Below are 56,409 nucleotides of genomic sequence, written 5' to 3' on the forward strand. Positions count from 1 at the left end.
TCACTAAAACCAGCAATGAGCATTTCCGCTGCGCACGGATTCAGCTAATCTGAAATGAACAACAACGAAAGGATTGTTCATATGAAAGCTACTGTCGTTCATCACGAACACCGCATTGGGTTTATTGTTATCCGCGACGAGAACGGAGAGTTTGCTGTCGCGGAGCTACTGGGGCGCTACGATGTCGAAAGGGGCGATGTCGTGTCTGGCGAGCTGCAGACCAGCGGCGGCGGAACGCTATTCAATGAGACGCAAGATGAGTCGATGGATGTTTTTATGAAGGGTTACGGGCTATCGGAGCAGGATGCGATAAGCTATATCCTGCGTACTCATTAAACAGCGCCAGCATGCGTGACTCGCTCCTTGCGGGCGAGTTGACGCTAACTTCTACTTTCTTATGATGGCCGGGCATTTTCCCACCGGGAAAGACGTTTTTCTGTTGCGATGCAGAACCTTAAGCTAAATTTTCTGTCCATTGACTGAGGAATACGCAAGGGCAGTTGCAGACGATTCTGCAAGACAATTATCCGACTCTGCGTAATGCTAATGTCAGATTAACGCATTATCTTTTTTCTCATACTTTAGAAGTTTTTATGTTTTTACCTTTCAGGTTTTTAAAGTTAATGAGCTTAGGATAGATGATGAATACGATCCCGCATAAGATCCATCAGGTCTACACCAGGGGGCTGGCAGCGCTACCAACCGAAGTGCATGCCTCCATCGAAAGACTCAGGCAATTAAATCCCGGCTGGGAATATTATTTCTATGACGAGAAAAAAATGCTGGCCTATATGCATGAGCACTATGGTCAGGAGATGCTGGCGTTATATGAAAAAATAAACCCGCAATATGGCGCTGCGCGCGCGGATTTTTTTCGCTATTTATTAATGTATCGCGAAGGTGGTGTTTATTTAGATATCAAAAGTTCTTGTACTGTGCCGTTTAGCGAAGTGATTCCGCCAGATTGCGAAATATTATTATGTAACTGGGATAATAAACCGCAGGGTTGCGATAATAATATGGGCAAGCATGAAGAGCTCGCTTTTCTCAAAAACGGAGAGTACCAACAATGGAATATTATTGTCGCACCGGCTTCACCCTATATTAAAGCCGTTATTGATGAGGTCGTTGATCGACTTAAACGCTATAAACCGTGGCGCTATGGTGTCGGAATGCGAGGGGTGTTAAATACCACCGGGCCGATCCCGTTTACGTTGGGTATTGAAAAGGTGCGTAAGTGCGAGCGTTTTCGCCAGCAGGAAAACCACCGTGACGTGGGGCTGGTCTATCGCAACGTCAGTAAAAAAGTCATTAAGCAATTCAATGCCAGCCACTATAGCAAGTTACGATCGCCTGTTGTGACGTTGACCGGGGCCGATCATTTCTATTATTTGCTCTGGCGCGCTTTCGTTTTTCCGTTCTGGCGTTTGAAGAAAAATACGATTAATGAGAGCAAAAAGGTGCTGAGCAAGCTGAAGTCGAGATGTACCTGAAGGGAAGAGAGAAAGCCAAAAGAAAGATGGCAGTTTCGACATCAAAACTGCCAGCGAAGATTTTTTGAGATTGTTAAAGCGTATATCCATCACTTGCACACTTTATAACCTGTTTGCATAAAGTGCACAAACGCAAATTTTTCTGCGGTTGGATTGATAAAATTTATGATCCGAGTATTAATTCATCACTATTGCTGATTGACCAGCCCCTGCAACATGTCAGGAACTGGTCATAAGACGCTATGCCGGGTTGCGCTGCTCATGCAGTTTGAAAATTTGCACCATCTCTAACAGATTCTCTGCCTGCTGCTGCATCGCGTGCGCGGCAGCTGAAGATTCCTGCGACAGCGTAGCGTTCTGCTGTGTGGCGGCATCCATCTGGGTAATGGCAATGTGCACCTGATCGATGCCCGTACTTTGCTCATTACTGGCCAACGAAATCGTCTCCACCAACTGGCTGACGCGTCCCACGCTTTGCATGATCTCTTCCATGGCGTTACCGGCGTTTTTCACCAGTTTATTACCTTCATCAATACGGCTGACTGAGCGCTGGATCAAATCACTGATCTCTTTCGCCGCTGTCGCGGAGCGTTGCGCCAGCGCCCGGACTTCTGCGGCGACAACCGCAAAGCCGCGGCCTTCGGTTCCTGCGCGTGCGGCTTCAACGGCGGCGTTCAGCGCCAGAATATTGGTCTGGAAGGCGATACTGTCGATAACGCCAATAATGTTGCTGATTTCGCCAGAGAGCAGATTAATTTCACTCATCGTGGTGACTACTTGTTCCACCACTTCGCCGCCCTGGTTTGCCACACGGGTCGCTTCTCGGGTGATATCGCTGGCAACACGCGAATTCTCGGCGTTGTTTTTTACTACCGACGTGAGTTCTTCCATCGACGCCGCCGTTTGTTCCAGCGCACTGGCTTGCGCTTCGTTACGCGATGAAAGCTCACGGCTGCCGCTGGCGATTTGCTGTGACGCACCGGCGATCGTTTCGGTGCCGGAACGCACGCCGGTCACGATGCGCGTCAGGTTGCCGTTCATCTCCTGCAGGGCGTGCATCAGTTCGGCGGTTTCATCGCGCCCGGACACCACGATAGCAGACTGTAAATCACCGGCTGCGACATTGCGGGCAACCGAAACTGCCTGCGCCAGCGGGTGAGTGATACTGCGGATCAGCCACCAGGTGATCAGCATGCCAACCATCAACGTGAATGCCATCACCAGCATGAGCATCAGGCGTGTCTGCTGGTAATGCTCATGATTACTCGCGTCGGTCTGCGCACGGATAAGCTCCGCTTGTTTCAGCGTGCTGGCGACCATCTCATCAATCATCCGTGTCGGCTCGCGATCGATTCCTGTTACCAGGTGATCGACACGCTGGGCACTGGTGGCGTCCTGAACATTGTATTGCTGCAGCGCAACCAGATAATGGCTTTCCAGTTCAGCGTGTAAATTGATGGTGTTGATGGCCTCGGTATTGGCGAGGCCAATTTGTGGCAGCAGTTCGCTGAGCGTTTTCAATAGAGCCTGGGTTTTCTGGCTCTGTTCGACAAAGGCGTTTTTATACTTGTCGAACGCTTGTTCTCCTTGTGTACCGCGCAGCAGGGTGTTTTTCCACTCCTGCACCTGAATCTTAAACTGCACCTGCGCGTTGCGGGCCGTATCAATACTCTCCGCAACCACCTTCTCCGTGGCCATAATCTGTTGGTTTTGTACTAATCCGCTGGCGTTAATCGACAACCCGCGAATACCCATAAACAGCGTTGCCAGTAAAAGAATGGCCGCCAGGAAACCGAGCCGTTGCCCGATAGTGAGATGGTTGAGCTTCATTAATCGATACTTCCCATAGTCAGTGAGGCGCAAAAAAGAGCGCACATCAGCAATATCGACGGGTTTAAGCGCAGCTTTAATGGGGGAAAGGGCAGTAAACAAGCAGAATTTGGCTTAACTATTTGAAGCGGAATGTAATCGATGTTTTATGACATTTTCGTGACATGGCCTGACTGTTGCGAAATACAACAGTCAGGCTAATTTGTCGGCATTACGAACCGTACAAATGTTGCTGCTGCGGCTCTGTCGCGATCTTCGACAACAAACGAAACGGTTTGTTATCTGCGAGCCAGGCTGGGATCTCCTCGGGCGACAACGGGCGTGAGAAAAGATAGCCCTGGGCTTCATCGCAGCCGTACTCGGCAAGCATTCGCGCGGTTTCCAGATCCTCAATCCCTTCCGCCAGCACCACATAATGCAACTCTTTGAGCATCATAATGACGTTACGGGCAATAATCCGGCTGCCAGTGTCGGTGGTGACCTGGCTAACCAGCGAACGATCGAGCTTAATCACATCAATGGGGATGCGACGTAAGTAACTGATATTGCTGTATCCTGCACCAAAATCATCCAGCAAAATGGTAAAGCCGAGCAATTTTAAACGGTCAAGTTCTTCCAGTGCCGGATCACTTTCCAGCACTTTCTCCGTCTCCAGGCATTCGATGCGAACATCCGAGGTGAACAGCCCGGCGGCCAGCACGTTCTGTTCCAGCTCATCGGCAAATCCCGGACGCGAAAAATCACTGACCGTAACGTTAATTGACACCGGTAGCATAATGCCTTGCTGTTTCCAGCGTTGAAGCTGAGAGATCACGGACTTAATCACCCACTGCGTCAAATCAGACATCAACGTGGTTTTTTCAGCCAGCGCCACAATCACTGCCGGTGAGATCTGTCCCAGTTCCGGGTGCTTCCAGCGTAACAGCGCTTCCACGCCTTCGGTTTTGCCGGAACGCAGCGAAATTTTGGGTTGAAAAACGAGGTAGAGCTGATCGGTGGCCTTAATTGCCTCGCTGAGATCGTAGAGCAGTTTAAAATCTTTATTCCGCTTGTGGTCGAGAATCGGGTTGAACTGCAACACCCGAATCTTTTCGCGAATCGATTCATGCAGCGCGCTGATGCCCTGACGCACAATCTCCTGCACGTTATCGTCCTGCGGTGAAAATTTCACATAGCCTGCGTGAATCGTCAGATTGATATCGATGTCACCGGTGATTTTCGCCTTTATTCCCGGCAATTTTTCCGCCCGTTTCGCCAGCGTCAGCGCATAGTCCATATCCACCAGCACCGCGTAGCGCCCGGTGGTGAAAGCATACAACGTGGTCTCTTCTTTCAGCCGCAAGCGCAAACGAAGCAGTGGCCCGAAACTGCGCAGCATCTTCTCCAGCGCTTCCACACCCAGGTAGCGGGATAATTCATACGCGCGCGGCATATCAATACAGTCAAAAATCATCAGGGCGTAGCTGCCGCTCGCTTTTTCCAGCGTCAGTCGCTCCATCTCTTTCACCAGAAACTGACGATTCGGTAAACCGGTGAGGGCATCGATTAAGCCAATGGTATAGCAGGATTCAAGATAAACAGTGGCGAGCGCGGCGACGCGATGGAAATTGGTTATCTGGCGGGATGTCGGCGTATAGATTTCAGGATGACTGACACATAACGTGCCCAGCACCGTGCCTTCTTTATTTATCATTGGTGCTGAAGCGTAAAAAAGAATATTCCCGCTTTTTACCAAAGGTTGATAATTAAATCGTTCATCGAGACGGGTATCAGAACTAATAACGGTCTGGCAACCGTGCAGCGAATATTGGCACATGGTCTGTTCGATACGGATTTTGACGTGCTCAATGGGGATATTCTTAACATATTTGATATATTGATATTCGTCGTCGAATGTTGTGATAAAACATCCTTCAACGCCCATCACTTCACATGCCAGACGCGCAAATTCGGCTAGCGCTGCATCGCGGGATTTGTCTTCCTTACTCAGCAGCTCCAGCGCGGCAAGCCGTTTGCTTTCGCTTTTTTTGAGACCAGTGAACATAGCGAGCTCCTGCCCAAATCAATGAGTTGGTGGTGTTCTGTTCAGATGACTCCATCATGCGCTTAGGCTTACGGCTTAATAAAAATCCTGACGCGCAATTACCACCAACCGAATTGGGTTCCGGCCACAGCAATAACCGCCACGATGAGCATAATGATGGTTGTCTTTCTCACGAAAACTCCTTGGCTGGCGATAATCGCCAGAAATCAATTGTATAAGAAATAGAAGAAAATGAGATTTTTCTCAAGCCTTCGCGTCACAGAGATTCACTTAATTGAGACGAATAAAGGGTTTTTTTTCTTTATTCTTCTTCACGTGATACATCGCTTCATCTGCCGCTTGTAACGCACCGTCAGCATCGGTCAGTTGCGGGTTGATTTCGATGACGCCCACGCTGGCGCCTGGGTAGAAAATCCGTTTTTCCCCGAGCTGATATTCGCCGGTAATGCGTTTATCGAGGTTTTTTTTCAGCGACATCAAATGCATGCTTTCCTCCTGCTTCAGCGGTCCGCCAAGGCAGGCGAGTAAAAACTCATCCCCGCCAAGACGCCCGACAATATCGTCTTTACCGCGATCCGTCGCCAGTCGCTTGCCCACGTCAATCAGAAACTGATCGCCAGCCTCATGTCCCAACTGGTCATTAATGCCTTTGAAATTATCAAGATCGATAAACGCAATAATCACGTGCATTTCCAGATGGCGGGCGAGGGAAAACAGCGTGGCGAGGTTCTCGAAGATAGCGCGCCGGTTGGGTAAACCCGTCAGCGCATCGGTGTAGGAGTAGGCGATCAGCGCCGCGTTCGCTTCGCGTAACTGATCAACGAGACTCTCTTTTTCAATGAATTGCGCGATCAGCCCGGCAAACAGTCGCAGTACCTGTTTGCCACGCACGCTCAGCGATTTTTTGGCATGACTGGCGGCGCACAGCGTGCCATAAAGCGAACCATCGGTCAGATGAACCGGGGTGCTTAAATAGGTGGTGATGCCCAGCGCCTGCGCTGCTTCGCAATCTTTCCAGCGGTTGGCAACGTCATTGCTGAACGGACAGTCGTCATCCAGCGCGCGCTTGCACAGACTATCCCCCCACGGCAGGGAGAAACCTTCCGGGATATCAAGCTGCTTGCTGTTGCGCGAATAGACAATATGTTGCAGGCGGGGATTGTCAGTAATGGTTGTTAAGTACGTCGATTCCATATCCGTCACCATTTCCAGCATTTCCAGAAACTGGCGAACTAAACCTTCAAGCGACTGCTCTTTTGTAAGCGCTTCAGAGACACGGGCGAGAATGAAATCGGACATGACTTTTTACTCCTGTGTCCTGGTGATATGGACATTAAAGCTGAAGAATTTATGGCGCGTCATTAAATCATGAAAGAAGAGTGATTTACATATCGTAGCGAGATGGCAGTAAAAAGTAGCAGGCGGGAACGAAAAAAAAGCCCCGTTGATGAAGCGGGGCAAAAACTCATTGATTACGGAATGATGTTCTCTGGTCATGGGTGAGAACGAGGCTAACTATACCCGCTCAAAGTGCAGTAAGAATGGAGAAATCATGGAGATATCTCTGCTACGTGGCTATGCTGGAAAGCGGTTTACAGGCGATTTAAGGAAAAAAAAGATGCGTTATTGGTTACTGGCGTTACCTGTTGTTCTCGCGGCGTGTTCTTCCACACAACCTGAATCTCCCCGCCACCCACAAATTGGTATGGCTAACCCGGCGGCGGTTTATTGTCAGCAGCGGGGCGGAGAGCGCGTACCGGTGCAAAGCCCGCAGGGTGTTCGCACGGAGTGCAAATTGCCGGGCGGTGAAGTGATCGATGAATGGGCACTGTGGCGGCGCGACCACCCGTAATTGCACCACGTGACAATCGCCGGGTCGCCAGGGTACACTTCTTACTCAGAATTATCCTATTTTTAGCTGGCGCGGGAGCGCATGAGAGAAGCATGTTCCAGTTACGTCCGGGCAGCCCGGCTTTAATTATCGGCGCCCAAACCGCCAATGGTCGCAGCAATATTGGCAAATCCGTTGAGCTTTTTGGGCTGTGTCAGCCCGGCGAGCGTTTTCTTAACCCGGTTAATGGCGTGGTAACAGAAATGCCGCATAATGCCGTGCGTGCACTGTGGCTGGTGACCGGCGATGTGACCGCCTTTGATGGTCAGCACGGGTTCGCGTTTGTGCGCGCTGAACATTTGATGCCGCTGCAACCGGACAGCGAACCGCAGGATGTGCGCGAGCGCGTGATCGGCTAAACCAGCGAGCGAAGCCATTGCGCCAGCACCAGCGCGTGGTTTTGCTCCGTATTTTTTGCCGCGTATAACAGCGTGACGGTGCCTTTTATCCCGCGTGCCGCCAGCTTTTTCCCTTCCGCTTCCTGCGCGGCAAGTTCCTGACGATAGCTTTCACTGAACGCGGCGAAATCAATGGCACCGCCGTGAAACGCTTTGCGCAGCTCCGTTGACGGTGCCAGCGTTTTATTCCACTCATCACAGGGTAAATCGCTTTTCTTAATACCGCGCGGCCAGAGCCTGTCGACTAACACACGATAGCCGTCGTCATCGGCGGCGGGATCATATACCCGTTTGCACTGGATCATGGTTATCTCTCCCTCTCTTCAATCCACGCCACCAGCGCCGGTAATTGCTGGTCGGAAAAGACGCGAATGCCGTGTTCTTCCAGCAACGCAGTCGCTACGCCCATACCTTGCCGCCGCGTGCCGCTGAAAGTTCCATTATAGATAAACTGGCTGCCGCAGGTGGGGCTGCCATCGGTGAGCAGCGCTGCGCGGCAACCTACGTTTTGTGCAGCCTGCAGCGCCAGCCAGGCGGCTAACTGATAGTGTGCGGTAACATCCCGCCCATCGTTTTCGACAATCCGCGCCTGTTCGCGCATCACGTCTGCGCCATGACCTGCGACAATCTCTGCCGGTCTTCGCGGCACGGGTAAACCAGCGGCCAGCTCCGGGCAGTGGATCACCAGACGATCTTCCTGCTGCCAGCGTCGCAGTGTCTCCTGCATAAGCGCTTTAGCACTGCCGTTATAACGCACGTTGAAACCCATCAGACATGCACTGACGAGAATTTTGGTTTGGTGCATAGCGTTCGCCTTAATGCCTTGCCGGAAATGTATTTTTCATAATTTTACATGATATATGCCTGCTGATTTTAAGGTGTTGTGATTACATTAAAAGACAGCTAATGTGATATTCCTTATGTTATTCGTTATCCGCTCCGGCATAAGGACACTTTCATGCATCACATTCCTCCGAAAAAAACATTACGCATCGCGTTGGTCGGCGATTACAGCCACGACGTTGTCGCGCATCAGGCTATCCCGCTGGCGATTGACGATGCCGCCGCCGTGCTGGAAATTACTGCGGATTACGACTGGTTACCCACCAGCGAAATCAACAGCGATGAAGATCTGGTTGGCTATGACGCCATCTGGGTTGTGCCGGGAAGCCCCTATAAAAACGCCAATGGCGCGTTTATTGCCATCAAATACGCACGTGAAAACGCGGTGCCGTTCCTCGGGACGTGCGGCGGCTTCCAGCATGCGGTCATTGAATATGCCCGCAATGTGCTGGGCTGGGCAGATGCGGCGCACGCCGAAACGGAAAACATTGGCCGGATGGTGATCACGCCGCTGACCTGTGCGCTGGTGGATCAAAACGGTGCTATCGAGCTGCGTCCTAATACGTTAATTGCCCGCGCTTATGGGCGCGAGCTGATTGAGGAAACCTACCGGTGCAGCTTTGGCGTAGCAGAAGAGTTTGCCCGCGAGCTGGAAAGCGGCGATCTGCGGGTTACCGGTTGGGATGAAGACGGAGAAATCCGTGCCGTTGAGCTGGTGACGCACCCGTTTTTTGTCGCCACCTTGTTCCAGCATGAACGCGCGGCGCTCGCCGGGCGTCCGGTGCCGCTGGTTCAGGCGATGCTGCGTGAGGCATGTGAATAAAAAAACAGGCCTGCGGGCCTGTTTTTGTTAGCTACTCCGAAACATCTCTCTCCTGGAGAGGGGGAGTGATTTGCACGTATTACACCACTTCGCGATCGCGCCCGGCGAATGCTCCGCACACCGCCATCACGACCGATAACACAGCACACGCCAGCAGCGGAAGATGCCAGTCGCCGCTGGCATCATGAATTTTCCCCATTAGCGGCGGCCCGCAAGCCGCCAGCAGATAGCCGACCGATTGCGCCATACCGGAAAGTGCGGCAGCCTGATGAGCGGTGCTGGCACGCAGCCCGATAAACGTTAACCCGAGGATCATGGTCGCACCGGAGCCAAAGCCAAAAACAAGGGTCCAGAGCGTGGCATGGTCCGGCACCAGCCACAATCCCAGCGAACCGACGGCACACAGCAGCGCGACCACGACGGCGATACCGCGCTGATCTTTCAACCGGTGTAAAACCAGCGGCACCAGCAGACCCGGCATTGCCGTCGCCAGTTGCAAAATGCCGTGTACAGAACCCGCCTGCGCGTCACTGAAACCTTGCGCTATCAGAATCGACGGCAGCCAGCCAATCACGATGTAATAGATTAATGAGTTGATCCCTAAAAACAGCGTGACCTGCCAGGCAAGCCAGGAGCGCCAGATCCCGCGGTTTTGCAGCGCGCCTGCGCTACTGAGTGCCGCGGGTGCGCCGTGGCGCAATCTTGGTAGCCACAGCAATAGTGCCAGTAGCGGAAAGATCATCAGCATCAATAGTGCGCCATGCCAGCCCGCACCGTATTGCGCCAGCGGCACCACGACCGACGAGCCGAGCGCCGCCGCTGCTCCCATGGTGAGTGAGTAAGCGCCCGTCAGTTTCGCCACATGTTGGGCGAAGTCGCGTTTTATTATCCCCGGTAATAGCACGTTGCCGAGCGCGATCCCGCAGCCAATGATCGCTGTACCCGTAAACAGCAGCAGTGCTGAGGGCAGGGAACGCAGGGCGATGCCAAGGCAAATCAGCACCATCGCCGCGAACAGGCTGCGTTCCATGCCGAAACGGCGCGCTACCCCGGCCGCCAGCGGCGATATCAACGCAAAAGCCAGCAGTGGCAGAGTGGTGAGCATGCCGGTTTGCGCCGTGGTTAACCCATATTCCGCGCGAATCGCATCCAGCAACGGCGCTGCGCCAGTAAAGGTGACACGTAGCGTGGTGGCAATCATCAGGATCCCGGCAATCAGCAGCACGGTTTGCTTACCACGGGAAGGAAGGCTGTTAGTCATGGTGTTCTCGGAAAAAATAACAGGCCGCTACGATAACGGTTTTTGCCGCTGTTTGAATCAAGCTAGAATGACACTTTATCGCTAAATTCGGACAATTTAATGCACGGACTTGGGCTCGGTGGTTACGATCCTGACAGCCAGCAGGAAATGGCGGTGGCGTTTAGCATCACCGTTGAAGAGAGTGAACAATTGATCCCGGCGCATCACCATCGCAAAGGGCAACTCATTCTGGCATTGAAAGGCGCGATCACCTGCGAGGTCGAACATGCCCGCTGGATGGTGCCGCCGCACCATGCGATGTGGCTTCCGGGGCAGGTTCCGCACAGCAACCGCGCCACGGCGAATGCGCAGCTCTGTTTCCTGTTTGTTGAACCCTGGTCGGTGGTGATGCCGGAGCACTGTTGTACGCTCAAAGTTTCGGCACTGGTACGCGAGTTGATCCTCACATTAGCCGCGCGCACGCCTGCCCAGCGGCGGCAACCCGCCACCCGGCGGTTGGTGCAGGTGCTGTTTGATGAACTGCCGGCACAGCCGCAAATGCACTTGCAATTACCGGTTTCCGCACACCCGAAGATCCGCCAGATGGTCGACAGCATGGAAAGCAATCCGGCAGACAGGCAAACACTGGCGCAGTGGGCGCAGGTGTTTGCCATGAGCGAGCGCAATCTGGCGCGGCTGGTGGTTAAAGAAACCGGGCTAAGCTTTCGTCGCTGGCGGCATCAGATGCAGCTGATCCTCGCGCTACGGTTATTAATTGACGGCCACCCGGTGCAGCACATTGCGCAGGCGCTAGGGTATGACTCGACGACCGCCTTTATCACCATGTTTAAAAAGGGGCTTGGGCAGACGCCGGGGCGTTATCTGGCGGCGCTCGGCGAAGCGTGACATTTTCTGCTCTCTATTCCGTTGTTTTTATGTGGGTTTGGTGCGTTTGTTCTGGCAGAGCTGGAAAGATAAGTAGTAAGTATGGGAGGTTTGTTTTTAATAACTTTTTCAGATAATCAATGCACTTTTTGATATTTGTCTGATGAATAAGGTTGTGTGACTTTAGCGCTCAATTAACACAATAACAGGGCATAAGGATTAGCATGGCAACCTCATCACACACGAAAAAAACAGGCGTAATCAGCGCACTGGCGCTGCTTTCAGCGCTCTCTTTTTCCGCTCACGCGGACAAACTGGCGGATATCAAAGCCGCTGGCGTCGTCAAGGTGGCGACGTTTGACGCCAACCCGCCGTTCGGCGCTATCGATCCTAAATCGCATGATATCGTGGGTTATGACGTCGATTTTGCCAAAGCGCTGGCAAAAAGCCTCGGCGTAAAACTGCAGCTGGTGGCGACGAACCCGGCAAACCGCATTCCGCTGTTGCAATCCGGCAAAGTGGATTTGATCGTTGCGGATATCACCATCACCCCGGAACGCGCGCAGGTGATCGACTTCTCCACGCCGTATTTTGTCACCGGTCAGCAATTCCTCGTACCGGCTTCTGCGGTCGACAAGCTGGATGCCTACAGCAAAGCGCGCATCGGCGCGGTTAAAGGCACCACCGGCGAGCAGACGCTGCACCAGCGTTTCCCGCAATCTCGCGTGCTGGCTTATGACGATATCCCGCTGGCGCTGACCGCGTTGCGTAACGGCAACGTGCAGGCAATCACTCAGGACAGCACCATTCTGGCCGGGCTGCTGGCGGAAGCGCCGGATAAAGCGAAATTCAAAATCCTGCCGGAGCTGTTGTCAAAAGAGGAAATTGGCGTCGGCGTCAGCAAAGGCGAAACCGCATTGCTTAACGCAGTCAATGCTGAGCTGGTCAACCTTGAGAAAAACGGCGACGCGGCAAAAATTTACGACACCTGGTTTGGCCCGCAAACCAAAACGCCCGCTCCACGCAGCTTTACCATAGAAGCGAAGTAACTATGCTGGCAGGTCTTTTTTCTACCTCTGTGGCGGATGCCACAGAGGCTTTGCCCGTGGCGAAAGGCACGGTGGAGTTTCGCCAGGCGAGCAAACGCTATGGCGACAACGTGGTATTAAAGTCGATTGATTTACGGGTTACCGCCGGGGAGGTGCTGGCAGTGTGCGGGCCGTCGGGTTCCGGTAAATCAACGCTTATCCGTTTGATTAACCAGCTCGAAACCCTGAGCGGCGGGGAGATCTATGTTGACGGTCAGCCGACCAGCCAGTTGAAAGGGCGCCAGCTTCGTGAGTTGCGCCGTCATGTCGGTTTCGTCTTTCAGCAATTTAATCTTTATGCCCACCTCAACGCGCTGGATAACATTACGCTGGCGTTACGCCGTATTCACGGCAAAACCGCCGCCGAGGCGCAGGCCATCGCGCTGGCGCTGCTGGCGCGCGTGGGTTTGCAGGATAAAGCGCATCACTACCCGGCGCAGCTTTCCGGCGGGCAACAGCAACGCGTGGCAATCGCCCGCACCCTGGCTGCCGACCCGCATATCATTCTGTTTGATGAGCCAACTTCGGCGCTTGATCCAGAGATGATCGGCGAAGTGTTGCAGGTGATGAAATCGCTGGCGCACAGCGGCATTACGCTGATTGTGGTGACCCATGAAATGCAGTTTGCCCGCGAAATTGCCGACCGCGTGATCTTCATTGACGGTGGCGAAATCCTGGAGCAGGCTGCACCGGCGCAATTCTTCTCTGCTCCGCAGCACCCGCGCGCGCAGCGCTTTTTACAGAAAGTGCTCAACCCGCTGCACGCAGATAACAAGGAGTTGTGATGGCGCTGCATCTCGACTGGGCGGGCGTGCTTACCGGGCAACCCGCCCAATGGATCACTTCCGGTTTTCTTACCACCATCTGGGTAACCGTGGCGGGAACCGTACTGGCGACGGTATTGACGGTGCTGCTGCTGGCGCTGCGCCTGGCCGGTGGCAAAATCGGGCGAGGCGTGGTGGTGATGTGGGTGTCGCTGTTTCGCAATACACCGCTTTTGGTGCAACTGTTGTTCTGGTATTTCGCCGCCTGGAATGTGTTGCCGCAGAGTTTCCGCCAGTACGTTAACGACGATCACGCGTTCAGCATTTTGCCGGGCGATGTCTGGTGGTTTACGCCAGAGTTTCTCTCATCGGCCTGGGCGCTGGGGCTGTTTACCGCAGCCTTTCTGGTTGAAGAGATCCAGTCGGGTCTGCACGCGGTGCCGCGTGGACAGGTTGAAGCCGCGCAATCGCAGGGCTTTAGCCCACTGGCGTTGTTCCGCTGGGTGTTGCTGCCGCAGGGGTTACAGAATGCCTGGCAGCCGGTGGTGGGGCAGTACCTGAATCTGATGAAGCTCTCTTCGCTGGCGACCGGGATCGGGCTGGGGGAGTTAACCTACCAGACCCGGCAGATCGAGAGTTTTAACGCCCACGCGCTGGAAGCGTTTGCCATCGGCAGCGCGCTCTATTTACTGCTGGGGCTGGTGATGAGCGTGTTGTTCAACCTGCCGCGTAACTGGCGGGCGCTGCGCCGTGCAGCGGAGGTGCAACATGATCGCTAATATCACCGTGATCACCGATAACCTCGATTATTTACTGTGGGGGCGAGCGGTGCAGGGCGAGCCTGGCGGGGTACTGTTATCGCTGCTGATGACCGTCGGTGCGGCGATTCTGGCGTTTCCCGGCGGCGTACTACTGGCGTGCTGCGCATGGCGCTTTCGCGGCTGGCCACGCAAAGTGCTCTTTCTCTGGGCGGAGTTGATTCGTGGTATTCCGCTGATCTTCGTTATCTTCTGGCTGTGGTTTTTACTGCCCTGGTTAACCGGCGCTGATCTTCCCGGTGCGGTGACCGTGACGCTGGCGCTGGCGTGGTTTACCTCGGCGTCGGTGATGTATTCGACCCTTGCCGCGCTCGGGGCGCTGCCGAAAGGGCAGTACGAAGCCGCGCTCAGTAGCGGGTTTGGCAGTGCGCAAATCCTGCGGCTGGTGCTGTTGCCGCAGGCGTTACGCAACGCGCTGCCGTCGTATATCGGTTTGCTTATCGCGCTGCTGAAAGACACGTCGCTGGCGTTTATTGTCAACGTACCGGAACTGACGACTGTCGCAGGCCAGGTGAATAACCGGGTGCAGGTGTATCCCGCCGCGCTGTTTGTCTTTACCGGCCTGGTCTATTATCTGCTGTGCAGCATGCTGGAATTCACGGTCAAACTGTGGCAGCGGCGCCATTCACTGCCGGCCAATTAGCAGCGAAACTAACCCTGCCGCAATCAGTGGCCCGACCGGAACACCCCGGAACAGGGCCACACCCAACACGGTACCGACCAGTAATCCCGCCACCAGCGAGGGTTGCGAACTCATCAACGTTACGCCGCGTCCACCCAGCCACGAAACAAAAACGCCAACCGCAATCGCCACCAGCGATTTCCAGTTCACAAACGAATGCAGCAGCGTCGAGGGCGGTAATGAGCCGCTGGCAATCGGCGCCATCACGCCAATGGTGAGGATAATAATGCCAACGGTGAGCCCCTGTTTTTCAATCCACGGGAAGAAGGTATTGAGCGGGGTGATGCGTACAATGATCAGCACCAGAATGGAGACTGCAACGGTGGTGTTATGGCTGACAAAACCCAGCGCTGCGAGCGCCAGCAGAATAAACAGCGTGGTATCAAACATCAGAAATTCCTTGCCAACAAAGAAACCTGTTTACTCTACGCATAACGCAGTGATGAAACAGGCTTTTTTCATGCAGCCAGACAATTTCAGGCAGTTGCCAGAAGCGAAGGGCGGTTTTTAATCAAAAGTCAGCTGAATTGTCATCAACGATTCATAATTCGGAGATATGAATTAATCACTGCCTGGCCTTTGCGAGTTACCATCATGCCTTCAGATGTGTTGATTATCACCGCGCTGTTCTTCACGCTGGCCGCCGGGCTGGTGATTTCCGTGTTGATTCTCGAAAGAAGCGGCTGGTAAGCCGGACAAGCGCGTTATTCGCGGCGAAAAACCACCAGTTCCGGCCTGGCGATGCGCAGGTAGTCGCCGGTATTCATGATCACCGATTTCTCCAGTAACCCGGCGTTAAACGCGATGTCATCAAAGCGCTGAAACAGTACCGGGTCGGCAACCAGGTGCAGATCCGGGTGAAAGCTGAACGGGGGGATCGCGCCAAATACGCACGCCGTCAATTCATCCACTTCCGCCGGGCTTGCCAGCGAGGCTTTACTGCCGCCAAAGTGCTGCGCTAAGCGTGAAAGGTCGGCCTGTAAGTCGGCGGCCAGGATCGCCAGCACATGCTTTTTCACTCCGTTACCTTTGATCTTACACAGCAGCGCTTTCGCGCCCTGACCCAGCGCGGTACCGCGAATTTCACTGACGGCCTCGCATTTGCCGACGGCCTCGTGTTCAACAACGCGAAAGCGCGCGTCGTGCTGTTCAAGCAGGTTTATCAAATGTTGGTGGACGTTACGGCTGGCAATTTCAGACATGTTCACTCCCGATGAAGACGTTGAAGATTAAGAATAATTCACGCACCGGGAGATGAAAATAAAAAAGCCGCCTTAAAGAGGCGGCGAAAAAATACAAGCACTACAAACAACGCTTTTTGTGTGTACTGTTAGTTTCTTTTCAAAAGGTAGCCATACGCTACCAGGCTCAATAAGTTCACAGAATGAACTGAGCGCAACAGCACCGACGCAAACGTTATCCACGCCCGCCGTGCCACAAATGTTTCGATGGGATTAATGTGCCACATTTACGCGCGGGCAAGAGGGTAAATAGCCGCTATTTTGTACGGCAATTCATCCATTAGCCCGGCAAAATGCTTTTTTTAACGCAGGTGCGCAATGAAGAGACGCAGCCGGAAAGGATTCCCGGCTGCGGAAGGTTAGCTGGTAGATGTCGTCTGTTTATGAAACAGTTCGCGGAATACCGGGTAGATATCCTCCTGATCGCGAATATGTTGAATGGCGAAATTATCGAACATCGTTTGCAGGTGTTCGTACTCGCGCCATAACGTCTGGTGCGCCCGACGGGTGATTTCTATATAGCTGTAGTAACGCACCACCGGCAAGATTTTCTTCGCCAGGATTTCGTGACACAGCGGTGAATCGTCCGCCCAGTTGTCGCCGTCCGACGCCTGTGCGGCGTAGATATTCCACTGCGCCGGGTCGTAACGATCTTTAACCACTTCATCCATCAGTTTCAGCGCGCTGGAAACGATGGTGCCGCCGGTTTCCTGCGAGTAGAAGAACTCATGTTCATCCACCTCTTTCGCCTGCGTATGATGGCGGATATAGACCACTTCGACGTTTTTATAGGTTCGGCTCAGGAACAGATAGAGCAGAATATAAAAACGCTTGGCCATATCTTTGGTCGCTTGATCCATGGAACCCGAAACGTCCATCAGGCAGAACATCACCGCCTGGCTGGAGGGTTCCGGCCGTTTTTCGTAGTTTTTGTAGCGTAAGTCAAAGGTGTCGATAAACGGCACGCGCTCAATTTTTGCCCGCAGTTCGGCAATCTCTTTACGCAGACGCTCCTCTTCAAGTAATTGTGCAGGTTCGCTTTTTGCCACTGTTTCGAGGCTGCTTTCCAGTTCGCGCAGCTCACGACGTTTTCCTGCCGTCATGGCTGTGCGGCGCGCCAGCGAGTTTTGCAACGAACGTACGACGCTGATATTCGCCGGTACGCCGTTGGCGGTGTAGCCCGCGCGGTGCGTTTTGAACTCATTAAGCTGCCGTTGCTGGTTCTTTTTCAGGTTCGGCAGTGCCAGATCCTCAAACAGCAAATCGAGGTACTCATCTTTGGAGATCTGGAAAACAAACTCATCCTGACCTTCGCCGTCAGGGCTGGCTTCGCCCTGACCACCGCCGCCACCGCCACCGCCGCCTTGCGGGCGCTCGATGCGGTCATTTTGTACAAAATGGTCGTTTCCAGGATGAACGCGGTGGCGTAAGCCGCCACGCCCCTGATGGAACATCGGTTCGCTGATATCCTCCGTCGGGATGGAGACGGATTCGCCATTCTCTACGTCGGTTACCGAACGCTTGTTGATCGCTTCGGAGATCGACTGCTTTATTTGCGCTTTATAACGGCGTAAAAATCGCTGGCGGTTAACCGTGCTTTTATTTTTACCGTTCAAACGCCGGTCAATGAACCAGGTCATAGTTCCCTCCCGCTGCGTATGCCAACGTTGCAACAGGCCGCGCGCAGGGCGCGGCCTGCGCGTTGTTATGATGATTTACGTACACGCAGATACCATTCGCACAACAGGCGAACCTGTTTGCGGGTGTAGCCTTTCTCCATCATACGGTCGACAAAATCGTCGTGCTTTTTCTGCTCGTCGGTAGAGGTTTTGGCGTTGAACGAAATCACCGGCAACAGCTCTTCGGTGTTCGAGAACATTTTTTTCTCGATTACCGTGCGCAGTTTTTCGTAGCTGGTCCAGTTCGGGTTGCGTCCGTTGTTATTAGCGCGGGCGCGCAGCACGAAATTAACGATCTCATTACGGAAATCTTTCGGGTTGCTGATCCCGGCCGGTTTTTCAATTTTTTCCAGTTCCGCGTTCAGGGATTCACGGTCAAACAATTGGCCGGTATCCGGGTCGCGGTACTCCTGATCCTGAATCCAGAAATCCGCATAGGTGACATAACGATCGAAGATGTTCTGCCCATATTCGGAATAGGATTCGAGGTAGGCCGTCTGGATCTCTTTGCCGATAAACTCGGCGTATTTCGGGATCAGATAGCCTTTCAGGAATTCCAGGTAACGTTCAGCCAGCTCTTGCGGGAACTGCTCACGCTCAATTTGTTGTTCCAGAACGTAGAACAGGTGTACCGGGTTGGCTGCCACTTCGACGTGATCGAAGTTGAATACGCGTGAGAGGATCTTAAAGGCAAAACGTGTCGACAGACCGTTCATCCCTTCATCGACACCGGCGTAGTCGCGGTATTCCTGATAGGACTTCGCTTTCGGATCGGTATCTTTCAGGCTTTCACCGTCGTAGACGCGCATTTTCGAGTAGACGCTGGAGTTTTCCGGCTCTTTCAAACGCGACAGAATCGAGAAACGGGCCAGCGTTTCAAGCGTTCCCGGTGCGCATGGCGCATGGGAAAGCTCACTGTGGTTGAGCAGTTTTTCGTAAATTTTCATCTCTTCTGAGATGCGCAAGCAATAAGGCACTTTGACGATGTAAACACGGTCAAGGAACGCCTCGTTGTTTTTGTTGTTACGGAACTGCACCCATTCGGATTCGTTCGAGTGGGCGAGGATGATGCCATTAAACGGCAGAGCGGAGATGCCTTCAGTACCGTTGTAGTTGCCCTCCTGCGTGGCGGTCAGCAGGGGGTGCAGCACCTTGATCGGCGCTTTAAACATTTCGACGAATTCCATGATGCCCTGGTTCGCCCGGCACAGCGCACCGGAGTAACCATAGGCGTCCGGATCGTTTTGCGCATGGTTTTCCAGTTTGCGGATATCCACTTTGCCGACCAGCGCTGAAATGTCCTGGTTGTTCTCATCGCCCGGTTCCGTTTTGGCAATCGCAATCTGTTCCAGAATCGACGGCCAGACTTTTACCACGCGGAATTTGCTGATATCACCACCGAAGTCGTGCAGGCGTTTGGCGGCCCACGGCGACATGATCGTGCCGAGATAACGGCGCGGGACGCTGTACTCTTTTTCGAGGATCTGGGCATCTTCCTGCGGATTAAACAGGCACAACGGGTGGTCGTTAACCGGGCTGCGCTCGCCGTTAGCGCTCAGCACGTAAATTGGCACCCGCTGCATTAAGGATTTCAGGCGTTCGGCCAGCGACGATTTACCACCGCCCACCGGGCCGAGCAGATAGAGGATCTGTTTCTTCTCTTCCAGACCCTGAGCCGCGTGTTTGAGGTATGAGACGATTTGCTCAATCGCCTCTTCCATTCCATAAAATTCTTCGAACGCGGGGTAGCGTCCGATAACCCGGTTCGAAAAGAGACGGGAAAGCCGTGGCTCCTGGGCAGTGTCTACCATCACAGGTTCCCCTATGGCCATCAGCAGCCTTTCAGCAGCATTCGCATAGGCGCTGCGATCTTGCTTACAGATGGCAAGAAACTCCTGCAGAGTGAACTCTTCGTCCTTGGCAGCTTCATAACGCTGGCGATAGTGATCGAATATATTCATGGCATGCCGTCCTTTCGTAATCTGTGGGAACAGTACAGCTATCAGTTTTTCCACTTTTAGCGTCGCAAACCAACGGGATAAAAATTATGCTCCGTCCTATTTGTTATGAGCGTGTATCCAGCTTTGATCAAGTTATCACTGAAGAAGATTCTGATGGCAGAGGGGCTTTTTTCAGCCTGTATTTGGATTAAATATCTATTGAATGGAATTTATACAGATTTTTTATATTTGATATGGGGTTTCTGTGCTGGAAAATGCCAACATTTTACATCGGGCGAATGTTGGTAAATTTTTACAGGATGTGCGGGATCGCAAGTCTGGAAAAAGTGACGCCGTCATGGTCACTTCATCGGAGCAGAACGATAATCGACAACAGAAGTACGCGAGCTGTGTTAAAGGATGATGACAGGCAGGATTAACAGGGCGGTTGTCGCCAGCAAAACGAAAGAAGCGGTGCCTGGCGATAACGCCCGGCACCATTAAACGATATGTTAGCCGCGGTGCTCTTCAATGTATTGCGCGAGGTCCGCGGGGGTTTTCAGCACGCTGGCGACTTCCGTTGGCGGGATCATGCAGCCGTAAACGTCCTGCACTTCCAGCACCATATCGACGGCGAGGATGGAGTCGAGAATATCGGACTCAATCAGCTCATCGTGAAAGCCCACTTTGCGGGATAAAATCTTTTCAAACAGCGCGAGAATTTCTTGTTCCATGATTTTTCCTGTGTATTCAGTTGCTGCGGGCATGGGTGTCCAGCAGTTTACGGTCGATTTTGCCGTTAGGGTTCAGCGGCAAAGCCTCCTGGATAATGATTTGCGACGGCACCATGTACGGCGGCACCACCTGTGAAAGCGAGTGTTTAATCGCGTCCGGCGCCAGATTGGTGACGCAGAACGCCGCGATACGCAGCACGCCGCCGCCCGCTTTCATTAGCGGTAATACCACCGCTTCACGAATGCCGGACATCGCCAGCAGGCGGTTTTCAATCTCGTTAATTTCGATGCGGTAACCGTTGAGCTTAATCTGGCTGTCGTTGCGCCCCTGGCAGTAAATAAGCCCATCTTCGTAGCCCAGATCACCGGTTTTGTAGCCGCGCCAGGCTTCGCCCTCGCGGTGCAACAGTTTTGCCGCGTTCTCTTGCTGCAGGCCAAGATAACCGCGCATCACGTTTTTGCCCCAAATAATCAGCTCACCGTCGGCAGTAATCTCCATTCTGCTCTCAGGCATCATGGTGCCAACCGGCAGCAGATCGTTTTCGCTGGCGAGGATGTCGTCGGTGATTTCGACAACGGTGGTGGCGATGGTCGCTTCGGTCGGGCCATAGGAGTTGAGGATTTTGGCCTGCGGGAAGCGGCGGCGAAGCTGTTTGACCAGCGCTTTGTTGAGCACTTCGCCGATAAACACAAACACGCTGAGTGCGGGTAAATAATCACTGTTGAATTGCGGTGAGAGCAACTTCTGGTAAGCGAAAGAGGGGGTGGAAACCCACACCGAGACCGCGTTGCTTTTCAGGCGCTCAAGCCAGTTTTCCGCGGCGATATCCTCTTTGGCATTCAGCACGATATGGCCGCCGGTCGCCAGGTTTGCCAGCAAGGGAATCAGGGAAAGGTCAAAGCTGAACACCGCGTGGTTCATCAGCACAGGCACTTCCGGCAAGGCGAAGTCCTGACGCACCCACTGCATAAAATGCCATACGCTTTCACGGCCGATCTGTACACCTTTCGGTTTGCCCGTGCTGCCAGAGGTGAACATGATATAGGCGAGATCCGGCTCCGCCAGTGGCTGGCCGGTTTCTCCGGTCGGCACAAACTGACGTGTCGCGACGTCGTAGTAATATGGCGCGCTGGCGAGATGGCAAATCTCTTTCAGCCGTTCCTGCGGGTAGATGCAATCTACCGGAATGTACGGAATGTTATGCAGCAGGCAGCTATAGATAGCGACGGCGAATTCCGCCTGCTGGTGGCCATATAACACCACTGGCGTCGCCAGCGAAGGCTGACAGCGCTGATAGCGTTTGGCCCAGTCTGTCACCGCGACAGAGAGCTGTTGCCAGTTGAGTGCTTCGTCGCTGCCGCTTATCGCTAACTGATGCGGGCGTGCGGGATCGAGTAATGCCGCACGCAGGAAATCCTGCAGCGCCTGGAGGTCAGAGTGTAGGTTCATAGGGGTGACATTCCGCTAAAAATGTAAAGAGAAGCCGCAGCGCTTGCCAGCGTTAACAGGCGTCCCAAAAAGAGGATCGTGGGATATTGCAGCCAGCCGTTCAGCGCCGGGCTACGTTTGGCTGACCACAGCAGCATGTTGTGCGCCACAGAAATAGCGCCAAACAGCGCGCCGCTAATCACATAGTGCCGTTCGAGCCCGTTCCATGCCCCCATACAAAACAGCGTGCAGAAAATACCGATATTCTGCGCCAGCGTTTTGTTCTGACGGAAAAAGTCGAGCTTCATTAAATTCATATAAATCGGCATGAACACCACATCGCGCAGCCACTCTGAAAGGCTGATGTGGAAACGACGCCAGAAATCCTGCGGGTTTTTCGCCAGAATCGGCATATTAAAGTTTGCCGGAACATTAAGGCCAAACAGGCGAGCGGCACCGATAGCCATATTGCTGTAACCGGCGAAATCAAAATAGAGATAGGCGCTGTAGGCCAGCGACATCACGACGCCAACACTGAATGTAAACGGGCGATGGCTCCAGTCCTGGATCACCAGGTTATCGATCAGCATGGCGAATAAAAACTTCTGCACGATACCGGTGAAGATTTGCTCTGCGGCGATGAGAAATTGCTCACGCGTAAGCGTGAATACCGGTTTATTAATATCCATTATCCATGTCCGCCAGCGGTACATCGGGCCGGCCAGAATAATAAACGGCATAAACAGGTAACAGAAATAGTGCAAAACATTGTTGCCATCTTTTTTATTGCGATAGAGCAAAACATCAAGGGCGCGGAAGGTCATAAAAGATAAGCCGATCATGCCCCAGTGGTTATTCAGATGTAATTTCACTGCAAACAGAGGCACTAACGTTAAACTTACCGCCTGCCAGGTTTTTAACCAGCCTTTCTCTTTTAAGGTGACGAGAAGATAAAAGCTGATAAAAACCGCAACGGGAACAATATAGTCGCCCTGAAATATATATCCCCAGCCAAATGCAGCCAGCACGGAAAAAGCGGATAAGTAAGTTAACCGATAGCGCAGCACGCGGTTAACCAGCGCAAACAATAACGCCGAAGAAAAGAGAAAAAAGAAAAAGGTTCCGGAGCTGTACATCATTCATTCCTCAGAACTTTTGATATTCAAAGTGCACTTTTAAATTCATGCTTTCATCAACAGAGGACCACGCGATAACGGTGACCGCCAGTAAGAGATAAAGTAAAAACAGGCGAATAGCGTATTTCATCGTTTAAAACTCTCAAGAATAAAGCGGTCCATCGGTACCCATGCCAGATCGGTGGGATGCAGACGGTCCCAGTTCCAGCCGTCCTGATAGGGCATAGAGTACATATCAAAATAGGGGATCTGGTTTTCTTTCAGGATGGCGGTGGTTTGCGTTACCGCAGGTTGCACCAGTTCAGGGTTTTGCACCGCACGGCGGTTTATCGCATCGATAATCACCACCACCTGAACGTGGCGCTCTTTGAGCAACGTGATCATGGCGCGAAACGCTTTCAACTGTTCCGGCTCAACGGGCGAATCGTCCCATACTTCTGGTTTTTCGCCGGGTTGATAAACCGTTTTGTCCATCCACAAGGTGTCTGCGCTTTCCTGGCGCGCCTCGTTCAGCTCGCGGGCGTGGGCCAGTTCGTGTTCCCAGTTCGGTGTGATGTCGACGGCGGGTTGCACAGGCCAGGGGCGCGCAGGCGACGCTTCAACATCCAGCATCGCCAGCCAGTCGTTTTTAATCAGTGTGCAGAAATTAGCAAATTCGTAACTGACTTCTTGCCAGATATTGTCCAGGTCCCAGCCAGAAATTTTCATTTGTTCAAAGGTTAAATGGCTGGTCTCTTTTTTATTGATATGGCGTAAGTAGTTGACGAGGAATGGGCGTGTTTGTTCATCCTGCATTAACGGATTAAAAACTGGTGCCGGGAAATTATTCGCAAAAATAGCAGGAGGCACGCCGGTTGAATAAAAACTATCGGGCGCCAGTAGCAAAACGACTTTACTGTTTGCGTTAAGGTCATTCTTAAAGCGAGACAGCAGAAGAAAATGGGTGACGCTGTCATCAAAACTGTCGCCAAATGCGACTACATTACGATGTAAATCATTATTAAGGTAATTATATACAGCGTAAGGCTCATCTTCTGAGGTGGCGACTTCCGATGCGCCAATGAAAAAAATCGCATTACCCTGCAGGGCATGAGAAATAGTGGCTATTTTTTCCGCCTGCTCTTTTGCCGTGCCGTCCATTGCTTTAATCAGCGGCTGGAATTTAAGCGGCGGATCAAAGCGGGTCACCAGCGGATGAACGCAAAGGAACAGGACGGCGAGAAGCGCCATCAAAAAATGTAGGCAGAAAGTATTTTTGATTTTCATTATAAAATTAAAATTACTTGATATTCATTTGTTTAAAATATGTTGTTTTTTAACGTAACAGACAAATTTGATCTCTGTCTCCGCGACACTATATACCAGCCTTATGACGGATGATGAGCACTGCCGTGTAACGGTATGTACAGCGTGTCATTTATTACCGGAAAGGGTCGAAGAGGCTTGATGAACGGGGCGCGAAAGCATTTTTCCGCACTCGTTGCGGCAGGGTAATCGACATACATAATTTGCGATTTTTTGTAATGTTTAGGTAAAAAAATTTGGGTAGGCTGGCGCGGGCGGTTAAACTTCTTGCGCCAATTATTTGACTACAGGAAAGAAAGGACTGTGACCAAAATCAAACTCGTGGCACTGGGCGTGCTGACCGCGTCCTGCGCTTTTGCAGCAAATGCAGAAAATACCTTTTCACTGGGCGCTGGCGTGGGCGTCGTTGAATCCCCGTATAAACAGTATGATAAACGTGTCCTGCCGGTTCCTGTTATCACCTATGAGAGTGATAATTTCTGGTTTCGCGGTTTAGGCGGCGGTTATTACCTGTGGAATGACCAGGCGGATAAACTCTCCATCACCGCGTTTTACTTCCCATGGGAGTTCAAACCAAAAGACAGTGATAATAACCAGTTGCGTCAGTTGGATCGCCGTAAAGCGACGATGATGGCGGGGCTTTCCTACATCCACAATACCGATTACGGTTTCCTGCGCACCACGCTGGCGGGCGATGTGCTGGATAACAGCAACGGCGTTCTGTGGGACATCGGCTGGTTGTACAACTACAACAACGGTGCGCTGAGCGTCACGCCAGGCATTGGTGTTGAGTGGGCCAGCGATAACCTGAACCAATACTACTACGGTGTGTCGCGTTCCGAAGCGCGTCGCAGCGGGCTGAAAAGCTACGATCCGGATAATGGCTGGAGCCCGTACCTTGAGCTTACGGTCAGCTACCGTCTGACGGATAGCTGGACCGTGTACGGCTCGGGCCGTTACACCCATCTGTCGGATGAGATCAAAGACAGCCCGATGGTGGACAAATCCTGGGGCGGGCTGTTGTCCACCGGGGTGACGTACCGCTTCTGATTGTGCAGTTGAATAGCGCGATCTGTGCAATAAAACAGGGCCATTGGCCCTGTTTTGCTTTACGGTGAAACGTTTAGCAGGAGGAGAAGATGGCAGACAAAAAAGTGGTTTTTGCAGGCCAGGTTTCGCAGCCCGCCATTGGCCAGGGCACCTGGTACATGGGGGAAAACGCGCGGCTGCGCCAGAAAGAAGTGGATGCGCTGCGCGCGGGTATCGATCTGGGATTAACGTTGATTGATACGGCGGAAATGTATGCCGACGGCGGAGCGGAAGAGGTGGTCGGCGAAGCCTTACAGGGCGGTTTACGTGACAAGCTGTTCCTGGTTTCCAAAGTTTATCCGTGGAATGCCGGCGGCAAGAAGGCAATCGCTGCTTGCGAAGCCAGCCTGCGTCGCCTGAAAACAGAGGTTCTCGATCTCTACCTGCTGCACTGGCGCGGGAACTATTCCCTTGCTGAAACCGTCGAGGTGATGGAAACGCTGATCGCGCAGGGCAAAATACGCCGCTGGGGCGTTTCAAACCTGGATTACAGCGATATGCAGGAGCTGATGCGCGTGCGTGGTGGTGACGCCTGTGCGACAAATCAGGTGCTGTATCATCTTGGTTCGCGCGGCATTGAATATGATCTGCTGCCATGGTGCCAGCAACAGGCAATGCCGGTGATGGCCTATTGTCCGCTGGCTCAGGCAGGCCGCCTGCGCGATGGTTTGCTGGAAAACAGTACGGTGCGCGAGATTGCCGCAGCACATGGTGTCAGCGCTGCGCAAATTTTACTGGCTTGGGTGATTAGCCATCAGGGCGTGATTGCCATTCCCAAAGCATCCAGCGTGGAACATGTGCAGGAAAATGCGGCGGCATTAAATATCACGTTAAGCAGCGACGAATTAGCGCGGCTGGATAATGCTTTCCCGGCACCGGGTCGTAAAACGCCACTCGACGTGGTGTAACAGAAATAATAACCCTCTCCTGTCAGGAGAGGGTTGGCAGGATCAGCGTTTAACGACGCGGATGGTCTGCGCCAGGCGGGACGGTTTTTCTTCAGTGGTTTTCTGCGGCACGGTTGCGTTAACCGATTCCACGCAGACAAATGTTTTGTAGCCGTCATCCGGCATGTCAGCCATGCTGACGGAGAGCGCCGGGCCGGGGTTCCACGCCACGACATTTGCGTTATGGCTGTGGATGACTTCAATAGTGCGGTTAAGCGCGCTGTCGTGGATCAGGCTGCAGGCTTCTGCATTCAGATAGACGCGGTCGGTGCGATCCGGGAACGTCTGCACACCATCAGCCAGCACATCTTCTTTCGCATCGTTCACTTTGTCGATAAAGCGATCGCCAAGGCCACTCACTTTTACGGCTGCGATATCACCGACGTTGAAATAGGTGTGCAGTGCCGAGGTGGTTTCAAACTCACCGTGGGCTTCGAGCTCCATTTCGCACGTCGCGCCCAGTTTGTAGCGGGCATATACCGTAAAGTCGTGCGGCCAGAATTTGCGCGATGCATCGCTGCTCTGCAGTTCAAAGGTCAGCACTACGCCGCTGGCGTCTTCGTTATGCGCTTTCAGCGCCCACGGCAGATTGCGCGCAAAACCATGCGCTGGCAGGCCTTGTTGTTTTGCCGGGCCGAACCACGGCCAGCAAACCGGCACGCCGCCACGCAGCGCGACGCCATCTTTAAACGGTGTGTTGCCGCTCAGCCACAGAACGTCTTCTTCACCCTGCGGTTTCCAGGAAAGCAGATGAGCGCCCTGTAAGGCGAATGAACCTTTAACCTGCGGATGGTCGACGACGATAACGTCCAGCTCGTCCATTTTGCGCAGGGAGAGAGTAGGGGTAATTTGTTCGACTACCGGAAGTGCAAAAATTTTATTAATCATTAACGCAATCCTCTGTCTTCAAAACAAAAAAAGAGCGACCGAAGTCGCTCTTTCAGATCATGTTCTCATCTCAACTTATTTGGAGATGTGAGCGATCAGGTCCAGAACTTTGTTGGAGTAACCAGTTTCGTTGTCGTACCAGGAAACCAGTTTCACGAAGTTGTCGTTCAGTGCGATACCGGCTTTAGCATCGAACACTGAAGTGCAAACTTCACCGTTGAAATCGGTAGAAACCACGTCGTCTTCGGTGTAACCCAGAACGCCTTTCATCGGGCCTTCAGAAGCGGCTTTGATGGCTTTCTTGATTTCTTCGTAGGACGCTGCTTTTTCCAGACGAACGGTCAGGTCAACAACGGATACGTTCGGAGTCGGAACGCGGAACGCCATACCAGTCAGTTTGCCGTTCAGTTCCGGCAGTACTTTACCTACAGCTTTAGCAGCACCGGTAGAGGACGGGATGATGTTCTGGGATGCGCCGCGGCCGCCGCGCCAGTCTTTGTGAGACGGGCCATCAACGGTTTTCTGCGTTGCGGTGGTCGCGTGAACAGTGGTCATCAGACCTTCGATGATGCCGAAGTTGTCGTTGATAACTTTTGCCAGCGGAGCCAGGCAGTTAGTGGTGCAGGAAGCGTTGGAAACGATGTCCTGGCCAGCATATTTGTCGAAGTTAGCGCCACGTACGAACATCGGGGTGTTGTCTTTGGACGGGCCAGTCAGAACAACTTTTTTCGCGCCAGCGGTGATGTGTTTACGAGCGGTTTCGTCGGTCAGGAAGATACCGGTAGCTTCAGCAACTACGTCAACGCCGATTTCGTTCCATTTCAGATTAGCCGGGTCTTTCTCAGCAGTAACACGGATGGTTTTGCCGTTAACAACCAGGTGGCCGTCTTTCACTTCTACGGTACCGTTGAAACGACCGTGAGTGGAGTCATACTTCAGCATGTACGCCATGTATTCAGCGTCCAACAGATCGTTGATACCAACGATTTCGATGTCAGAACGTTCCTGAGCAGCACGGAAAACAATGCGACCGATACGGCCAAAACCGTTGATACCTACTTTGATAGTCATATATTCCACCAGCTATTTGTTAGTGAATAAAAGGTTGGCTGTAAAATTACAAAAACCTTACGCAGCGTCAAGCGGAATCGTGTCAATCATTGCGACAAATCAATCCTCCGCATAACCTTTGTTCGACTGACTCGCCTCACTCTTCCTTTGAGCATGCTCCCCATATAGGGGCGCCGCCTGGGATTTTAAAGGTCAGACAGGATAAAAATGTGAGATTAATCACAATTCACCGGCTGCTTTACCGCAACAAATAAGTTTAGAACAAAAGTTAACGCCGCAGTGTTAATGTTTTGTTAGAATCATGCTGAAAAGTTGTCGAGTTTTTACCGTGAGGCGTGAGCAAATGGCGCATAATTCTTCTGAAGACGACCTGAAAAAAACACTGACTGAAATGCAGTTTTACGTGACGCAGAACCACGGCACTGAGCCGCCGTTCACCGGGCGTTTTCTGCATAACAAACGCGACGGGATTTATCACTGTCTGGTGTGTGACGCCGCGCTATTCAATTCGCAAACCAAGTATGATTCAGGCTGTGGCTGGCCAAGTTTCTTTGAGCCGGTGAGCGAAGATGCTATCCGCTATATTAACGATTATTCGCATGGCATGCAGCGTGTGGAAATCCGCTGTGGAAAATGTGATGCGCACCTGGGTCACGTCTTCCCCGATGGCCCACAACCGACCGGCGAACGGTATTGCGTCAACTCGGCTTCCCTGAGCTTTACCGATGACGAAAATGGCGATCGTTCTCAGGGTTGAAAAAACGATTCAGCAATTATTCCACGGAGTTTTCTAGATGAATCTTGATCAAATCGTTAACAGCATGACGCCGGAGATCTACCAGCGCCTGGTAACGGCCGTTGAGTTAGGGAAATGGCCGGATGGCGTTGCGCTTACGCAAGAGCAAAAAGAGAACAGTCTGCAACTGGTGATGCTGTGGCAGGCGCGTAATAACACGCAGGCGCAGCATATGACCATTGATACCAACGGCCAGATGGTGATGAAAAGTAAGCAGCAATTAAAAGAGGATTTTGGCATTTCGCCAAAGCCGATCGCGACGTTTAAATCGTAAATCGCCATGCCGGAGGCGCAATGCCAGCCGGCATGGGCATTATCAGGCGTGCGTTTCCTGCCAGTCCGCGAGCGTATAGAGCGTCGCGCCAGCCGCTGACATCTCCATAAACGCCTGCGTACTGTCCTGCGGATTCAGGTTCACGCCACGGCAACCATCGGTAATGACATTCACCTGATATCCCAGTTGTAGCGCATCCAGCACGGTAAATTTCACGCAGTAATCGGTGGCTAAACCGAGTATTACCAGCTCGCGAATGCCGTGCTGCTGCAACCAGGTGTGCAGGGCGGTTTCCTGACGATGGCCGTTATCGAAAAACGCGCTGTAACTATCAATCAGCGGGTTTTCGCCTTTGTAAAACACCGCGTCGATAGCGTTCTGGTTTAGCAATGGATGCAGCGCCGCGCCCTCGCTGTTTTGTACACAGTGATCGGGCCAAAACGTTTGGGCTAACCCAGCCAGTTTACCGGCTGTGAACGGCGCGACGTGGTGCTGACTGGCGAAACTGCCATGTCCCGCCGGATGCCAGTCCTGGCTTGCCACGATGGCATCACCGCGTGTTTTACACCACGTCATCATGGCATTAGCAATATCGACCGTGCTGTCACCTTCCGCCACTGCCAGCGCGCCGCCAGCGCAAAAATCATTCTGAATATCGACCAGCAGCAATGCGCGTTGCGTCATACAAGCCTCCTCATTCATCCGGTGTCAGTTCACCGCGCAGGTTTTGTGTCATGGCGGTGCGAATGGCATCAGCGTCCAGATCCTGGCTTAACAGGTAGTGAAGCTTTGTCAACGTCGCTTCCACTGTCATGTCTGCGCCGCCAATCACGCCTGCGTGGGCGAGGGCGTTGCCGGTGGCGTAGCCGCCCATGTTGACCTTGCCGGACATACATTGTGTCAGGTTGACCACGACAATGCCGCGGGCGCTGGCTTCCTGGAGTTCTTTCAGAAACTCACCGTTTTGTGGCGCATTACCCACACCGTAAGAACGAAGAATCAGCGCTTTTACCGGCTGACGCAGGAAGTTACGCACCACATCGGCGGATATACCTGGATAAATCGTTACCACGCCAATCGGCTGCGGGGTGATCGGGTGGACAACCAGTTCGCCAGTGGTGTGCGGCGCGGGCGGCGTGCCCAGGCGGCGAATATGGATACCCGCTTCCAGTAGCGGCGCAAGGTTAGGCGAAGCGAACGCGTCGAAACCATCAGCATGCGCTTTGGTGGTGCGGTTGCCGCGATACAGACGGTTATTGAAGAACAGCGTGACTTCGTTAATCGGGAAATTAGCCGCCACATATAACGCATTCAGCAGGTTGATCTGTCCATCGGAACGCAGTTCGGCGAGCGGGATTTGTGACCCTGTCACAATGACCGGTTTGCCTAAATTTTCCAGCATAAACGACAGTGCCGACGCGGTGTAGGCCATCGTGTCCGTACCGTGCAAAATCACAAAACCATCGTAATCGTCATAGTGCGCTTTCACATCGTCTGCGATATGTTGCCAGTCTTCCGGCGTCATATCGGACGAATCCATCAGCGGCTCATATTCATGGATGGTGAAATCAGGCATTTCGGGGCGATGGAACTCAGGCATCAGCGCCAGTTGACGTTGCAGGTGACCGGAAACCGGCACATAGCCGTGTTCTGAGCGTTGCATACCGATAGTCCCGCCCGTGTAGGCAACGTAAATGGATTTTTTTTGCATAGTTATATTCTGGCTTCATCAAAAAAATCCCCTCCGGTGGAGGGGACGTGGTCAGGTGATTTTAGCGGATATTGGCGCAGTTCAGACAGAGCGCATAACGGTTTTGTGGATCGTTAAACACCGCCAGTTTGTCGGTTTCAGCTTTCATCTCCAGCGCAGCGCTCGCCAGCGGGGCAGGCAGGTATGCCTGCAATGCTTTTGGCAGCATGGCGCTTACCGAACCGGACATGCTATCCATTAGCCGATCAAAGAATGTCGGCTCTTCCTCGTAGTAATCGATATGCCACTGTTTCAGTTTCGCAAGTTCAGCCGCTTTCGCCAGCGCGTCGTCGAAATCGCCCAACGCATCGACCAGCCCGTTATTTTTCGCATCCTGGCCGGTCCAGACGTGGCCCTGAGCAATTTTATCAATCTGCTCAGGCGTGCTGTTGCGCGACTGCGCCACCAGCGTGATAAAGCGTTTGTAGCCATTCTCGATGCTCAACTGCATCATTTGCGAAACTTCGTCCGGCAGCGCTTTGGTCATGCTGACATCTGCCAGCGGCGAGGTTGCTACGCCATCAGTATGTACGCCGATACTGTCGAGGCTTTTTTCCAGCGTGTTGATAACACCGAAGATACCAATCGAGCCGGTCAGCGTGCTGGCACTGGCGACAATGTAATTCGCCGGTGTTGAGATCCAGTAACCGCCAGAGGCCGCCATGCCGCCCATCGAAACCACGACCGGTTTACCTGCCGCGCGGGCTGCCGCCAGCTCGGAGCGGATAACTTCCGATGCGCTGACGCTGCCGCCAGGGCTGTTAACACGCAAGACAATGGCTTTTACTTTTGGATCGAGACGTGCATCGCGGATCTGCGCGGCGGTGGTATCGCCGCCTACGTTCCCTGGGGTTTCCTCGCCATCCATAATCGCGCCGTTAGCGAAAATTACCGCCACGGTATCGCCAACATCGCTCGGTTTTTTCGCCTGGTAATCATACATGCTGACCGCGCGGAAGTTCTTATCCTCCGTGCTCCAGCCAAACTGTTTAACCATCGCTTTTTCCGCATCGGTGGCGGAACCCAGTTCATCCACCAGTTTGTTGTCCAGCGCATACTTCGCCGTGTCGCCATCTACTTTACGCAGGCCATCCAGCATCGCTTGTGCGCCAGGGAAGACTTGCTGCGCGGTGATTTGGCGGTTAGCGGCAACGGTGTTGAGGTAGTTCTGCCACAACTCATTAATCCAGCGGCTATCTGCATCGCGGGCTGCCGGGGACATATCATCGCGAATAAATGGCTCAACGGCGGATTTATAGGTTCCGACACGGAATACGTGGGTGGTGACTTTCAGCTTATCAAGCAGCGATTTGTAGTAGAGGCCATTGGTGGCAAAACCATGCAGATCAACCACACCCTGCGGCGACAGCCAGATCTTGTTGGCGAAGCTGGCAAGGTAATACTGGCCCTGACTGTAGTTATCGCCCACGGCATAAACCGGCTTACCGCTGTCGCGGAATTCGCGCAGCGCTTTGCCGATATACTGCATCGACGGTTGATCGGCACCGGCAAAATTTTTCAGATCCATCACAATCCCGGTGATATTCCGGTCATGCTGCGCCTGGCGAATGGTGTCGACGATGTCAAACAGTGAGTTTTCCTGCAGGCGATCGGAGCTGGCACCAAACAACTGGCGACCCAGTGCGCCAAGCCGGCTGCTGGCGGAGGTTTTGTCCACCACCACGCCGGAAATATCCAGCAGCAATGCGCCCCGACTGTTGCTGCTGGTTTTACTGTCGCTCATTTGCATCCACACGCCCGCGACAACCAACACCAACAAAATAAAGAAAAGATTCAGCACCAGCTTGCGGATAAAGTTCAGCAATCGCCAGCTCCACTTGAAAAAACCGGCAATAATACGCCAAAGGGTTCGCATGTATTCTCCCTGGTAGTTAACGACCACCGCTGCCCGAGCGGCAAAGTGTGGTTATCCTAATTACCCCGCCGCCACTTGTCAGCAGGAATCGCCTTCGGCGCTGTAACAATTTCTACGCCCGTGTTAATTTTGTGAACAAATTTCAATACAGGAGTTTAACTAATGGACGCACTTGAGCTGCTCGTCAATCGTCGTAGCGCATCCCGGCTGGCAGAACCGGCCCCGGCAGGTGAACAACTGGATAACATTTTGCGTGCGGGCATGCGCGCGCCGGATCACGGTACGCTGCAGCCGTGGCATTTTTTTGTCATCGAAGGGGAAGGGCGCGAACGGTTCAGTCAGACGCTGGAGCAGGCCGCGGTTGCCGCAGACCAGGATGAAAAAGGTATCGAAAAAGCGCGTACATCGCCTTTTCGCGCGCCGTTGATCATTGCGGTGGTGGCGAAATGCGACGTTCACCATAAAGTCCCGCAGTGGGAACAGTTGCTTTCTGCTGGCTGCGCGGTAATGGCAATGCAGATGGCGGCGCTGGCGCAGGGGTTTAACGGTATCTGGCGCACAGGCCCGCTGACCGACAGTCCGGTGGTTCGCCAGGCGTTTGACTGCCGCGAACAGGACAAAATTGTTGGTTTTCTGTATCTCGGTACACCGCAGTTGAAAGCCTCGACCACTGTCACCGTACCGGATACCACGCCGTTTGTGACACGTTTCTAAGCTCTGCCTGATATCGGACGGCTGCGACAACTCTGCCGCAGCCGTTTTCTTTTAACGTCCAGTTTGATTTCGCTGATAACAACGCGAAAGGATCACAGCGAAGCACGCCCGTTCGGGCGCACTGTTTATTTACGCTGTGCGGCAAACTCGTCTTTGGCTTTCTGCAATTGTTGCTGGAACGCCGGGTTGGTATGCAAAGTGGCAACGACAGCAGAACCGACAATGCGCGCCGCGTCCACGTCACTTTGCCAGTGGTAGCCACAGATCACCCGGCTTTGACCCAGGTCGTAGCCGCGTTTGAGGATCTGATCCTGACGCTGTGGATTAATCTCTGCCAGTACCAGTGCGGTCGCCCAACCGATCGAGGTATGGCCGGACGGATAAGAGCCGTTTTTCGCCAGTGAATCCTGCTCTTTGGTGTTGCAGGTTGGTACGCCGTAGAAGGCAAACGGGCGGATACGCATATATTTTTGCTTCGCGCCGCGCGTTGCCAGATCGCCCGCATCTTCGATCATATTGGTCAACAGTTTATGCAACTGCGGGGAGTCTTTCTCGGTGATGGGTGAGCCAAATGCGCCAGAGAAGGCGTTTGCCACGCCGCCGCTGCTCAGGTTGGCGTCTTCCGCTGCCTGTTTGCCGCGCTCGGTGCTACGCAGCAAGCGGCCCTGTTCGTACATTGCCTGATCGTTTAAAAACGCGATGCTACCGACTTCCGGCGGCGGTGGTAACAGCGCCAGGCTATCAATCGCCTGCGCATTTTTCAGGTAGTAAAGATCAGGTTTGGTGGTGGCGTCATTCCCGGATGGAACCAGAGCAAAAGCGCTGGTAGAGAGCAAACTAGCAAGACAAAACGCGATGATATTTTTTTTCATGAGCGGTTCCTTTGTGTAAAAAGCGTCCGTAGCCCTCAGTGGCTGCTGTCATATTTCTGTCATAAAATGCCAAAAAGAACATTGCGGTGACTCGCAAAATGGCCGATGTAGTTATTGGGATGATGTTTACGAGCAAAAAATCATCGCACGTGATGTCTGTTTCGTTTGCTTAATGAGCAATAACGCGCGAAATCAGATTGCCAGACTTACCAGCTCAGCATTTGGGCGCTACCATAGCGCGATTGCAATGACAGGAGATGTCCATGAGCGAGCAAGCCATTCGTTTAACGCAATACAGCCACGGAGCCGGTTGCGGTTGTAAAATTTCCCCCAAAGTGCTGGATACCATTCTGCATAGCGAGCAGGCGAAGTTTCTCGACCCGAACCTGCTTGTCGGCAACGAAACGCGTGATGACGCCGCCGTTTACGATTTGGGTAACGGTACCTGCATTATCAGCACCACCGACTTCTTTATGCCGATTGTCGATAACCCCTTCGACTTTGGCCGCATTGCTGCGACCAACGCCATTAGCGATGTTTTCGCGATGGGCGGCAAACCGATTATGGCGATTGCCATTCTGGGCTGGCCACTCGACAAACTGGCACCGGAAATCGCGCGTGAGGTGATCGACGGTGGGCGTTTTGCCTGCCAGCAGGCCGGGATTGCGCTGGCGGGCGGTCACTCAATCGACGCGCCGGAGCCGATTTTTGGCCTTGCCGTAACCGGCGTGGTGCCAACCGAACGTGTGAAGAAAAACAGTACCGCCCAGGCGGGTTGCAAACTGTTCCTCACCAAGCCGCTGGGCATTGGCGTATTAACCACGGCGGAGAAAAAATCGCTGCTTAAACCGGAACACGTTGGTCTGGCAACGGAAGTGATGTGCCGCATGAACCTTGCCGGTGCCGCCTTTGCCGGGATCGACGGCGTAAAAGCGATGACCGATGTCACCGGCTTTGGCCTGCTCGGTCACCTGAGCGAAATGTGTCAGGGCGCTGGCGTACAGGCGCAGGTCTGGTATCAGGATGTGCCGAAATTGCCAGGTGTTGAAGAGTATATTGCCCAGGGCGCCGTGCCGGGCGGTACCCAGCGTAACTTCGCCAGCTATGGTCATCTGATGGGTGAGATGCCAACGGCGGTGCGCGATTTGCTGTGCGATCCGCAAACGTCCGGCGGCTTGCTGCTGGCGGTGGCACCGGGTTCGGAAGAGGAAGTCAAAGCCACGGCGGCGGAATACGGAATTCAACTGAGCGCGATTGGTGAGCTGGTTAGCGCGCGCGGCGGTCGCCCGATGATTGAGATCCGTTAATCCTATGCGGTTATTTATTGCCGAAAAGCCCAGTCTGGCGCGTGCCATTGCCGATGTGCTGCCGAAGCCGCATCGCAAAGGTGACGGCTATATTGAGTGCGGTAATGGTCAGGTGGTGACCTGGTGCATTGGTCACCTGCTTGAGCAGGCGCAGCCGGATGCCTATGACAGCCGCTATGCGCGCTGGAATCTGGCCGATCTTCCGATCGTGCCGGAAAAGTGGCAGCTGCAGCCGCGTCCGTCGGTGCTGAAGCAAATCAATGTTATCAAACGCCTGCTCGCCGATGCCGAACAGGTGGTGCACGCCGGTGACCCGGATCGTGAAGGGCAGTTACTGGTTGATGAAGTGATTGATTACCTGCAACTGCCAGCCGAAAAACGCCAGCAGGTGCAACGCTGCCTGATTAACGATCTCAATCCGCAGGCGGTGGAGCGGGCGATTGAGCGCCTGCGGGCAAATAGCGAATTTATTCCGTTGTGCGTGTCGGCGCTGGCGCGCGCCCGTGCCGACTGGCTCTACGGCATCAATATGACCCGCGCGTATACGCTGCTGGGGCGCAACGCCGGTTATCAGGGCGTGCTCTCCGTGGGGCGCGTGCAGACGCCGGTGCTGGGGCTGGTGGTGCGCCGCGACGAAGAAATTGAGAACTTCGTGGCGAAAGATTTCTTTGAGGTGAAAGCGCATATCGTCACGCCTGCCGGGGAGCGCTTTACTGCCCTGTGGCAGCCGAGCGAAGCGTGTGAGCCTTATCAGGACGATGAAGGGCGCCTGTTGCATCGCCCGCTGGCGGAGCATGTGGTGAACCGCATTAGCGGCCAACCGGCGCTGGTAACGGCCTATAACGATAAACGGGAATCAGAACTCGCGCCGCTGCCGTTTTCGCTTTCCGCACTGCAAATTGAAGCGGCAAAACGTTATGGGCTCAGTGCGCAGAACGTGCTCGATATTTGCCAGAAACTCTACGAAACCCACAAGCTGATCACCTATCCGCGTTCTGATTGCCGCTATTTACCGGAAGAGCACTTCGCCGGGCGACATGCGGTGATGAATGCGATTGGCGCGCATGCCCCGGATCTGTTGCCGCAGCCGGTGGTGAATCCGGACACGCGCAACCGCTGCTGGGACGATAAGAAAGTCGATGCGCACCATGCGATTATCCCGACTGCCCGCGCTTCGAAGGTCAATCTCAGCGATAACGAAGCCAACGTTTATAACCTGATTGCTCGCCAGTATTTGATGCAGTTTTGTCCGGATGCGGTGTTCCGCAAATGCCAGATCGATCTTGATATCGCCAACGGCAAGTTTATCGCCAAAGCGCGTTTTCTGGCGGAGGCCGGATGGCGCACGCTGCTTGGTTCGAAAGAGCGAGATGAAGAAAACGACGGCACACCGTTGCCGGTTGTGGCAAAAGGTGACGAATTGCTGTGCGAAAAAGGCGAAGTGGTCGCGCGTCAGACCCAGCCGCCGCGCCACTTTACCGATGCAACATTGCTGTCGGCAATGACCGGGATTGCGCGGTTCGTGCAGGATAAAGATCTAAAGAAAATTCTGCGTGCTACCGATGGTCTGGGCACCGAGGCGACGCGCGCCGGTATTATCGAACTGTTGTTCAAGCGCAGTTTTCTGGTGAAGAAAGGGCGCTACATCCACTCGACCGAACCGGGCCGGGCATTGATCCACTCGCTGCCGGAGATGGCGGCGCGCCCCGATATGACCGCGCACTGGGAGTCGGTGCTGACGCAAATCAGTGAGAAAGAGTGCCGTTATCAGGACTTTATGCAGCCGCTGGTCAGTACGCTGCACGAACTGATTCACCAGGCGCGTAACACGCCGGTGCGTCAGTTCCGTGGGCTGGTGGCACCGGGCGGCGAGAAGAAAAAACCGTTTGCCAAAGGCCGGGGGAAAAAACGCCCGCCATCAGCAGAGGCGAGCGGTGACGCGGCGTCTCCGGCCGGATAACGCGTTTTCGCTGTTACCCGGCCTGCACATCAAATTACGCCTTGCGACAGCATCGCGTCGGCGACTTTCACGAAGCCCGCGATGTTGGCACCGCGCACATAGTGCGTTTGTTTGCCTTCGCCGCCGTACTCAACGCAAGCCTGATGAATATCCAGCATGATGTGGTGCAGGCGCGCATCCACTTTTTCCGCTTTCCAGCCCATACGCGCGGCATTCTGCGCCATCTCCAGACCGGAGGTGGCAACCCCGCCTGCATTCGCCGCTTTCCCCGGTGCGAACAGCACGCCCGCTTCGAGGAACAATTCTGTGGCATCAATGGTGGTGGGCATATTTGCACCTTCCGCCACGGCTTTTACGCCGTTGGCAATCAACACGCGCGCCGCATCGGTATCCAGCTCATTTTGCGTGGCGCACGGCAGCGCGATGTCGACCAGCACTGACCATGGCTGCTTGCCTTCGAGGTATGTCAGACCAAATTCCCGCGCGTAATCTGCGATGCGGCCGTCGCGGCTGGCTTTGATCTCGCACAGGCGGGCGAGTTTTTCACGGTTAAACCCGGCTTCATCCACCACGGTACCGGCAGAGTCCGACGCGGTGATCACCCGTGCGCCGAAGGCCATCGCTTTTTCTATCGCGTATTGCGCCACGTTGCCGGAGCCGGAAATCGCGACGCGCATCCCTTCAAAGCTAAGACCGTGACGCTTGAGCATCGCTTCGGTGAAATAGACCAGGCCGTAACCGGTCGCTTCCGGGCGGATCAGACTGCCGCCAAATGAAAGCCCCTTCCCGGTAAACACGCAGGCGGTATTGTTGGAGAGCTTTTTCATCATCCCGGCCATAAAACCGACTTCGCGTGCGCCGACGCCAATATCCCCGGCGGGCACATCGGTATCCGCGCCAAGATGACGATACAGTTCGCTTATCAGCGCCTGGCAGAAGCGCATCACTTCGCCATCGCTTTTGCCTTTCGGATCGAAATCACTGCCGCCTTTGCCACCGCCCATCGGCAGGGTAGTGAGCGCATTTTTGAACGTTTGTTCGAAGCCGAGGAATTTGAGGATCGACAAATTCACCGACGGGTGAAAACGCATGCCACCTTTGTAGGGGCCAATGGCCGAACTGAACTGTACGCGCCAGGCGCGGTTAACCTGTACCTGATTACGGTCATCAACCCAGGCGACGCGAAACTGAATCACGCGCTCCGGTTCAACAAGGCGTTCAAGTAACGACATCTGGCGGTAACGCGGGTGAGCTTCAAGGAAGGGCCAGAGGGTGGACATCACTTCACGAACGGCCTGAGAGAACTCCGGCTGGTGCGGGTCGCGCTGTTCAACATACTGGAGAAATGATGCAAGAGAGTGCGTCTGATCCATAGATATAAGTGTCTCTTATTGTTGTGGTGAATTTGTTGTGATGGTGGTGCGCAAAAAGCAGGCACTTTTGGACTATAACATTCGCAAGGTTGCATGCTGCAAGGGAAAAATCCGCACACCAGGCAAATTAATAATTGGCAATCTTTCATAACTAAAAACGATGATCGGTGAAATTAAAGTCCTGCCGCAGAGATCCGTTATAGTAATGAGTGGCGTCAATCAGAAAGGACAAGTTATGACCCGAATTAAGTGGATAGCAGCAGCGTTACTGGTTGCTGCCTCAACCAGCGCGCTGGCTGAACGTTTACCGTCGCCGGGGATTGAGGTGAATGTGCCGCCAGAAGTGTTCAGCTCCGGTGGACAAACGCAGACCACGCAGCCCTGCATGCAATGCTGCGTATATGGTAATCAAAACTACAGCGAAGGGGCGGTTATCAAAACCGAGGGTGTGTTATTACAATGCCAGCGCGATGAGAAAACCATTTCCACTAACCCGCTGGTGTGGCGGCGCGTGAAGCCATAAACGCTTCCAGCAGCGGAATATCCGCCGGAGCCAGCGGCAGTGTCAGCGCTTCGGCGGGTAAGCACCACAACAACGCCCGGTGATAGTGGCGTACCGGTTCACCGCGAAAATTCTCCACATGCCAGGCGTGCAAATGAATCAGCCGCCCGGAAATCTCCCGCTGATGGCTGGCAACATAGCGCGCAGGCTCGGCGTCAATACCCAACTCTTCCCGCAACTCGCGCGTTAGCGCCTGCGGCTGTGTTTCCCCGGCTTCAACCTTGCCACCGGCAAATTCCCACAGACCGGCCTGATCGGCATGGTCGGGGCGCTGTGCCAGTAAAATTTTGCCGTCGCGCTCAATGATGGCGGCCACGACATCCAGAGTTTTCAGAAGGGTCATTACTGCGTTCCGTGAGTGTGCTGGCTCCATTCGAACCAGCCGCCATCATACACGGCGATATCCGCCCAGCCGAGCGCGCGGGCAATAAAAAAGGCAAACGAGGCGCGCCAGCCAGTGCCGCAATAAAAAATTACCGGATTATCGCCAGTGATGCGCTGTTGTTGCCAGAGTGCGGCGATCTCTGACGGGTTGCGCACCGTGCCGTCTGCATTGTGAAAGTCGGTAATCAACTGGCTGTCGCCTGCTGCCAGCCCCCAGCGAGCACCGGGAATATCGCCGACTGCGGCGATATAGTCATAACCGCTTGTCTGACCGCTAAACTCAGGCCAACTGCGGATACTGACCAGCAACGTATCGGGCTGCGCCAGCCGCTGCTGGGTTTGCACCATATTGAGCAATAGCTCAGGTTGCGCCGGGATACGCACGCCGAAATCCCTTTGCGGTTTAACGCCTGGCGCTGCGCCGATTTCTTCGGCTAAACCGGTGCGTAGCCAGCTCTGCCAGCCGCCATCCAGTAAGCGAACATCCCTGATCCCGGCATATAACAAAATGTGTGCCATCCGCTCCGCCGCATAATTGCCTCGGCTGTAAAGGATGACGGTACTCTCCGCGCGCAGGTCATGATTGAGTAGCACATGGCGTAATTGATCGGGCTTGAGTACATTCCACAGCGGCAAGCTTTCTACTTCGCGGGTGTCGATATAATCCGCGCCGGGAATATGTCCGGCGCGATAGAGGTGTTCAGCGTCACATCCCACCTCCAGCAGCCGCCATTCGCCCTCCGGGGTAGCCGTGACCGGGCGATGTTGCAGCAGATCCGCCAGCCACGTTGCGCAAACCCACGGAGAAGGCGCGGACGTCATCGGTCAGACCTTAAATTTGGCCCACACCGGTGCGTGGTCGGATGGTTTTTCCATGCTGCGAATGTCGTAATCAATACCCGTCTCAATGCAGCGCTCCGCCAGCGGTTGGCTTGCCAGCAGTAGATCGATACGCAGGCCACGGTTATCGTCGAAGCCTTTTGAGCGGTAATCAAACCACGAGAAGCGATCCTGCGTTTCCGGGTTAGCTTCGCGGAAGGTATCCACCAGCCCCCAGCCTTTCAGGCGCTCCATCCATTCGCGCTCTTCCGGCAGGAAAGAGCATTTGCCGGTGCGCAGCCAGCGTTTGCGGTTCTCTTCACCAATACCAATATCAAGATCTGTCGGGCTGATGTTCATATCGCCCATGATCAACACCGGTTTTGTTTTATCGAGTTCTGTATCGAGGTAGGTTTGCAAGTCCTGGTAGAACTTCTCTTTCGCCGGGAATTTCAGCGGGTGGTCGCGGCTTTCGCCCTGCGGGAAATAACCGTTAATCACCGTGATATCGCCGATAGGCGAGGGGATCTCCGCCATGATAATGCGGCGCTGCGCTTCTTCACCGTCGTTCGGCCAGCCGCGGCGCACGGAAATCGGCGTCTCTTTGGTCAGTAACGCAACGCCGTAGTGGCCTTTCTGTCCGTGATAAAAAACGTTGTAACCCAGCCGTGCGACATCTTCGAGCGGAAACATATCGTCGTGGACTTTGGTCTCCTGCAGGCCGATGACGTCCGGCTGATGTTGCTCGACCAGCGCTTCAAGCTGGTGAGGGCGGGCGCGCAGGCCATTGATATTAAAAGAGACGAATTTCATAGTCGCAGCCATATAGCAGAGTGAAAGATGCAGAGATGTTAGCAGAATTTACATTTAACCACCGCCACTTATTGATATTGCCACCGCCGATGCGTACTGGCGCAATACGCGCCCTTATTTAGGGCGAAATGCACTAATACAGGGCGCAGGATGTAAATTAATTTCGCTGATGATCACAGTTCTATAATTAAAATTTCTAATTGCATAAACAGGCGTCTTTATTCCCTCTTCACCTCGTTTGGATCTCTGGTTATTCACTTTTTATGCAAATAAAGTGAATGGCGATAGGTTTTAAGTTGTTGAAATTTCGTTGTCATAAGACGTTTATGCATTTTTATCGCTGGCTGGCACGAACCGTGCAATCTACATTTACAGCGAAAACGTTCATATTCGTTAACATTTTATCAACTATTTATTTACCGGATGAGGTCGCTATGTCTCTGTCAATTACGCGTGAAAATTTTGATCAATGGATGTTGCCTGTCTACGCGCCTGCGCCTTTTATTCCGGTACGCGGTGAAGGTTCCCGCCTGTGGGATCAGCAGGGTAAAGAGTATGTCGACTTTGCCGGAGGGATTGCGGTGAATGCGCTGGGGCATGCGCATCCCGCGCTGTGTAAAGCGCTCAGCGAGCAGGCGGCGAAGTTCTGGCATACCGGCAACGGTTACACCAATGAGCCGGTGCTGAAACTGGCGAAACGCCTGCTGGACGCGACCTTTGCCGATCGTGCTTTCTTTTGTAACTCCGGTGCCGAGGCAAATGAAGCGGCCCTGAAGCTGGCGCGCAAATATGCCCACGATACATTCGGCCCGCAAAAAAGCGGCATTGTTGCCTTCAAGAATGCGTTCCATGGACGCACCTTATTTACCGTCAGCGCGGGCGGGCAACCGGCTTATTCGCAAGATTTTGCGCCGTTGCCGCCGCAAATCCAGCATGCGCAGTTCAACGATCTTGCCTCTGCCAGCGCACTAATTAATGACGACACTTGCGCTGTCATTGTCGAGCCGATGCAGGGTGAAGGCGGCGTGGTGCCTGCCAGCCAGGCGTTTTTGCAAGGGTTGCGCGAGCTGTGCACCCGCCATAACGCGCTGCTGATTTTTGATGAGGTACAAACCGGCGTTGGCCGCACCGGCGAGCTGTATGCCTATATGCATTACGGCGTGACGCCGGATGCGCTGACCACGGCAAAAGCGTTGGGCGGCGGTTTCCCGATTGGCGCAATGCTGACCACCGAACAGTTTGGCAAAGTGATGAATGTCGGCACCCACGGTACGACTTACGGCGGTAACCCGCTGGCCGGCGCGGTGGCGGGGGCGTTGCTCGATATCGTCAACACACGGGAAACCCTGACTGGCGTGAAGCAGCGCCATCAATGGTTTACGGAGCAGCTAGCGGCGATCAATGACCGTTATCACCTGTTCAGTGAAATCCGCGGTTTAGGGTTGCTGATCGGTTGTCAACTGGTTCCAGAGTATGCCGGAAAAGCAAAACAACTTTCACAACTGGCGGCGGCAGAAGGCGCAATGGTGTTGATTGCCGGTGGCAATGTGCTTCGCTTTGCTCCGGCGTTGAATATCAGCGAAGACGAGATCCGCGACGGGCTTGCGCGCGTTGCCCGCGCCTGTGAAAAATTCATTGCGGAGAGCGCATCATGATGGTGATCCGTCCTGTCGCCGAAGGCGATTTACCGGCGCTGATGCGGCTAGCCGGGAAAACCGGTGGCGGCCTGACGTCGTTGCCGGTTGATGAAGCAACGCTTGCTGCGCGTATTGAGCGTTCACGCCTTACCTGGCAAGGCGAGCTGCCGAAGGGGGAGCAGGGGTATGTTTTTGTGCTGGAAGAGATGCAAAGCGGCGAGGTGGCGGGGATTTGCGCCATTGAGGTCGCGGTGGGTCTGAACGATCCCTGGTATAACTACCGGGTCGGGACTCAGGTGCATGCCTCGAAAGAGTTGAATGTCTATAACGCGCTACCGACGCTGTTTCTCAGTAACGATCACACCGGCAGCAGCGAACTCTGCACGCTGTTTCTCGATCCCGCCTGGCGCAAAGAGGGCAACGGTTATCTGTTGTCAAAATCGCGCTTCCTGTTTATGGCGGCATTCCGCGAGCGCTTCAATGAGAAAGTAGTAGCCGAGATGCGCGGCGTGATTGACGAGCACGGTTATTCGCCCTTCTGGGAGAGTCTGGGCAAGCGTTTCTTTTCGATGGAGTTCAGCCGGGCGGATTACCTGTGCGGCACCGGGCAAAAAGCCTTTATCGCAGAGCTGATGCCTAAGCACCCTATTTATACCCACTTCCTTTCACAAGAGGCGCAAGAGGTGATCGGCGAGGTGCATCCACAAACGGCACCGGCCCGTGCGGTGCTGGAAAAAGAGGGTTTTCGCTACCGTAACTACGTTGACATTTTTGATGGCGGGCCGACGCTCGAATGCGATGTCGACCGGGTGCGGGCGATTCGCAAAAGCCGCCTGGTTACGGCGGGCGAAGGCCAGCGCGCACCGGGTGAATGGCCCGCATGTATGGTCTCCAATGAGCAGTACCAGCAATTTCGCGCCATGCTTATTTACGCGGATCCAAACACCGAGCGTTTGTTATTAACGGCAGCCGAACTGGATGCGCTGAAGTGCCAACCGGGCGATACCGTGCGGCTGGTACGCCTGTGTGCCGAAGAGAAAAGTGGCGAGGAGAAAGCAAAATGAGTTTATGGATTAAAGGTGACTGGGTAACAGGCCAGGGCGAACGTCGTATCAAAACCAACCCGGTAAGCCACGAAGCGCTGTGGGAGGGCTTTGATGCCGATAACGAGCAAGTGGCGCTGGCGTATCAGGCCGCGCGCGACGCTTTCCCGCAGTGGGCACGGCAGGCTTTTACTGAGCGCCAGGCCATTGTCGAGAAATTCGCGGCGCTGCTGGAGACCAATAAAGTGGCACTGGCCGAAATCATCGCCCGCGAAACCGGTAAGCCGCGCTGGGAAGCGGCGACCGAAGTGACGGCGATGATCAACAAAGCCACCATATCGGTAAAGGCGTACCACACGCGCACCGGGGAACAACACACTGAGATGGCTGATGGTGCCGCGACATTGCGCCATCGCCCGCACGGGGTGCTGGCTGTTTTCGGGCCGTACAACTTCCCTGGTCATTTGCCGAATGGGCATATTATCCCGGCGCTGCTCGCGGGTAATACTTTGATTTTTAAACCCAGCGAACTCACACCGTGGACCGGCGAAGCGGTGGTCAAACTCTGGGAGCAAGCAGGTTTGCCCGCAGGCGTGCTGAACCTGGTGCAGGGCGGGCGTGAGACCGGCCAGGCGCTGAGCGCATTACCGGGGCTGGACGGATTATTATTTACCGGCAGCGCCAATACGGGTTATCAACTTCACCGCCAGCTTGCCGGGCAGCCGGAGAAAATCCTTGCGCTGGAGATGGGGGGCAACAACCCGCTAATCGTTGAAGATCCTGATGATACCGATGCCGCTGTCCATCTGGCGATCCAGTCAGCATTTATTACCGCCGGGCAGCGCTGCACCTGCGCGCGTCGCTTACTGGTTAAACGTTCTAAAGTGGGCGATGATTTTCTGGCACGGCTGGTGGAAGTGAGTGCGCGGCTGCAACCGCAAGCCTGGGATGCGGAACCTGCACCCTTTTTCGGCGGTTTGATTTCACCTCAGGCGGCGCAGCAGGTTTACCAGGCCTGGCAGGCGCACGAAGCGCGCGGCGGTAAAACCTTGCTTGCACCGCGCCTGTTGTCGGAAGGAACCTCGCTGCTGACGCCGGGGATTATCGAGATGACCGACGTTGCGGAAGTGCCAGATGAAGAAGTTTTTGGCCCGCTGCTGTGTGTCTGGCGCTATGACGATTTTGATCAGGCGATCCGTATGGCGAACGACACGCGCTACGGGCTGGCCTGCGGGTTGATTTCCCCGGATCGGCAAAAATTTGATCAACTGCTGCTCCAGGCGCGCGCCGGGATCGTCAACTGGAACAAACCGTTGACCGGCGCGGCCAGTACCGCGCCGTTTGGCGGCGTGGGCGCGTCGGGTAACCATCGCGCCAGCGCATGGTATGCGGCGGATTACTGCGCCTGGCCGATGGCGAGCCTGGAATCTCCTGCGTTGGCGCTACCGCAGACGCTCAGTCCTGGGCTTGATTTCTCCCGCGAGGCGCAGCCATGAAAGCACGTGAGGTTAACTTCGATGGCCTGGTTGGGCTAACGCACCATTACGCCGGATTATCTTTTGGTAATGAAGCCTCGACCAAACACCGCTTTCAGGTTTCTAACCCGAAACTGGCGGCAAAGCAGGGGCTACTGAAAATGAAAGCGCTCGCCGACGCGGGTTTCCCGCAGGCGGTGATCCCGCCGCAGGAGCGCCCCAATATCGCGGTCTTGCGACAGCTTGGTTTCAGCGGCAGCGATGAACAGGTGGTGGAAAAAGCTGCCGCACAAGCGCCGCAGATCCTCTCCGCTGCCAGCTCGGCATCGTCGATGTGGGTCGCAAACGCGGCTACCGTCTGCCCGTCGGCGGATGCGCAGGATGGCAAAGTGCATTTCACGGTTGCTAATCTGAATAATAAATTCCACCGCGCGATGGAAGCCCCGACCACAGAAGCGGTGCTGCGCGCCATCTTCCGCGATGAAACGTCGTTCGCGGTCCACCCGGCGCTGCCGCAGGTTGTGATGTTTGGCGATGAAGGTGCGGCGAACCATAACCGCTTTGGTGGTGATTACGGCGAAGCAGGCGTGCAACTCTTCGTTTATGGCCGGGAATACGCAAGCCTGGATGCCCCGGCGCGTTATCCGGCGCGCCAGACGCGAGAAGCCAGCGAGGCGGTGGCGCGTATTAATCAGGTGCGCACGGAGCAGGTGGTTTTCGCCCGGCAAAACCCGGATGTTATCGATCTGGGCGTGTTTCATAACGATGTGATTGCCGTTGCGAACCGACAAGTCCTTTTTTGTCACGAACTGGCTTTTGCCGACCAGGCTAGTGTGCTGGTCGAGCTACACTCTAAAGTACCGGGATTTATGGCGATTGAAGTTCCGCAGCAGGCTGTTTCTGTTACCGATGCGGTGGCGACGTATCTGTTTAATAGCCAACTGCTGAGTCGGGATGATGGCAGCATGATGCTGGTGCTGCCGCAGGAGTCACAGGAACATGCCGGTGTGTGGCGATATCTGAACACGTTGCTGGCGCAGGATAACCCAATCAGTGAGCTTAAAGTATTTGACCTGCGTGAGAGCATGGCGAACGGCGGTGGTCCGGCGTGTCTGCGCTTGCGTGTGGTGCTTACCGAGGCGGAGCTGCGTGCCGTTAACCCGGCGGTGATGATGAATGACAGTTTGTTTGCCACCCTCAATGACTGGGTGGATCGGTACTATCGCGATCGGCTGACGCAAGCGGATTTAGCCGATCCGCAGCTTTTGCGCGAGGGGCGGGAAGCGCTGGACCGATTAACGCAGTTGTTGAATCTGGGATCGGTGTATCCCTTCCAGCGTTAACCGGAGGCCGTATGGATAACTTTCTTGCTGCAACGCTTGCGGGCGATATCCCGCGAAAAATGTCAGGGGAGTCGGGCGGTATTCACTGGTTGTGGCATGAACAAGGGATTCTCGAACTTATCCCGAAACAATCCGTCGGGCGATCGTTGGTCATCTCGAGTGCTATCCACGGCAATGAAACCGCGCCGGTGGAGATGCTGGATTTGTTGCTTAAGAATGTCTTTGCGGGCGAACAGCCGCTCACCTGGCGGCTGCTGGTGATCCTTGGAAACCCGCAGGCGCTGGCGCAAAACAAGCGATTTGTGCATAACGATCTCAACCGGATGTTTGGTGGGCGCTGGCAGCAACTGCCGCCCAACGATGAAACGGTGCGCGCCGCCCAGCTTGAACGGGCGGTAACGCATTTCTTTGCGGCGGGCGATGAAGTGCGCTGGCATCTGGATTTACACACTGCGATCCGCGGTTCGTACCATGTGCGCTTTGGTGTGTTGCCGCTGCGAGCAGAACCATGGGATGAACTGTTTCTGGAGTGGTTAGGCGCAGCCGGGCTGGAGGCGCTGGTATTTCATCAGGCGCCAGGCGGTACGTTTACGCACTACAGTTGCGAGCATTTTAACGCGCTGGCTTGCACACTGGAGCTTGGCAAAGCGTTGCCGTTTGGTGAAAACGATTTAAGCCAATTCCAGCGTACGGCCTGGGCGCTGGCGGCGTTACTGGCGGGTGAGCCTGCGCCAGACACGGAAAATACGCCGCTGCGCTATCGGGTGGTGCAGCAACTGACTCGTCGCAGTGAAGCGTTCAAACTTTTTATGAGTGCCGATACGCTCAATTTTACGGCCTTCAGCGCGGGTACCTTGCTGGCAGAGGATCGCGGCGAGCGGTATGTGGTGCAACATGAGCAGGAGTATGTTTTGTTTCCGAATCCGAATGTTGCTATTGGTTTACGTGCCGGACTAATGCTTGAGAAAATTAATTAAATAGCCAGCCCTGTTAACGCAGGGCTTATTTTTGTGGGTTTCTTAAATAAATTACAGAATTATCCTGGTGAAGCGCTTTATTAATAAATCACTTTGATTTAAGATTCTCCATAATTCCTTTCTAATCAGTCTGTTGAATATTTAATTTTCGACTCTCCACGGTTTATCCTTATTTCCTTCACATTTGACGTAAAAAGGGTCTTTACACTTTCATTGTTTTACCGTCGCTCTGATTAATTGACGATAAAGCCGGTAAAGTGAATAGCGTCAACACGGCAACCGCCGTAAGTAAAACCGAAGTAAGGAATAAAATTATGCGTAAATTGACTGCTCTGTTTGTTGCCTCTACCCTGGCTTTTGGCGCTGCAGGTCTTGCTCATGCTGCGGATACCACCGCCGCACCCGACGACGCGAAACCTATGATGCACCACAAAGGTAAAGGCCCGCACGACATGATGTTCAAAGGTCTGAATCTGACCGATGCGCAGAAACAGCAAGTCCGCGACATCATGAAAAGCCAGCGCGAAGAGATGAAACGCCCGCCGGTTGAAGAGATGCGCGCAATGCATGACATCATTACCAGCGACAGCTTTGACCGTGCGAAAGCCGAAGCGCAAATCACCAAAATGGAACAGCAGCATAAAGAAGGCATGCTGAAACGTATGGAGACGCAGAACAAGATTTACAACATTCTGACCCCGGAACAGAAAAAGCAGTTCAATGCGAATTTTGAGAAGCGTCTGACAGAACATCCGGCGCCGGAAGGTAAAATGCCTCCTGCACCTGCTGAATAATTCAGCGACCCTCCTTAAGACCGCCGGTTTTGCTCATCGCTTGTTTTACGTGATGGGCAGAACCGGCGGTTTTTTCTTGTTTCCCTCTTGCCAGCCGCCACTGGCGCGGTATTCTCGTTAAACCTCGTTTTTTGCGGTGATGTTACTTATCTGAAATTTATGATTTTTTACATGTCTGATTGCATAGTAGCCTAAGGCAAATCGTGTCGGCTGCCGATAACTCACACATGGCAAAGTAAACAATAACAATGATGCAGTCTGCCCGAAGAGGCAGCGGCGCAGGTGAAGCACCGCGCCATTCAGGAGTGATGATGGAATTCTTTGATATCCGTAAAATGCCGGTCAATCTCTGGCGTAATGGGGCGGGCGAAACCCGAGAAATTTGCTGTTTTCCGCCCGCAACGCGTGATTTTAACTGGCGAGCCAGTATCGCTTCGCTTGCCAGCAACGGTGATTTTCCGCAATTTCCCGGCGTGGATCGGGTAATAACTCTGATTGAGGGTGGCGAAGTGACACTGAACGGGGGCGGTACTTTCAGCCACACGCTTAAACACCACCAGCCCTTTACTTTTGCCGGTGAGCAGCCGGTCAGAGCCGAGCTTTCCGACGGGCGCATGTCGCTGGATTTTAACGTGATGACGCGGCGCGATCGCTGCCAGGCGAAAGTCCGTATTGCCGATCGCACTTTTACCACCATTGGTACACGCGGCGGCGTTATTTTCGTCCTGAGCGGCGCGTGGCAATTGGGCGATAAATTGTTAACTGCCGATCAGGGCGCCTACTGGCAAGAAGGGCGGCAAACTCTGCGGTTGCTAAAGTCTGAAGGGCAATTACTGTTCAGTGAAATCACCTGGCTGCCTGGCCATTAATCCAGTTCGATGATTTCGTAATCCCCTGAAAGCAACGGCTTGCAGAGGATTTTGTAGCCGTCATGATCGAAACCCGCCGGCAAACGCAGCAGTTGCGCGGCAGCGGCGGGCTCATCAACTGAACCCAACCATAGCCAGTTATGAATGATGTGATACTGCGTCATTCCCGCTGCGCTCTCTTTCAGCCCAATTGGACCGCGCCAGGGCCAGCAAACCAGTTGCAAACGCGCCATCGCGGCGGCGAAGCGCTCATCATGTGCTTCACGCGTCTCTCTACCACAGCATGCTCCGGCACAGCGTTGTAATGCGGATCGAAAACAAGCCCGGCCGCGGCTTAGCGATTCCAGGCCCAGCAGCCCATAGCACAGCTTTTCGTCATCAGCGATAGACTGCAGCGCTTGCAAAGCGGCGCGACGGTTGGCAAACAGACCATACAGATTGGGAGAGGAGGAGAAATCCACCTCTTTGGCATATACCACCTGCGGTTTTTCACCGCTAAGGCGCAGCGAGCAGAGCTGGCGATTACGGCGCAGACGCTTATTAAATAGCGGCTGTTGTTCTTTAATCAGCCGCGCTTCGAGCAACAGCGCGCCAATCTCACCGGCGGTACAAATCCAGGTAATACGCCGTGACTGACGCAGCATCGCCGCTTCATCGGGCGTGCGCAGGTGCGACAACACACGGCTGCGGATATTGACGCTTTTACCGATATAGAGCGGCATCGCCTCGCTTTCGCCGTGAAAAATATAGACGCCTGGCTGTTTGGGCATTGCTTCCAGCCACGGACGAAGATGTTCCGGATATTCATAGATTGCCGCCGCTTCGAATTCAAGACGCGGGGCTGATTGACGCCTGACCACAAAAGACTCCTGATACTGTTTACCCATCCAGTATAGCAGTCTATAAGTGGCTAAAAAAGAGGCGGCTTGCGCCGCCTGCGGGTTATTACTTTTTCCAGAAATCGTCGAATACGGTAATAGGCGGGCGGCGCTTGTGCTCTGTTTTCACATACCAGCCTTCAATGATTTTCGCGATACTGGCATCCAGCGTTTTCCCTTCCAGATAATCGTCGATATTTTCGTAAGTTACGCCCAGTGCGGCTTCATCTGGCAGGGAGGGTCGATCGTCTTCCAGATCGGCCGTTGGCGCTTTTTTATAAAGATGTTCCGGGCAGCCCAGGTAAGCCAGCAACTGTTTACCCTGGCGTTTGTTCAGACGGAAAAGCGGGTTGATATCGGTGCCGCCATCGCCATATTTGGTGAAGAAGCCGGTCACCGCTTCGGCGGCATGGTCGGTGCCAACCACCACGCCTTTCGTCATGCCCGCAATGCTGTATTGCGCTTTCATACGTTCGCGTGCTTTTTCATTGCCGCGCACAAAATCGCTTAGTTCAATGCCTGTTTCACGCAGCGCTTGCTCGCTTGCCAGCACCGAGGCTTTGATATTGACGGTAAGAACGCGATCCGGCTGAATAAACGCGATGGCATCCTGGCAATCCTGTTCATCCGCTTGCTTACCGTAAGGCAGACGGACGGCGATAAATTGATAGGCTTGATTGCCCGTTTCCTGGCGCAGTTCGCTGATTGCCATCTGGCTGATTTTCCCGGCCAGCGTGGAATCCTGACCGCCGCTAATGCCCAGCACCAGCGTTTGCAAAAAAGGATAGGTTTTCAGATAGGTTTTCAGGAAATCCACGCTGCGGCGAACTTCCTCTTCGGCATTGACTGTGGGCTTCACGCCTAGCGCCTGAATAATCTCTTGTTGCAGAGTCATTTACCCCTCCGTTGTGTTGTCCTGCTTTGCAGGGTGCAAATAGATAATAGGGCCAAATTAACCCTTTGGCGGTAAAACGACAAGGATCACAGATTTGAGTGCCGCAATTTACGGCGTTTTAGCAGCTTATCTCACTTTTATTAGATTTCTCCGAAAGTTATGCCAATGCAGTCTGTTAGTTGAAAAATGCAATTTTATATTCCAGGCTTAGATAACACGCTGATACACAAGCGGATACCAAAGAGGATGGAATATGAATAAGAACATCGCAGGAATTCTGGGCGCAGCTGCAGTGCTGACTATGCTGGCGGGTTGTACGGCTTACGATCGTGCAAAAGATCAGGTTTCTCAGCCGGTGGTGAAAGATGTGAAAAAAGGCATGAGCCGCCAGCAGGTTATGCAGGTTGCTGGCCGTCCTTCTTCTGAAGTTACGATGATCCACGCGCGCGGCACTTGCCAGACCTATATTCTGGGTCAACGTGACGGCAAAACCGAAACCTATTTCGTTGCGCTGGATGAAACCGGCCATGTCATGAACTCCGGCTACCAGACGTGCGCCGAGTATGATACTGACCCGCAAGCTAAGCAGTAATTTCGGTTTTCAGCCTGAGCAAATAAAAAACCGGCCAGTTGGCCGGTTTTTTATGGCTGCCATAACGCTTACGCCGGAATGCTATCGATTTTGCTGATGCGCGACCAGACGCGGTGCGCCGCAAGATGCGTCAGAAAATCATCGACAAAATTCGCCGTGGCGTTATCCGCCTCGACAATACCGTCCTCTCCCTGATCATCCACATTCAATAAGCGCTTAAACTGCCGTGCATCACCCGCAAGCGCGATAGTTTTCAGGTGTTTATAGGCTTCCAGCAGATAATATTTCGCGTCGCCATTTTGCAGGATATCGCTGATATCACCGCCGGGAACAATGACGCCATCTACCGTCAGCGACGGCGATCCGGCGAAGGTGGCGGCAATCGGTAATTCGGAGCCATCATCCGCAGTCACTTGCCCCATTCGCGCATAGAGCAGTTTGCTATGAACGCCTTTGGCTTTCAGCCCCTGCAATACGTTGAGCACATCGGTTGCGCTGACCTTATCATGCAGTAAAACTGCCACCACCCGGCCTTTCACGTTGCCATCCGGGACGGCATACAGACTCAGCGAAGGATCTTTTTTCAACCCATTCACTTCCGGCGGCGGGGCGATAGTTAACTGATCGTCGCTCAAGGTAATACCGAAATTTTCCGCCACACCTTGCGCCAGATGAACGTCAATGTGCGCCAGGTGATCCACCACACGTTCGCGAATATACGCGCGCACCACTTTGCTCAACTCGAAGCTGAAAGCGTCAATAATATGGCGTTGTTCAAATGGCGTCTGGCTTAACCAGAACAGGCGGGGATGTGCGTAATATTCACCAAATGAGGGGCTGCGTTCACGGATTTTTTCCCCTTCGACGCGCTCCTGGTAAGTCTCGAAACCACCGCGTTTTGGACCAGGCGGTGTTTCCCGCGGCCAGTTATCATTGATGGAGTTCGGCTCATAGTTAGCGGGATTGGTGTCAATCTCCATGCGGTGCATGCCGTCGCGCTGCAAGTTATGGTACGGGCAAGTTGGACGGTTGATGGGGATTTCATGAAAATTCGGCCCGCCAAGCCGGCTGATTTGCGTATCGGTATAGGAGAACAGACGCCCTTGCAGCAGCGGATCATTGGTAAAATCCAGACCGGGAACAATATGCCCTGGATGGAACGCGGCCTGCTCGTTTTCGGCAAAGAAGTTATCCGGATTACGGTTTAACACCATTTTACCGACGCGCTGCACGGGTACCAGCTCTTCGGGAATAAGCTTGGTCGGGTCCAGCAGGTCGAAATCAAATTTGAATTCGTCCTCTTCCGGGATCAGCTGTAAACCCAGTTCATATTCCGGGTAATCGCCAGCCTCAATGGCTTCCCACAACTCGCGACGGTGGAAGTCCGGATCGCGCCCGGTCAGTTTTTGCGATTCGTCCCACACCAGCGATGCTTTGCCTGCCAGGGGTTTCCAGTGGAAGCGCACAAACGTGGCTTTGCCTTCGGCGTTGATTAAGCGAAAGGTGTGGATGCCAAAACCTTCCATTGTGCGATAGCTGCGCGGAATGCCGCGATCGGACATCGCCCACATTACGTTGTGTAAGGTTTCTGGTTGCAACGAAACATAGTCCCAGAAGGTGTCGTGCGCGCTTTGACCTTGCGGGATCGCCCAGTGTGGCTCAGGTTTTACCGCATGGACAAAATCGGGGAATTTGTGCGCATCCTGGATGAAAAAGACCGGCGTATTGTTGCCGACCAGGTCAAAAATGCCTTCTTCGGTGTAGAACTTGGTGGCAAATCCACGGATGTCACGCACGGTGTCCGCTGAACCCGCGCCGCCCTGTACCGTGGAAAAACGGACAAATACCGGGGTGATTTTCTCCGCATCTGAGAGAAAATCCGCTTTGGTAATATCACTCAGGCTACGATAAGGCTGAAAGTAGCCATGTGCCGCTGATCCGCGCGCATGCACGATACGTTCCGGGATGCGCTCATGATCGAAATGGGTGATTTTCTCCCGCAGGATAAAATCTTCCAGCAGCGTTGGGCCGCGTTTTCCCGCGCGCAGGGAGTTTTGGTCATCGGCGATGCGCACGCCCTGGTTAGTGGTAAGGGGATAATTCTCGCCGCCCTTGCGGTAAGGCTCCAGCGCGTTCAGTTTGTCATTCGACGTATCCGGCGCTTTCATGCTCCCCGGTGCGGTCGGTTGCTCGCCAGGTGCTGTCGGGCGCGGGGAAGGGCGATGAGAATTGTCTTCAGGTGCCAGCGAGTCCAGCCCTGGGCGGGATTCGTTAGCGTCATGAACCGGGGCGTGATGGTGAGGGTCTTTCTCATTGTGCGACATTGAACTCGTCTCCTGTTTTCATTGCTGAAAAATGGTCGATGTTTCCTTAAAACCCTTCTAACTATAGAACAACGTGCTGCGTTAACCTGGTTAATCAGCAGGCGGAAAGGGGGTGAAAAATCAGAGAAAGTAGTCCCAGGCGCGACGCACAAGCTCACAATCGGCTATGATAGGTCTTTAATGTTTGTAGAATTTGTCTGTAGAACGCATCGCTTATGAAATCTTATCGTCAACAAAACCGAGCCATTATCAGCTATGTCCCGCGTGTCGAACCGGCTCCCCCCGATCACGCCTCAAAAGTGGATGGCTATCGTGATGTCTGGTTGCTGCGTGGCAAGTATGTGGCGTTTGTGTTGATGGGGGAAAAGTTTCGCCGCTCGCCGATCTTTAGCGTACCGGAAGCCGCTCAGCGCTGGGCGCTGCAAATGCGCCAGGAAGGCGAGATAGATGAAGAGTAAAAAAGCCGCCTGACATTGCAGGCGGCTTTCTTGTCAATCAATGCCCCTCTAAGAAAGTGGCATCGTTTATTCCCTGCCGGGTGATTAACGGTGCGCCAGCTCGGCGTCCTCTTCACTGTCCAGCACGGCTTTATCGGTCTGTTTCAGCCACTGGCTGGTCAGCGTACCGGCGGTCATGGAACCGCTGACGTTCAGGGCGGTACGGCCCATATCGATAAGTGGTTCAACAGAGATAAGCAGCGCCACCAGCGTTACCGGCAGACCCAGTGCAGGCAGGACGATAAGTGCGGCAAAAGTGGCACCACCGCCAACACCCGCTACGCCTGCGGAACTCACGGTGACAATCCCTACCAGGGTGGCAATCCACAGCGGATCCAACGGGTTGATACCAACGGTCGGAGCTACCATCACTGCCAGCATTGCCGGGTAAAGACCCGCACAGCCGTTCTGCCCAATGGTTGCACCAAAAGAGGCAGAGAAACTGGCGATGGATTCCGGTACGCCCAGGCGACGCGTTTGTGCTTCCACGTTCAGCGGAATGGATGCAGCGCTGGAGCGGCTGGTGAAGGCAAATGTCAGTACCGGCCATACTTTACGGAAAAATTTCAGCGGGCTCACGCCGTTCACGCCAAGCAGCAGACCGTGCACTACAAACATAATGCCCAGGCCAAGGTAAGAGGCGATAACGAAGCTGCCCAGCTTAATGATGTCCTGAATGTTAGAGCCGGCGACAACTTTGGTCATCAGCGCCAGCACGCCATACGGTGTCAGTTGCATCACAAGGCGTACCAGTTTCATCACCCAACTTTGCAGCGTATCGATAGCGGTCAGTACGCGCTGGCCTTTCGGCGCATCATCCTTCAGCAGCTTCAGAGCCGCAACGCCAAGGAAAGCAGCGAAGATAACGATGCTGATAATTGACGTTGGGTTTGCGCCGGTCAGGTCGGCAAACGGGTTTTTCGGTACGAAAGAGAGCAGCAATTGCGGCACGGTGAGATCGGCCACTTTGCCAACATAGTTACTCTGAATAGCGTTCAAACGCGCGGTTTCTGCCGTACCCTGCACCAGGCCTTCTGCCGTCAAACCGAACAGATTGGTCACCAGTACGCCCACCAACGCAGCGATGAGCGTGGTGAACAACAATGTACCGATGGTCAGAAAACTGATTTTACCCAGTTGTGACGCGTTATGCAGACGCGCAACGGCGCTCAAAATTGAGGCGAAAACCAGCGGCATGACAATCATCTGCAGCAACTGGACATAGCCATTGCCGACGACGTTGAACCACTGGATGGAATCTTTCAGTACCGGGTTATCAGCACCATAGATAGCCTGCAGCGCAAGGCCGAAGATCACACCAAGGCCT

The 56,409-nt window shown here is 53.9% G+C and carries 55 protein-coding genes (1 of these 55 cut by a window edge); 27 read left to right on the plus strand and 28 right to left on the minus strand.

Annotation, left to right across the window (positions count from 1 at the left end):
• The first annotated feature begins 81 nt into the window (after positions 1–81).
• Together ACFX4U_RS00585 and ACFX4U_RS00590 are read left to right on the plus strand one after the other, a co-directional pair.
• Positions 82–336, plus strand: a complete 255-nt coding sequence (locus ACFX4U_RS00585) for a hypothetical protein (protein ID WP_017456483.1) — start codon at positions 82–84, stop codon at positions 334–336.
• A 302-nt stretch (positions 337–638) separates the two neighbouring features.
• Positions 639–1,493 (plus strand): glycosyltransferase, encoded by an 855-nt coding sequence (locus tag ACFX4U_RS00590; RefSeq protein WP_349350581.1) that lies wholly within the window; start codon positions 639–641, stop codon positions 1,491–1,493.
• A gap of 240 nt (positions 1,494–1,733) precedes the next feature.
• On the opposite strand, the gene ACFX4U_RS00595 is transcribed toward ACFX4U_RS00590, so the two are convergent.
• The 3 genes from ACFX4U_RS00595 to ACFX4U_RS00605 all read right to left on the minus strand — a co-directional run bounded on the left by ACFX4U_RS00595 (position 1,734) and on the right by ACFX4U_RS00605 (position 6,666).
• Positions 1,734–3,323, minus strand: a complete 1,590-nt coding sequence (locus ACFX4U_RS00595) for a methyl-accepting chemotaxis protein (protein WP_313509224.1) — start codon at positions 3,321–3,323, stop codon at positions 1,734–1,736.
• Between the two features lie 211 nt (positions 3,324–3,534).
• On the minus strand, positions 3,535–5,367 hold the full coding sequence (locus tag ACFX4U_RS00600; RefSeq protein ID WP_340224924.1) for a sensor domain-containing phosphodiesterase: 1,833 nt from the start codon (positions 5,365–5,367) through the stop codon (positions 3,535–3,537).
• Between the two features lie 270 nt (positions 5,368–5,637).
• A complete protein-coding gene (locus ACFX4U_RS00605; protein ID WP_313509228.1) occupies positions 5,638–6,666 on the minus strand; it encodes a sensor domain-containing diguanylate cyclase in 1,029 nt (342 codons plus the stop codon).
• 319 nt (positions 6,667–6,985) lie between these two features.
• Here ACFX4U_RS00605 and ACFX4U_RS00610 point away from each other — a divergent pair, with 319 nt between their 5' ends.
• Positions 6,986–7,219, plus strand: coding sequence for a DUF333 domain-containing protein (locus tag ACFX4U_RS00610; protein ID WP_017456489.1), 234 nt, complete (start codon positions 6,986–6,988; stop codon positions 7,217–7,219).
• 92 nt (positions 7,220–7,311) lie between these two features.
• Entirely contained in the window at positions 7,312–7,617 is a 306-nt protein-coding gene (locus ACFX4U_RS00615) for a hypothetical protein (protein ID WP_313509230.1), read from the plus strand.
• Here ACFX4U_RS00615 and ACFX4U_RS00620 read toward each other — a convergent pair.
• Together ACFX4U_RS00620 and ACFX4U_RS00625 are read right to left on the minus strand one after the other, a co-directional pair.
• A complete protein-coding gene (locus ACFX4U_RS00620; protein ID WP_313509232.1) occupies positions 7,614–7,961 on the minus strand; it encodes a DUF488 domain-containing protein in 348 nt (115 codons plus the stop codon). The two genes, ACFX4U_RS00615 and ACFX4U_RS00620, sit on opposite strands and share 4 nt — an antisense overlap.
• Before the next feature lie 2 nt (positions 7,962–7,963).
• Entirely contained in the window at positions 7,964–8,461 is a 498-nt protein-coding gene (locus ACFX4U_RS00625; protein ID WP_313509234.1) for a DUF523 domain-containing protein, read from the minus strand.
• A gap of 153 nt (positions 8,462–8,614) precedes the next feature.
• On the opposite strand from ACFX4U_RS00625, the gene ACFX4U_RS00630 reads away from it, so the two are divergent.
• Positions 8,615–9,322, plus strand: a complete 708-nt coding sequence (locus tag ACFX4U_RS00630) for a CTP synthase (protein WP_017456493.1) — start codon at positions 8,615–8,617, stop codon at positions 9,320–9,322.
• Positions 9,323–9,401: 79 nt separating this feature from the next.
• Here the strand turns inward: ACFX4U_RS00630 and ACFX4U_RS00635 are convergent, their stop codons facing one another.
• The gene (locus ACFX4U_RS00635; protein WP_313509237.1) at positions 9,402–10,583 is read right to left on the minus strand and encodes a CynX/NimT family MFS transporter; all 1,182 of its coding nucleotides are present in this window, start codon (positions 10,581–10,583) and stop codon (positions 9,402–9,404) included.
• Positions 10,584–10,682: 99 nt separating this feature from the next.
• On the opposite strand from ACFX4U_RS00635, the gene ACFX4U_RS00640 reads away from it, so the two are divergent.
• The 5 genes from ACFX4U_RS00640 to ACFX4U_RS00660 all read left to right on the plus strand — a co-directional run bounded on the left by ACFX4U_RS00640 (position 10,683) and on the right by ACFX4U_RS00660 (position 14,760).
• Positions 10,683–11,468: a helix-turn-helix transcriptional regulator gene (locus ACFX4U_RS00640; protein WP_200551742.1), complete on the plus strand. Its 786-nt coding sequence runs from the start codon at positions 10,683–10,685 to the stop codon at positions 11,466–11,468.
• A gap of 203 nt (positions 11,469–11,671) precedes the next feature.
• The gene (locus tag ACFX4U_RS00645; RefSeq protein ID WP_313509240.1) at positions 11,672–12,496 is read left to right on the plus strand and encodes an ABC transporter substrate-binding protein; all 825 of its coding nucleotides are present in this window, start codon (positions 11,672–11,674) and stop codon (positions 12,494–12,496) included.
• 2 nt (positions 12,497–12,498) lie between these two features.
• A complete protein-coding gene (locus ACFX4U_RS00650) occupies positions 12,499–13,320 on the plus strand; it encodes an amino acid ABC transporter ATP-binding protein (RefSeq protein ID WP_313509243.1) in 822 nt (273 codons plus the stop codon).
• Positions 13,320–14,078: an amino acid ABC transporter permease gene (locus ACFX4U_RS00655; protein WP_313509246.1), complete on the plus strand. Its 759-nt coding sequence runs from the start codon at positions 13,320–13,322 to the stop codon at positions 14,076–14,078. The genes ACFX4U_RS00650 and ACFX4U_RS00655 overlap by 1 nt, the downstream gene beginning before the upstream one ends.
• Complete coding sequence (locus ACFX4U_RS00660) at positions 14,068–14,760, plus strand: amino acid ABC transporter permease (RefSeq protein WP_305736296.1); 693 nt, start codon at positions 14,068–14,070, stop codon at positions 14,758–14,760. The genes ACFX4U_RS00655 and ACFX4U_RS00660 overlap by 11 nt, the downstream gene beginning before the upstream one ends.
• On the opposite strand, the gene ACFX4U_RS00665 is transcribed toward ACFX4U_RS00660, so the two are convergent.
• The 8 genes from ACFX4U_RS00665 to ACFX4U_RS00700 all read right to left on the minus strand — a co-directional run bounded on the left by ACFX4U_RS00665 (position 14,743) and on the right by ACFX4U_RS00700 (position 24,224).
• The gene (locus ACFX4U_RS00665) at positions 14,743–15,189 is read right to left on the minus strand and encodes a DUF441 domain-containing protein (protein WP_020454039.1); all 447 of its coding nucleotides are present in this window, start codon (positions 15,187–15,189) and stop codon (positions 14,743–14,745) included. The two genes, ACFX4U_RS00660 and ACFX4U_RS00665, sit on opposite strands and share 18 nt — an antisense overlap.
• 314 nt (positions 15,190–15,503) lie before the next feature.
• The gene (locus ACFX4U_RS00670) at positions 15,504–16,001 is read right to left on the minus strand and encodes a YbaK/prolyl-tRNA synthetase associated domain-containing protein (RefSeq protein ID WP_313509249.1); all 498 of its coding nucleotides are present in this window, start codon (positions 15,999–16,001) and stop codon (positions 15,504–15,506) included.
• A 398-nt stretch (positions 16,002–16,399) separates the two neighbouring features.
• Complete coding sequence (locus tag ACFX4U_RS00675; protein ID WP_200551747.1) at positions 16,400–17,680, minus strand: YeaH/YhbH family protein; 1,281 nt, start codon at positions 17,678–17,680, stop codon at positions 16,400–16,402.
• Positions 17,681–17,745: 65 nt separating this feature from the next.
• On the minus strand, positions 17,746–19,680 hold the full coding sequence (yeaG, locus tag ACFX4U_RS00680; protein ID WP_200551748.1) for a protein kinase YeaG: 1,935 nt from the start codon (positions 19,678–19,680) through the stop codon (positions 17,746–17,748).
• Positions 19,681–20,171: 491 nt separating this feature from the next.
• Positions 20,172–20,393 carry an acyl carrier protein gene (locus tag ACFX4U_RS00685; RefSeq protein ID WP_017456505.1) on the minus strand — a complete coding sequence of 74 codons (222 nt, stop codon included), beginning with the start codon at positions 20,391–20,393 and terminating at the stop codon, positions 20,172–20,174.
• A gap of 16 nt (positions 20,394–20,409) precedes the next feature.
• Positions 20,410–21,843 (minus strand): AMP-binding protein, encoded by a 1,434-nt coding sequence (locus ACFX4U_RS00690; RefSeq protein ID WP_313509253.1) that lies wholly within the window; start codon positions 21,841–21,843, stop codon positions 20,410–20,412.
• Positions 21,840–22,958, minus strand: coding sequence for a membrane-bound O-acyltransferase (locus ACFX4U_RS00695; RefSeq protein ID WP_313509256.1), 1,119 nt, complete (start codon positions 22,956–22,958; stop codon positions 21,840–21,842). The genes ACFX4U_RS00690 and ACFX4U_RS00695 overlap by 4 nt, the downstream gene beginning before the upstream one ends.
• 126 nt (positions 22,959–23,084) lie before the next feature.
• Positions 23,085–24,224, minus strand: a complete 1,140-nt coding sequence (locus ACFX4U_RS00700; protein ID WP_313509258.1) for a D-alanyl-lipoteichoic acid biosynthesis protein DltD — start codon at positions 24,222–24,224, stop codon at positions 23,085–23,087.
• Between the two features lie 342 nt (positions 24,225–24,566).
• Between ACFX4U_RS00700 and ACFX4U_RS00705 the strand changes: the two genes are divergently transcribed.
• Positions 24,567–25,313 carry a MipA/OmpV family protein gene (locus tag ACFX4U_RS00705; RefSeq protein ID WP_305736292.1) on the plus strand — a complete coding sequence of 249 codons (747 nt, stop codon included), beginning with the start codon at positions 24,567–24,569 and terminating at the stop codon, positions 25,311–25,313.
• Between the two features lie 89 nt (positions 25,314–25,402).
• Positions 25,403–26,260: an aldo/keto reductase gene (locus ACFX4U_RS00710; protein WP_313509261.1), complete on the plus strand. Its 858-nt coding sequence runs from the start codon at positions 25,403–25,405 to the stop codon at positions 26,258–26,260.
• A gap of 42 nt (positions 26,261–26,302) precedes the next feature.
• Here ACFX4U_RS00710 and ACFX4U_RS00715 read toward each other — a convergent pair whose 3' ends face one another.
• Together ACFX4U_RS00715 and gapA are read right to left on the minus strand one after the other, a co-directional pair.
• Positions 26,303–27,187 (minus strand): D-hexose-6-phosphate mutarotase, encoded by an 885-nt coding sequence (locus tag ACFX4U_RS00715; protein ID WP_305736290.1) that lies wholly within the window; start codon positions 27,185–27,187, stop codon positions 26,303–26,305.
• 75 nt (positions 27,188–27,262) lie between these two features.
• A complete protein-coding gene (gene gapA, locus ACFX4U_RS00720; RefSeq protein WP_017456513.1) occupies positions 27,263–28,258 on the minus strand; it encodes a glyceraldehyde-3-phosphate dehydrogenase in 996 nt (331 codons plus the stop codon).
• A 343-nt stretch (positions 28,259–28,601) separates the two neighbouring features.
• Between gapA and msrB the strand changes: the two genes are divergently transcribed.
• Both msrB and ACFX4U_RS00730 read left to right on the plus strand, forming a co-directional pair.
• Positions 28,602–29,015, plus strand: a complete 414-nt coding sequence (gene msrB / locus ACFX4U_RS00725; protein WP_017456514.1) for a peptide-methionine (R)-S-oxide reductase MsrB — start codon at positions 28,602–28,604, stop codon at positions 29,013–29,015.
• Positions 29,016–29,052: 37 nt separating this feature from the next.
• A complete protein-coding gene (locus tag ACFX4U_RS00730) occupies positions 29,053–29,328 on the plus strand; it encodes a YeaC family protein (protein WP_305736289.1) in 276 nt (91 codons plus the stop codon).
• A gap of 42 nt (positions 29,329–29,370) precedes the next feature.
• Here the strand turns inward: ACFX4U_RS00730 and pncA are convergent, their stop codons facing one another.
• The 3 genes from pncA to sppA all read right to left on the minus strand — a co-directional run bounded on the left by pncA (position 29,371) and on the right by sppA (position 32,954).
• Positions 29,371–30,012 carry a bifunctional nicotinamidase/pyrazinamidase gene (gene pncA, locus ACFX4U_RS00735; RefSeq protein ID WP_318366534.1) on the minus strand — a complete coding sequence of 214 codons (642 nt, stop codon included), beginning with the start codon at positions 30,010–30,012 and terminating at the stop codon, positions 29,371–29,373.
• A gap of 10 nt (positions 30,013–30,022) precedes the next feature.
• The gene (ansA, locus tag ACFX4U_RS00740) at positions 30,023–31,039 is read right to left on the minus strand and encodes an asparaginase (RefSeq protein WP_017456517.1); all 1,017 of its coding nucleotides are present in this window, start codon (positions 31,037–31,039) and stop codon (positions 30,023–30,025) included.
• 61 nt (positions 31,040–31,100) lie between these two features.
• On the minus strand, positions 31,101–32,954 hold the full coding sequence (sppA, locus tag ACFX4U_RS00745; RefSeq protein ID WP_318366533.1) for a signal peptide peptidase SppA: 1,854 nt from the start codon (positions 32,952–32,954) through the stop codon (positions 31,101–31,103).
• A gap of 162 nt (positions 32,955–33,116) precedes the next feature.
• On the opposite strand from sppA, the gene ACFX4U_RS00750 reads away from it, so the two are divergent.
• Positions 33,117–33,668: an NAD(P)H nitroreductase gene (locus ACFX4U_RS00750; protein WP_318366532.1), complete on the plus strand. Its 552-nt coding sequence runs from the start codon at positions 33,117–33,119 to the stop codon at positions 33,666–33,668.
• A gap of 125 nt (positions 33,669–33,793) precedes the next feature.
• On the opposite strand, the gene phoC is transcribed toward ACFX4U_RS00750, so the two are convergent.
• Complete coding sequence (gene phoC, locus ACFX4U_RS00755; protein WP_065368686.1) at positions 33,794–34,540, minus strand: acid phosphatase PhoC; 747 nt, start codon at positions 34,538–34,540, stop codon at positions 33,794–33,796.
• A 263-nt stretch (positions 34,541–34,803) separates the two neighbouring features.
• On the opposite strand from phoC, the gene selD reads away from it, so the two are divergent.
• A complete protein-coding gene (gene selD, locus ACFX4U_RS00760; protein WP_065368685.1) occupies positions 34,804–35,847 on the plus strand; it encodes a selenide, water dikinase SelD in 1,044 nt (347 codons plus the stop codon).
• A gap of 4 nt (positions 35,848–35,851) precedes the next feature.
• On the plus strand, positions 35,852–37,807 hold the full coding sequence (locus ACFX4U_RS00765; protein WP_305736285.1) for a DNA topoisomerase III: 1,956 nt from the start codon (positions 35,852–35,854) through the stop codon (positions 37,805–37,807).
• 29 nt (positions 37,808–37,836) lie between these two features.
• On the opposite strand, the gene gdhA is transcribed toward ACFX4U_RS00765, so the two are convergent.
• Positions 37,837–39,180 carry an NADP-specific glutamate dehydrogenase gene (gene gdhA / locus ACFX4U_RS00770; protein WP_313509983.1) on the minus strand — a complete coding sequence of 448 codons (1,344 nt, stop codon included), beginning with the start codon at positions 39,178–39,180 and terminating at the stop codon, positions 37,837–37,839.
• 235 nt (positions 39,181–39,415) lie between these two features.
• Between gdhA and ACFX4U_RS00775 the strand changes: the two genes are divergently transcribed.
• Complete coding sequence (locus tag ACFX4U_RS00775; RefSeq protein ID WP_313509980.1) at positions 39,416–39,703, plus strand: YnjH family protein; 288 nt, start codon at positions 39,416–39,418, stop codon at positions 39,701–39,703.
• Here the strand turns inward: ACFX4U_RS00775 and ACFX4U_RS00780 are convergent.
• Genes ACFX4U_RS00780 through xthA form a run of 3 tightly spaced genes read right to left on the minus strand, consistent with a single transcriptional unit; the run spans position 39,669 to position 41,758 of the window.
• The gene (locus ACFX4U_RS00780) at positions 39,669–40,085 is read right to left on the minus strand and encodes a pyrimidine (deoxy)nucleoside triphosphate diphosphatase (protein ID WP_305067925.1); all 417 of its coding nucleotides are present in this window, start codon (positions 40,083–40,085) and stop codon (positions 39,669–39,671) included. The genes ACFX4U_RS00775 and ACFX4U_RS00780 overlap by 35 nt on opposite strands.
• Complete coding sequence (locus ACFX4U_RS00785; protein WP_313509975.1) at positions 40,085–40,948, minus strand: rhodanese-like domain-containing protein; 864 nt, start codon at positions 40,946–40,948, stop codon at positions 40,085–40,087. Before ACFX4U_RS00785 ends, ACFX4U_RS00780 begins: the two co-directional genes overlap by 1 nt.
• 3 nt (positions 40,949–40,951) lie before the next feature.
• Complete coding sequence (gene xthA / locus ACFX4U_RS00790) at positions 40,952–41,758, minus strand: exodeoxyribonuclease III (protein ID WP_065368680.1); 807 nt, start codon at positions 41,756–41,758, stop codon at positions 40,952–40,954.
• A 434-nt stretch (positions 41,759–42,192) separates the two neighbouring features.
• Between xthA and ACFX4U_RS00795 the strand changes: the two genes are divergently transcribed.
• The 7 genes from ACFX4U_RS00795 (at position 42,193) to ves (ending at position 49,896) form a co-directional block, all read left to right on the plus strand.
• Positions 42,193–43,413 (plus strand): aspartate aminotransferase family protein, encoded by a 1,221-nt coding sequence (locus tag ACFX4U_RS00795; RefSeq protein WP_313509971.1) that lies wholly within the window; start codon positions 42,193–42,195, stop codon positions 43,411–43,413.
• Positions 43,410–44,459 (plus strand): arginine N-succinyltransferase, encoded by a 1,050-nt coding sequence (astA, locus tag ACFX4U_RS00800; RefSeq protein ID WP_313509969.1) that lies wholly within the window; start codon positions 43,410–43,412, stop codon positions 44,457–44,459. Before ACFX4U_RS00795 ends, astA begins: the two co-directional genes overlap by 4 nt.
• Complete coding sequence (astD, locus tag ACFX4U_RS00805) at positions 44,456–45,934, plus strand: succinylglutamate-semialdehyde dehydrogenase (protein ID WP_349350580.1); 1,479 nt, start codon at positions 44,456–44,458, stop codon at positions 45,932–45,934. The genes astA and astD overlap by 4 nt, the downstream gene beginning before the upstream one ends.
• The gene (gene astB / locus ACFX4U_RS00810) at positions 45,931–47,256 is read left to right on the plus strand and encodes an N-succinylarginine dihydrolase (RefSeq protein ID WP_313509964.1); all 1,326 of its coding nucleotides are present in this window, start codon (positions 45,931–45,933) and stop codon (positions 47,254–47,256) included. The genes astD and astB overlap by 4 nt, the downstream gene beginning before the upstream one ends.
• Before the next feature lie 11 nt (positions 47,257–47,267).
• Positions 47,268–48,233, plus strand: a complete 966-nt coding sequence (astE, locus tag ACFX4U_RS00815) for a succinylglutamate desuccinylase (RefSeq protein WP_313509962.1) — start codon at positions 47,268–47,270, stop codon at positions 48,231–48,233.
• Positions 48,234–48,547: 314 nt separating this feature from the next.
• Positions 48,548–49,027, plus strand: coding sequence for an ATP-independent periplasmic protein-refolding chaperone Spy (gene spy, locus ACFX4U_RS00820; protein WP_305736276.1), 480 nt, complete (start codon positions 48,548–48,550; stop codon positions 49,025–49,027).
• A 311-nt stretch (positions 49,028–49,338) separates the two neighbouring features.
• Entirely contained in the window at positions 49,339–49,896 is a 558-nt protein-coding gene (ves, locus tag ACFX4U_RS00825; protein ID WP_305736275.1) for an environmental stress-induced protein Ves, read from the plus strand.
• Here the strand turns inward: ves and cho are convergent.
• Positions 49,893–50,756, minus strand: a complete 864-nt coding sequence (gene cho / locus ACFX4U_RS00830) for an excinuclease Cho (RefSeq protein WP_305736274.1) — start codon at positions 50,754–50,756, stop codon at positions 49,893–49,895. The two genes, ves and cho, sit on opposite strands and share 4 nt — an antisense overlap.
• Positions 50,757–50,841: 85 nt before the next feature.
• Positions 50,842–51,669 (minus strand): ammonia-dependent NAD(+) synthetase, encoded by an 828-nt coding sequence (gene nadE, locus ACFX4U_RS00835; RefSeq protein WP_305736273.1) that lies wholly within the window; start codon positions 51,667–51,669, stop codon positions 50,842–50,844.
• Positions 51,670–51,922: 253 nt separating this feature from the next.
• Here nadE and osmE point away from each other — a divergent pair, with 253 nt between their 5' ends.
• Positions 51,923–52,261, plus strand: a complete 339-nt coding sequence (gene osmE / locus ACFX4U_RS00840; RefSeq protein ID WP_017456537.1) for an osmotically-inducible lipoprotein OsmE — start codon at positions 51,923–51,925, stop codon at positions 52,259–52,261.
• 68 nt (positions 52,262–52,329) lie between these two features.
• On the opposite strand, the gene katE is transcribed toward osmE, so the two are convergent.
• Positions 52,330–54,585: a catalase HPII gene (katE, locus tag ACFX4U_RS00845; RefSeq protein ID WP_313509956.1), complete on the minus strand. Its 2,256-nt coding sequence runs from the start codon at positions 54,583–54,585 to the stop codon at positions 52,330–52,332.
• 215 nt (positions 54,586–54,800) lie between these two features.
• Between katE and cedA the strand changes: the two genes are divergently transcribed.
• Positions 54,801–55,043, plus strand: a complete 243-nt coding sequence (gene cedA / locus ACFX4U_RS00850) for a cell division activator CedA (RefSeq protein WP_200551774.1) — start codon at positions 54,801–54,803, stop codon at positions 55,041–55,043.
• An 84-nt stretch (positions 55,044–55,127) separates the two neighbouring features.
• Here the strand turns inward: cedA and ACFX4U_RS00855 are convergent, their stop codons facing one another.
• On the minus strand, positions 55,128–56,409 hold the 3' portion of the coding sequence (locus ACFX4U_RS00855) for an L-cystine transporter (protein WP_017456540.1). 110 nt of this gene lie beyond the right edge of the window; 1,282 of the gene's 1,392 nt are visible here — the last part of the coding sequence; its start codon lies beyond the right edge, outside the window; the stop codon is at positions 55,128–55,130.

Source organism: Kosakonia sp. YIM B13588, from assembly GCF_042788165.1.
In the GTDB taxonomy this organism is placed as follows: Bacteria; Pseudomonadota; Gammaproteobacteria; order Enterobacterales; family Enterobacteriaceae; genus Kosakonia; species Kosakonia sacchari.

Coding starts and splice junctions, on each gene's coding strand:
- ACFX4U_RS00585 (WP_017456483.1), top strand. CDS start 82: ATGAAAGCTACTGTCGTTCATCACGAACACCGCATTGGGTTTATTGTT.
- ACFX4U_RS00590 (WP_349350581.1), top strand. CDS start 639: ATGATGAATACGATCCCGCATAAGATCCATCAGGTCTACACCAGGGGG.
- ACFX4U_RS00595 (WP_313509224.1), bottom strand. CDS start 3,323: ATGAAGCTCAACCATCTCACTATCGGGCAACGGCTCGGTTTCCTGGCG.
- ACFX4U_RS00600 (WP_340224924.1), bottom strand. CDS start 5,367: ATGTTCACTGGTCTCAAAAAAAGCGAAAGCAAACGGCTTGCCGCGCTG.
- ACFX4U_RS00605 (WP_313509228.1), bottom strand. CDS start 6,666: ATGTCCGATTTCATTCTCGCCCGTGTCTCTGAAGCGCTTACAAAAGAG.
- ACFX4U_RS00610 (WP_017456489.1), top strand. CDS start 6,986: ATGCGTTATTGGTTACTGGCGTTACCTGTTGTTCTCGCGGCGTGTTCT.
- ACFX4U_RS00615 (WP_313509230.1), top strand. CDS start 7,312: ATGTTCCAGTTACGTCCGGGCAGCCCGGCTTTAATTATCGGCGCCCAA.
- ACFX4U_RS00620 (WP_313509232.1), bottom strand. CDS start 7,961: ATGATCCAGTGCAAACGGGTATATGATCCCGCCGCCGATGACGACGGC.
- ACFX4U_RS00625 (WP_313509234.1), bottom strand. CDS start 8,461: ATGCACCAAACCAAAATTCTCGTCAGTGCATGTCTGATGGGTTTCAAC.
- ACFX4U_RS00630 (WP_017456493.1), top strand. CDS start 8,615: ATGCATCACATTCCTCCGAAAAAAACATTACGCATCGCGTTGGTCGGC.
- ACFX4U_RS00635 (WP_313509237.1), bottom strand. CDS start 10,583: ATGACTAACAGCCTTCCTTCCCGTGGTAAGCAAACCGTGCTGCTGATT.
- ACFX4U_RS00640 (WP_200551742.1), top strand. CDS start 10,683: ATGCACGGACTTGGGCTCGGTGGTTACGATCCTGACAGCCAGCAGGAA.
- ACFX4U_RS00645 (WP_313509240.1), top strand. CDS start 11,672: ATGGCAACCTCATCACACACGAAAAAAACAGGCGTAATCAGCGCACTG.
- ACFX4U_RS00650 (WP_313509243.1), top strand. CDS start 12,499: ATGCTGGCAGGTCTTTTTTCTACCTCTGTGGCGGATGCCACAGAGGCT.
- ACFX4U_RS00655 (WP_313509246.1), top strand. CDS start 13,320: ATGGCGCTGCATCTCGACTGGGCGGGCGTGCTTACCGGGCAACCCGCC.
- ACFX4U_RS00660 (WP_305736296.1), top strand. CDS start 14,068: ATGATCGCTAATATCACCGTGATCACCGATAACCTCGATTATTTACTG.
- ACFX4U_RS00665 (WP_020454039.1), bottom strand. CDS start 15,189: ATGTTTGATACCACGCTGTTTATTCTGCTGGCGCTCGCAGCGCTGGGT.
- ACFX4U_RS00670 (WP_313509249.1), bottom strand. CDS start 16,001: ATGTCTGAAATTGCCAGCCGTAACGTCCACCAACATTTGATAAACCTG.
- ACFX4U_RS00675 (WP_200551747.1), bottom strand. CDS start 17,680: ATGACCTGGTTCATTGACCGGCGTTTGAACGGTAAAAATAAAAGCACG.
- yeaG (WP_200551748.1), bottom strand. CDS start 19,680: ATGAATATATTCGATCACTATCGCCAGCGTTATGAAGCTGCCAAGGAC.
- ACFX4U_RS00685 (WP_017456505.1), bottom strand. CDS start 20,393: ATGGAACAAGAAATTCTCGCGCTGTTTGAAAAGATTTTATCCCGCAAA.
- ACFX4U_RS00690 (WP_313509253.1), bottom strand. CDS start 21,843: ATGAACCTACACTCTGACCTCCAGGCGCTGCAGGATTTCCTGCGTGCG.
- ACFX4U_RS00695 (WP_313509256.1), bottom strand. CDS start 22,958: ATGTACAGCTCCGGAACCTTTTTCTTTTTTCTCTTTTCTTCGGCGTTA.
- ACFX4U_RS00700 (WP_313509258.1), bottom strand. CDS start 24,224: ATGAAAATCAAAAATACTTTCTGCCTACATTTTTTGATGGCGCTTCTC.
- ACFX4U_RS00710 (WP_313509261.1), top strand. CDS start 25,403: ATGGCAGACAAAAAAGTGGTTTTTGCAGGCCAGGTTTCGCAGCCCGCC.
- ACFX4U_RS00715 (WP_305736290.1), bottom strand. CDS start 27,187: ATGATTAATAAAATTTTTGCACTTCCGGTAGTCGAACAAATTACCCCT.
- gapA (WP_017456513.1), bottom strand. CDS start 28,258: ATGACTATCAAAGTAGGTATCAACGGTTTTGGCCGTATCGGTCGCATT.
- msrB (WP_017456514.1), top strand. CDS start 28,602: ATGGCGCATAATTCTTCTGAAGACGACCTGAAAAAAACACTGACTGAA.
- ACFX4U_RS00730 (WP_305736289.1), top strand. CDS start 29,053: ATGAATCTTGATCAAATCGTTAACAGCATGACGCCGGAGATCTACCAG.
- pncA (WP_318366534.1), bottom strand. CDS start 30,012: ATGACGCAACGCGCATTGCTGCTGGTCGATATTCAGAATGATTTTTGC.
- ansA (WP_017456517.1), bottom strand. CDS start 31,039: ATGCAAAAAAAATCCATTTACGTTGCCTACACGGGCGGGACTATCGGT.
- sppA (WP_318366533.1), bottom strand. CDS start 32,954: ATGCGAACCCTTTGGCGTATTATTGCCGGTTTTTTCAAGTGGAGCTGG.
- ACFX4U_RS00750 (WP_318366532.1), top strand. CDS start 33,117: ATGGACGCACTTGAGCTGCTCGTCAATCGTCGTAGCGCATCCCGGCTG.
- phoC (WP_065368686.1), bottom strand. CDS start 34,540: ATGAAAAAAAATATCATCGCGTTTTGTCTTGCTAGTTTGCTCTCTACC.
- selD (WP_065368685.1), top strand. CDS start 34,804: ATGAGCGAGCAAGCCATTCGTTTAACGCAATACAGCCACGGAGCCGGT.
- ACFX4U_RS00765 (WP_305736285.1), top strand. CDS start 35,852: ATGCGGTTATTTATTGCCGAAAAGCCCAGTCTGGCGCGTGCCATTGCC.
- gdhA (WP_313509983.1), bottom strand. CDS start 39,180: ATGGATCAGACGCACTCTCTTGCATCATTTCTCCAGTATGTTGAACAG.
- ACFX4U_RS00775 (WP_313509980.1), top strand. CDS start 39,416: ATGACCCGAATTAAGTGGATAGCAGCAGCGTTACTGGTTGCTGCCTCA.
- ACFX4U_RS00780 (WP_305067925.1), bottom strand. CDS start 40,085: ATGACCCTTCTGAAAACTCTGGATGTCGTGGCCGCCATCATTGAGCGC.
- ACFX4U_RS00785 (WP_313509975.1), bottom strand. CDS start 40,948: ATGACGTCCGCGCCTTCTCCGTGGGTTTGCGCAACGTGGCTGGCGGAT.
- xthA (WP_065368680.1), bottom strand. CDS start 41,758: ATGAAATTCGTCTCTTTTAATATCAATGGCCTGCGCGCCCGCCCTCAC.
- ACFX4U_RS00795 (WP_313509971.1), top strand. CDS start 42,193: ATGTCTCTGTCAATTACGCGTGAAAATTTTGATCAATGGATGTTGCCT.
- astA (WP_313509969.1), top strand. CDS start 43,410: ATGATGGTGATCCGTCCTGTCGCCGAAGGCGATTTACCGGCGCTGATG.
- astD (WP_349350580.1), top strand. CDS start 44,456: ATGAGTTTATGGATTAAAGGTGACTGGGTAACAGGCCAGGGCGAACGT.
- astB (WP_313509964.1), top strand. CDS start 45,931: ATGAAAGCACGTGAGGTTAACTTCGATGGCCTGGTTGGGCTAACGCAC.
- astE (WP_313509962.1), top strand. CDS start 47,268: ATGGATAACTTTCTTGCTGCAACGCTTGCGGGCGATATCCCGCGAAAA.
- spy (WP_305736276.1), top strand. CDS start 48,548: ATGCGTAAATTGACTGCTCTGTTTGTTGCCTCTACCCTGGCTTTTGGC.
- ves (WP_305736275.1), top strand. CDS start 49,339: ATGGAATTCTTTGATATCCGTAAAATGCCGGTCAATCTCTGGCGTAAT.
- nadE (WP_305736273.1), bottom strand. CDS start 51,669: ATGACTCTGCAACAAGAGATTATTCAGGCGCTAGGCGTGAAGCCCACA.
- osmE (WP_017456537.1), top strand. CDS start 51,923: ATGAATAAGAACATCGCAGGAATTCTGGGCGCAGCTGCAGTGCTGACT.
- katE (WP_313509956.1), bottom strand. CDS start 54,585: ATGTCGCACAATGAGAAAGACCCTCACCATCACGCCCCGGTTCATGAC.
- cedA (WP_200551774.1), top strand. CDS start 54,801: ATGAAATCTTATCGTCAACAAAACCGAGCCATTATCAGCTATGTCCCG.